General features: G+C 71.5%; 54 protein-coding genes (2 of these 54 cut by a window edge). 22 read left to right on the forward strand and 32 right to left on the reverse strand.

Annotated elements, in window-relative coordinates:
* Positions 1-452: the 5' portion of an Lrp/AsnC family transcriptional regulator gene (locus SD460_RS35780; RefSeq protein WP_290052787.1), read on the reverse strand. The gene continues 4 nt to the left of window position 1, outside the view; the window shows 452 of its 456 coding nt (coding positions 1-452); its start codon is at positions 450-452; the stop codon falls past the left edge of the window.
* A 109-nt stretch (positions 453-561) separates the two neighbouring features.
* Here SD460_RS35780 and SD460_RS35785 point away from each other — a divergent pair, with 109 nt between their 5' ends.
* Positions 562-969: a DUF2000 domain-containing protein gene (locus tag SD460_RS35785; RefSeq protein WP_290052788.1), complete on the forward strand. Its 408-nt coding sequence runs from the start codon at positions 562-564 to the stop codon at positions 967-969.
* A gap of 2 nt (positions 970-971) precedes the next feature.
* Here SD460_RS35785 and SD460_RS35790 read toward each other — a convergent pair whose 3' ends face one another.
* The 3 genes from SD460_RS35790 to SD460_RS35800 all read right to left on the reverse strand — a co-directional run bounded on the left by SD460_RS35790 (position 972) and on the right by SD460_RS35800 (position 2,774).
* The gene (locus tag SD460_RS35790; protein ID WP_290052789.1) at positions 972-1,502 is read right to left on the reverse strand and encodes a snapalysin family zinc-dependent metalloprotease; all 531 of its coding nucleotides are present in this window, start codon (positions 1,500-1,502) and stop codon (positions 972-974) included.
* A 130-nt stretch (positions 1,503-1,632) separates the two neighbouring features.
* A complete protein-coding gene (gene lepB, locus SD460_RS35795) occupies positions 1,633-2,412 on the reverse strand; it encodes a signal peptidase I (RefSeq protein ID WP_290052791.1) in 780 nt (259 codons plus the stop codon).
* A gap of 29 nt (positions 2,413-2,441) precedes the next feature.
* Positions 2,442-2,774, reverse strand: a complete 333-nt coding sequence (locus SD460_RS35800) for a YnfA family protein (protein WP_290052794.1) — start codon at positions 2,772-2,774, stop codon at positions 2,442-2,444.
* Positions 2,775-2,791: 17 nt separating this feature from the next.
* Between SD460_RS35800 and SD460_RS35805 the strand changes: the two genes are divergently transcribed.
* On the forward strand, positions 2,792-3,577 hold the full coding sequence (locus SD460_RS35805; RefSeq protein ID WP_290052796.1) for a DUF4184 family protein: 786 nt from the start codon (positions 2,792-2,794) through the stop codon (positions 3,575-3,577).
* Here SD460_RS35805 and SD460_RS35810 read toward each other — a convergent pair.
* The 7 genes from SD460_RS35810 to SD460_RS35840 are packed head-to-tail and all read right to left on the reverse strand — an operon-like array spanning position 3,567 to position 9,940.
* Positions 3,567-3,968 (reverse strand): metal-sulfur cluster assembly factor, encoded by a 402-nt coding sequence (locus tag SD460_RS35810; RefSeq protein WP_285483013.1) that lies wholly within the window; start codon positions 3,966-3,968, stop codon positions 3,567-3,569. The genes SD460_RS35805 and SD460_RS35810 overlap by 11 nt on opposite strands.
* Positions 3,965-4,414 (reverse strand): Fe-S cluster assembly sulfur transfer protein SufU, encoded by a 450-nt coding sequence (gene sufU / locus SD460_RS35815; protein ID WP_290052801.1) that lies wholly within the window; start codon positions 4,412-4,414, stop codon positions 3,965-3,967. Before sufU ends, SD460_RS35810 begins: the two co-directional genes overlap by 4 nt.
* Entirely contained in the window at positions 4,411-5,700 is a 1,290-nt protein-coding gene (locus SD460_RS35820) for a cysteine desulfurase (RefSeq protein WP_290052803.1), read from the reverse strand. The genes sufU and SD460_RS35820 overlap by 4 nt, the downstream gene beginning before the upstream one ends.
* 39 nt (positions 5,701-5,739) lie before the next feature.
* Entirely contained in the window at positions 5,740-6,510 is a 771-nt protein-coding gene (gene sufC, locus SD460_RS35825; protein WP_290052805.1) for a Fe-S cluster assembly ATPase SufC, read from the reverse strand.
* Between the two features lie 27 nt (positions 6,511-6,537).
* Positions 6,538-7,710 carry a Fe-S cluster assembly protein SufD gene (gene sufD, locus SD460_RS35830; protein ID WP_290052806.1) on the reverse strand — a complete coding sequence of 391 codons (1,173 nt, stop codon included), beginning with the start codon at positions 7,708-7,710 and terminating at the stop codon, positions 6,538-6,540.
* A 2-nt stretch (positions 7,711-7,712) separates the two neighbouring features.
* A complete protein-coding gene (gene sufB, locus SD460_RS35835) occupies positions 7,713-9,161 on the reverse strand; it encodes a Fe-S cluster assembly protein SufB (protein WP_290052808.1) in 1,449 nt (482 codons plus the stop codon).
* Entirely contained in the window at positions 9,158-9,940 is a 783-nt protein-coding gene (locus SD460_RS35840; RefSeq protein WP_290052886.1) for a helix-turn-helix transcriptional regulator, read from the reverse strand. Before SD460_RS35840 ends, sufB begins: the two co-directional genes overlap by 4 nt.
* 138 nt (positions 9,941-10,078) lie before the next feature.
* Between SD460_RS35840 and mptB the strand changes: the two genes are divergently transcribed.
* The 5 genes from mptB (at position 10,079) to SD460_RS35865 (ending at position 15,552) form a co-directional block, all read left to right on the forward strand.
* Positions 10,079-11,731, forward strand: coding sequence for a polyprenol phosphomannose-dependent alpha 1,6 mannosyltransferase MptB (mptB, locus tag SD460_RS35845; RefSeq protein WP_438860569.1), 1,653 nt, complete (start codon positions 10,079-10,081; stop codon positions 11,729-11,731).
* 6 nt (positions 11,732-11,737) lie between these two features.
* Positions 11,738-12,664, forward strand: a complete 927-nt coding sequence (locus tag SD460_RS35850) for an ABC transporter ATP-binding protein (RefSeq protein WP_290052810.1) — start codon at positions 11,738-11,740, stop codon at positions 12,662-12,664.
* Positions 12,661-13,446 carry an ABC transporter permease gene (locus SD460_RS35855; RefSeq protein WP_290052812.1) on the forward strand — a complete coding sequence of 262 codons (786 nt, stop codon included), beginning with the start codon at positions 12,661-12,663 and terminating at the stop codon, positions 13,444-13,446. Before SD460_RS35850 ends, SD460_RS35855 begins: the two co-directional genes overlap by 4 nt.
* Before the next feature lie 165 nt (positions 13,447-13,611).
* Positions 13,612-14,571 carry a COX15/CtaA family protein gene (locus SD460_RS35860; protein ID WP_290052814.1) on the forward strand — a complete coding sequence of 320 codons (960 nt, stop codon included), beginning with the start codon at positions 13,612-13,614 and terminating at the stop codon, positions 14,569-14,571.
* Positions 14,572-14,634: 63 nt separating this feature from the next.
* Positions 14,635-15,552, forward strand: a complete 918-nt coding sequence (locus SD460_RS35865) for an acyl-CoA desaturase (protein WP_290052816.1) — start codon at positions 14,635-14,637, stop codon at positions 15,550-15,552.
* A 190-nt stretch (positions 15,553-15,742) separates the two neighbouring features.
* Here SD460_RS35865 and SD460_RS35870 read toward each other — a convergent pair whose 3' ends face one another.
* Entirely contained in the window at positions 15,743-16,876 is a 1,134-nt protein-coding gene (locus SD460_RS35870) for a hypothetical protein (RefSeq protein WP_290052817.1), read from the reverse strand.
* Between the two features lie 184 nt (positions 16,877-17,060).
* Between SD460_RS35870 and SD460_RS35875 the strand changes: the two genes are divergently transcribed.
* Complete coding sequence (locus tag SD460_RS35875; RefSeq protein ID WP_290052818.1) at positions 17,061-17,183, forward strand: hypothetical protein; 123 nt, start codon at positions 17,061-17,063, stop codon at positions 17,181-17,183.
* Here SD460_RS35875 and SD460_RS35880 read toward each other — a convergent pair whose 3' ends face one another.
* A complete protein-coding gene (locus SD460_RS35880; protein WP_290052821.1) occupies positions 17,184-18,044 on the reverse strand; it encodes an ATP-grasp domain-containing protein in 861 nt (286 codons plus the stop codon). It abuts the gene before it with no gap.
* Positions 18,041-18,340 carry a hypothetical protein gene (locus SD460_RS35885; protein ID WP_290052823.1) on the reverse strand — a complete coding sequence of 100 codons (300 nt, stop codon included), beginning with the start codon at positions 18,338-18,340 and terminating at the stop codon, positions 18,041-18,043. The genes SD460_RS35880 and SD460_RS35885 overlap by 4 nt, the downstream gene beginning before the upstream one ends.
* A 92-nt stretch (positions 18,341-18,432) precedes the next feature.
* On the opposite strand from SD460_RS35885, the gene SD460_RS35890 reads away from it, so the two are divergent.
* The gene (locus SD460_RS35890; RefSeq protein ID WP_290052825.1) at positions 18,433-19,401 is read left to right on the forward strand and encodes a quinone oxidoreductase family protein; all 969 of its coding nucleotides are present in this window, start codon (positions 18,433-18,435) and stop codon (positions 19,399-19,401) included.
* On the opposite strand, the gene SD460_RS35895 is transcribed toward SD460_RS35890, so the two are convergent.
* The 5 genes from SD460_RS35895 to SD460_RS35915 form a co-directional block, all read right to left on the reverse strand.
* The gene (locus SD460_RS35895; RefSeq protein ID WP_290052826.1) at positions 19,391-19,612 is read right to left on the reverse strand and encodes a cold shock domain-containing protein; all 222 of its coding nucleotides are present in this window, start codon (positions 19,610-19,612) and stop codon (positions 19,391-19,393) included. The two genes, SD460_RS35890 and SD460_RS35895, sit on opposite strands and share 11 nt — an antisense overlap.
* Before the next feature lie 2 nt (positions 19,613-19,614).
* A complete protein-coding gene (locus SD460_RS35900; RefSeq protein ID WP_290052827.1) occupies positions 19,615-20,181 on the reverse strand; it encodes an FKBP-type peptidyl-prolyl cis-trans isomerase in 567 nt (188 codons plus the stop codon).
* Positions 20,182-20,191: 10 nt separating this feature from the next.
* The gene (locus tag SD460_RS35905) at positions 20,192-22,429 is read right to left on the reverse strand and encodes a HelD family protein (protein ID WP_318307356.1); all 2,238 of its coding nucleotides are present in this window, start codon (positions 22,427-22,429) and stop codon (positions 20,192-20,194) included.
* A gap of 60 nt (positions 22,430-22,489) precedes the next feature.
* Positions 22,490-22,954, reverse strand: a complete 465-nt coding sequence (locus SD460_RS35910; protein ID WP_290052830.1) for a hypothetical protein — start codon at positions 22,952-22,954, stop codon at positions 22,490-22,492.
* A 131-nt stretch (positions 22,955-23,085) separates the two neighbouring features.
* Entirely contained in the window at positions 23,086-24,066 is a 981-nt protein-coding gene (locus SD460_RS35915; protein WP_290052832.1) for a heme o synthase, read from the reverse strand.
* A 295-nt stretch (positions 24,067-24,361) separates the two neighbouring features.
* Between SD460_RS35915 and tkt the strand changes: the two genes are divergently transcribed.
* From tkt to pgl, 6 genes are read left to right on the forward strand one after another with little or no spacing between them, the layout of a single operon-like run.
* Positions 24,362-26,461 (forward strand): transketolase, encoded by a 2,100-nt coding sequence (gene tkt, locus SD460_RS35920; protein ID WP_290052833.1) that lies wholly within the window; start codon positions 24,362-24,364, stop codon positions 26,459-26,461.
* Positions 26,462-26,475: 14 nt separating this feature from the next.
* Entirely contained in the window at positions 26,476-27,588 is a 1,113-nt protein-coding gene (gene tal / locus SD460_RS35925; protein ID WP_290052836.1) for a transaldolase, read from the forward strand.
* Between the two features lie 8 nt (positions 27,589-27,596).
* Complete coding sequence (locus SD460_RS35930; RefSeq protein ID WP_290052838.1) at positions 27,597-29,219, forward strand: phosphoglucose isomerase-related protein; 1,623 nt, start codon at positions 27,597-27,599, stop codon at positions 29,217-29,219.
* Positions 29,216-30,739, forward strand: a complete 1,524-nt coding sequence (gene zwf, locus SD460_RS35935) for a glucose-6-phosphate dehydrogenase (RefSeq protein WP_290052840.1) — start codon at positions 29,216-29,218, stop codon at positions 30,737-30,739. Before SD460_RS35930 ends, zwf begins: the two co-directional genes overlap by 4 nt.
* On the forward strand, positions 30,736-31,734 hold the full coding sequence (gene opcA, locus SD460_RS35940; RefSeq protein ID WP_290052842.1) for a glucose-6-phosphate dehydrogenase assembly protein OpcA: 999 nt from the start codon (positions 30,736-30,738) through the stop codon (positions 31,732-31,734). The genes zwf and opcA overlap by 4 nt, the downstream gene beginning before the upstream one ends.
* Positions 31,731-32,510 carry a 6-phosphogluconolactonase gene (gene pgl, locus SD460_RS35945; RefSeq protein ID WP_290052844.1) on the forward strand — a complete coding sequence of 260 codons (780 nt, stop codon included), beginning with the start codon at positions 31,731-31,733 and terminating at the stop codon, positions 32,508-32,510. Before opcA ends, pgl begins: the two co-directional genes overlap by 4 nt.
* Positions 32,511-32,591: 81 nt before the next feature.
* On the opposite strand, the gene SD460_RS35950 is transcribed toward pgl, so the two are convergent.
* Complete coding sequence (locus SD460_RS35950) at positions 32,592-33,155, reverse strand: TetR/AcrR family transcriptional regulator (protein WP_290052846.1); 564 nt, start codon at positions 33,153-33,155, stop codon at positions 32,592-32,594.
* A gap of 125 nt (positions 33,156-33,280) precedes the next feature.
* On the opposite strand from SD460_RS35950, the gene SD460_RS35955 reads away from it, so the two are divergent.
* A complete protein-coding gene (locus SD460_RS35955; protein ID WP_290052849.1) occupies positions 33,281-34,351 on the forward strand; it encodes an FAD-dependent oxidoreductase in 1,071 nt (356 codons plus the stop codon).
* A 291-nt stretch (positions 34,352-34,642) separates the two neighbouring features.
* Positions 34,643-35,842: a sensor histidine kinase gene (locus SD460_RS35960; RefSeq protein ID WP_290052851.1), complete on the forward strand. Its 1,200-nt coding sequence runs from the start codon at positions 34,643-34,645 to the stop codon at positions 35,840-35,842.
* A gap of 504 nt (positions 35,843-36,346) precedes the next feature.
* Here the strand turns inward: SD460_RS35960 and SD460_RS35965 are convergent.
* The 6 genes from SD460_RS35965 to SD460_RS35990 form a co-directional block, all read right to left on the reverse strand.
* A complete protein-coding gene (locus SD460_RS35965; protein WP_290057356.1) occupies positions 36,347-36,691 on the reverse strand; it encodes an RNA polymerase-binding protein RbpA in 345 nt (114 codons plus the stop codon).
* A 104-nt stretch (positions 36,692-36,795) separates the two neighbouring features.
* Complete coding sequence (secG, locus tag SD460_RS35970) at positions 36,796-37,026, reverse strand: preprotein translocase subunit SecG (protein WP_003071471.1); 231 nt, start codon at positions 37,024-37,026, stop codon at positions 36,796-36,798.
* Positions 37,027-37,153: 127 nt separating this feature from the next.
* Positions 37,154-37,939 carry a triose-phosphate isomerase gene (tpiA, locus tag SD460_RS35975; protein WP_290057355.1) on the reverse strand — a complete coding sequence of 262 codons (786 nt, stop codon included), beginning with the start codon at positions 37,937-37,939 and terminating at the stop codon, positions 37,154-37,156.
* The gene (locus SD460_RS35980) at positions 37,939-39,153 is read right to left on the reverse strand and encodes a phosphoglycerate kinase (RefSeq protein WP_290057354.1); all 1,215 of its coding nucleotides are present in this window, start codon (positions 39,151-39,153) and stop codon (positions 37,939-37,941) included. Before SD460_RS35980 ends, tpiA begins: the two co-directional genes overlap by 1 nt.
* A gap of 4 nt (positions 39,154-39,157) precedes the next feature.
* Positions 39,158-40,162, reverse strand: coding sequence for a type I glyceraldehyde-3-phosphate dehydrogenase (gap, locus tag SD460_RS35985; protein WP_290057353.1), 1,005 nt, complete (start codon positions 40,160-40,162; stop codon positions 39,158-39,160).
* A 1,046-nt stretch (positions 40,163-41,208) separates the two neighbouring features.
* Positions 41,209-42,390: a winged helix DNA-binding domain-containing protein gene (locus SD460_RS35990; RefSeq protein WP_290057352.1), complete on the reverse strand. Its 1,182-nt coding sequence runs from the start codon at positions 42,388-42,390 to the stop codon at positions 41,209-41,211.
* Positions 42,391-42,461: 71 nt separating this feature from the next.
* Between SD460_RS35990 and SD460_RS35995 the strand changes: the two genes are divergently transcribed.
* Positions 42,462-43,106, forward strand: coding sequence for a LysE family translocator (locus SD460_RS35995; protein ID WP_290057351.1), 645 nt, complete (start codon positions 42,462-42,464; stop codon positions 43,104-43,106).
* Here SD460_RS35995 and SD460_RS36000 read toward each other — a convergent pair.
* The 5 genes from SD460_RS36000 to SD460_RS36020 all read right to left on the reverse strand — a co-directional run bounded on the left by SD460_RS36000 (position 43,087) and on the right by SD460_RS36020 (position 51,349).
* Positions 43,087-43,413: an ArsR/SmtB family transcription factor gene (locus SD460_RS36000; RefSeq protein ID WP_290057350.1), complete on the reverse strand. Its 327-nt coding sequence runs from the start codon at positions 43,411-43,413 to the stop codon at positions 43,087-43,089. The genes SD460_RS35995 and SD460_RS36000 overlap by 20 nt on opposite strands.
* Positions 43,410-44,195 carry a TIGR03620 family F420-dependent LLM class oxidoreductase gene (locus SD460_RS36005; RefSeq protein ID WP_290057349.1) on the reverse strand — a complete coding sequence of 262 codons (786 nt, stop codon included), beginning with the start codon at positions 44,193-44,195 and terminating at the stop codon, positions 43,410-43,412. Before SD460_RS36005 ends, SD460_RS36000 begins: the two co-directional genes overlap by 4 nt.
* 406 nt (positions 44,196-44,601) lie before the next feature.
* The gene (locus tag SD460_RS36010; RefSeq protein ID WP_318307357.1) at positions 44,602-49,062 is read right to left on the reverse strand and encodes a coiled-coil domain-containing protein; all 4,461 of its coding nucleotides are present in this window, start codon (positions 49,060-49,062) and stop codon (positions 44,602-44,604) included.
* An 11-nt stretch (positions 49,063-49,073) separates the two neighbouring features.
* Entirely contained in the window at positions 49,074-49,874 is an 801-nt protein-coding gene (locus tag SD460_RS36015; protein WP_318307358.1) for a hypothetical protein, read from the reverse strand.
* Positions 49,874-51,349: a hypothetical protein gene (locus SD460_RS36020; RefSeq protein ID WP_290058975.1), complete on the reverse strand. Its 1,476-nt coding sequence runs from the start codon at positions 51,347-51,349 to the stop codon at positions 49,874-49,876. Before SD460_RS36020 ends, SD460_RS36015 begins: the two co-directional genes overlap by 1 nt.
* Positions 51,350-51,467: 118 nt before the next feature.
* On the opposite strand from SD460_RS36020, the gene SD460_RS36025 reads away from it, so the two are divergent.
* The 3 genes from SD460_RS36025 to SD460_RS36035 all read left to right on the forward strand — a co-directional run bounded on the left by SD460_RS36025 (position 51,468) and on the right by SD460_RS36035 (position 55,608).
* Positions 51,468-51,905, forward strand: coding sequence for a PPOX class F420-dependent oxidoreductase (locus tag SD460_RS36025; RefSeq protein ID WP_290058976.1), 438 nt, complete (start codon positions 51,468-51,470; stop codon positions 51,903-51,905).
* A gap of 38 nt (positions 51,906-51,943) precedes the next feature.
* A complete protein-coding gene (locus tag SD460_RS36030) occupies positions 51,944-52,759 on the forward strand; it encodes a coproporphyrinogen III oxidase (RefSeq protein ID WP_290058977.1) in 816 nt (271 codons plus the stop codon).
* Between the two features lie 287 nt (positions 52,760-53,046).
* Positions 53,047-55,608: a PQQ-dependent sugar dehydrogenase gene (locus SD460_RS36035; protein ID WP_290058978.1), complete on the forward strand. Its 2,562-nt coding sequence runs from the start codon at positions 53,047-53,049 to the stop codon at positions 55,606-55,608.
* A gap of 49 nt (positions 55,609-55,657) precedes the next feature.
* Here the strand turns inward: SD460_RS36035 and SD460_RS36040 are convergent, their stop codons facing one another.
* On the reverse strand, positions 55,658-56,026 hold the full coding sequence (locus SD460_RS36040; RefSeq protein WP_290058979.1) for a hypothetical protein: 369 nt from the start codon (positions 56,024-56,026) through the stop codon (positions 55,658-55,660).
* Between the two features lie 163 nt (positions 56,027-56,189).
* On the opposite strand from SD460_RS36040, the gene SD460_RS36045 reads away from it, so the two are divergent.
* Positions 56,190-56,388, forward strand: partial view of a hypothetical protein gene (locus SD460_RS36045; RefSeq protein ID WP_290058980.1) — the start only. 317 nt of this gene lie beyond the right edge of the window; only the first 199 of its 516 coding nucleotides appear in the window; the start codon lies at positions 56,190-56,192; its stop codon lies off the right edge, out of view.

The raw sequence follows: 56,388 nt of genomic DNA on the forward strand, positions 1-56,388 counted from the left end.
GACGACGGCGTCACGACGGTGCGGCGGAAGTGGTCGAAGATGACCGACGTCCGGACGTCGACGATCTCCTTGCGCTGGGTCAGCCGGTCGAGGACGAAGCCGCTCAGCTCGTCGTTGTCGGCGACCGCGATGTGCAGCAGGAAGTCGTCGCTGCCGGACATCACGAATACCGACAGCACCTCGGGCAAGCCGGTGACGAACGCGCGGAACGACTCGATCACCGCGCGGTCCGGCGGGCGCAGCCGGACGGCCACCATCGCCTGCACGCCCCGGCCGATCTTCTTCAGGTCGACGTCGACGTGGTGGCCGCGCACGATGCCGCGCCGGGTCAGCTCCCGCACGCGTTCGAGGCAGGTCGACTGCGCGATGTGCAGGCGGCGGGCGAGCTCCTTATTGGTCTGCTTCGCGTCTTCCTGAAGCAGGGTCAGCAACGCCGCATCAAGTTCGTCCACCGGCGCCTCGTTCTCCCCCGCGGCGAGCAGGATTCGGGATTTCCCGCACCTTACCGAATCTGGCACGGAGTTCACCGCGTCGGACCCGTGGACTGGCTACCGTGGCGCCATGATCACCAAATGTGCCATCGTGGTCAGCGAAGAGCTGCCCACCGGGCTCGCGGCGAACGCCGCCGGCGTCCTCTCGGTGACCTTGGGCCACCGCGTCGACGGCCTGGTCGGCGCCGACGTCGAGGACGCCGACGGCGTCGCCCACCCCGGGATCATCGCCACTCCGCTGCCGATCCTGACGGCGACGCGCGCGAAGGTCGCCGCCCTCGTGCGGGCCGCGGCCGAGGACGACGAACTCTTCTTCGTCTCCTTCAGCGCGCTCGCCCAGAGCTGCCGGACCTACGCCGAGTACACCGGCCGGCTGGCGGCCACCGGCACCGCGGACCTCGACAGCGTCGGCGTCGCCGTGCACGGCCCGCGCAAGCGCGTCGACCGGCTCGTGGGTTCCCTTCCCCTGCTGCGCTGACCTCAGCGCACCGACACGCGGGTTTCGGTCCGGGCCGCCGCGAAGCCGTTCACCCACAGGGATTGGACCTTCGCCGTCTCGGCCGAGTCCGGCTTCGCGTTCTTGCACGCCGTGCCCGGGCCGTGGCCGGACATCAGCTCGGTGCACGGGCCGGTGTAGTGGTCGGGCAGGCCGAGGTTGTGGCCGAGTTCGTGCGCGGCGATCCGGGTCGGGTCGTAGCCCTCGGCGACCTGGCTCGTGTCGAGGTAGATGTCGCCGCGGCCGTGGCCGTTCGTGTTCGTGTACGAGCCGCCGCTGTGGATCTCGTGGAACTTGATCGTCGCGCTCGTGTTCCGCTTGACCAGCTTCACGTCGGTGACGGCGGCGTTCCAGTTCGCCGCGCCCTGGTCGATCTGGGCGAGGTAGTCCGGCGCGCCCGACGAGCTGTAGTAGAGCATCGTGACAGCGGCCGCCGAAGCTTCGGGAGCGAATCCGAGGGCCAGCGGGGCCACCAGCGCCAGGGCCGCGATCCGGGCGATCACGCGTGCGTCCATCGTGTCTCCTTCGTCCGATTCAGAGAACACTTCACCGTCGTTCGAGCGATCAGGTTAGAAGTCCACGAGCCGGGCGGGCCACGGCCGAAAGTAGTTCCCTCGCGTGCTCGGACCTCCCCCCTGCTGGTGATCAGCGCCCTGGTGGGCCTGCGGCTGCTCTTCGTCGTCTTCCGGCGATCCGGACGAGGGTCACGACCAGCCCGATGAGCCCGGCGGCGACCAGCGCCGCCCCGCCGAGGAACCACCACCGCATCCCGGCCACGGTCCCGTCGGCGTACGGCGCGCCCGGTAAACCCGCGTCGGTGAAGGCGGTCGTGGGGGCCAGCGGCGTCAGGTGCAGCACGGACCCGGTGCCGACCACGAACCCGGTGACCGCGGAAAGCGGGAGGACGCCGAGGAAACGCGAATCGCGGGCCCGGCCCCGCTCGTCGCCGAGCACGAACACCTGGCCCTCGTGCACGCGCGTGAGGTACGGCGTGGTGGCCTCCGGGTCGTGCGCGTACGCGTCCTGGCTGAGGTAGGTCTCGCTGATCGCCTTGCCGTCGACCGAGAGCTGCCCGCCGGTGCAGCAGGCGACGACGTCCCCGCCGACCGCGACCACGCGCAGCGCCGCGAGCCCCGCGGAGTCCGGGTGGGCGAAGGCGCCGCGGTCGAACACGACCAGGTCCCCACGGTCGACCGCCTCGCCGTGGCGGACCCACACGAGGGCCGATTCCCCCGGCCGGATGGTCGGGTTCATCGCCGCGCCCGGGACCCGGTAGGACCGGTAATCGTGGGCCGCCGTGCCCAGGCTGGAGGCCACCGCACCGAGACCGGTCAGCGTCACGACGAGCCACGCCACGAAGACGGGTGAGATCCGGCGGCGCTTCGGCGGTGCAGGCGGCGCCGGCGGGAACGCGAGTTCGTACACGGTGACCTATCGGGCCCCGACCGGCGCCGTTACCCCGTCCGGGGCGCGTACATGATCACCGCGACCCCCGCCAGGCACAGCAGTGCGCCGATCACGTCGTAGCGGTCCGGGCGGTAACCGTCCGCCACCACGCCCCAGGCCAGTGAACCCGCCACGAAGACCCCGCCGTACGCCGCGAGGATGCGGCCGAAGTGGGCGTCCGGCTGGAGGGTGGCCACGAAGCCGTACACGCCCAAAGCCAGCAGGCCGCTGCCGATCCAGAGCCAGCCGCGGTGTTCGCGGACGCCCTGCCAGACCAGCCAGGCGCCGCCGATTTCGCAGACCGCCGCGGCGAGGAACAGGAGGATCGAGCGCAGGACCACCCCGGGATACTAGCTTCGTGCCGTTCACGCTGAGTCATCCCGCCGCCGTGCTACCACTGGCGAGACGGCCGCTGGTGACCTCCGCGCTCGTCGCCGGGTCGGTCGCGCCCGACGTCTTCTGGTTCGTCCCGCGGCTGCCCGGGATCGGGCTGACGAAGACCCACGAGTTCGCCTCGGTCCTCTGGCTCGATCCGCTCCTCGCACTGGCGATCCTGGCCGTGTTCCACGTTCTCTTGAAACAGCCCTTGCTCGCCCTCGCGCCGAAACCCCTGGCCGAACGGCTCCCCCGGCAGAGCTTCGGCTGGAAGCGGCCGGGCTGGATCGCCCTCTCCCTGGTGCTCGGCGCCGCCACGCACGTCGGATGGGATGCCTTCACCCACGAGAGCGACGGCTTCCCGTTCCTGCGGATCCCGCTGGTCACCGGGGTCGACGTCGGGCGGCTGATCCAGCTGGTCAGCACGATCGCGGGCGCCGGGATCCTCGCGTGGTGGCTGCGGAACTGGTACCGCACCGCGCCCGCCGGCCCGGCGCCGGAAAGGCCCCGCCACCGCACGCCGGTGCTCGCGTTCCTGGCCGCCGGCGCGCTGGCCGGCGTGGTGCTCGAGGTGCTGCCGTTCTTCGCCCACCACGACCCGATGACCGGCGCGGGCGTCTTCGGCAACGCGACCTACCTCGCGGTCACCGGCGCCGGCAGCGGGTTCCTCGTCGCGCTCGGGCTCTACGCCGTTTGGTATAGGGCGTTATACACAAAGCGGGCCACCCCGGAGGGTGACCCGCTCGGCGAACCAGAACTCAGACGGTGAAGCCGAGGGCGCGCAGCTGCTCGCGGCCGTCCTCGGTGATCTTCTCCGGGCCCCACGGCGGCATCCAGACCCAGTTGATCCGGAAGTCCTTGACCAGTCCGCCGCTGGTCAGCGCGGCGCTCGTCTGGTCCTCGATGACGTCGGTCAGCGGGCAGGCCGCCGAGGTCAGCGTCATGTCGATGGTGGCCGTGTTGTCCTGCTCGACGCGGATGTCGTAGACCAGGCCGAGGTCGACCACGTTGATGCCGAGCTCCGGGTCGACGACGTCGCGCATGGCTTCCTCGACGTCCTCGAGCTTGGCGAGGTCGAGGTCCTGCGTCGCGGTGGTCTCGGCGTCGAGGTCGGCGGCGGTCCGGCCCTCGCGAGCGTCGGTGGCGGTGTCTTCGGTCATGCTTTCTCAGCTCCGTTGGTGGTCCGGGCGACGGCGTCCTTGAAAGCCATCCAGCCGAGGAGGGCGCACTTGACGCGGGCCGGGTACTTGGCAACGCCCGCGAAGGCGATCCCGTCCTCCAGCACGTCCTCGTCCGGCTCGATCTTTCCCTTGCCCTGCATCAGTTCCACGAAGGCGTCCATGGTGGTGAACGCTTCGTCAAGCGTGTGCCCGACGACGAGATCCGTCAAGACCGACGTCGAAGCCTGGCTGATCGAGCAGCCCTGGCCGTCGTAGGAGACGTCGGCGACCTTCCCGTCGTCGATCTTGACCCGCAGCGTCACCTCGTCGCCGCAGGTCGGGTTGACCTGGAACGACTCGGCGTCGAACGGGTCACGCAGGCCGCGGCCGTGCGGGTTCTTGTAGTGGTCCAGGATGATCTCCTGGTACATGCTTTCCAGGTTCACCGCGCCACCCCGAAGAACTTCTGAGCCTCGCGAACACCCGCCACCAGGGCGTCCACTTCGGACAGCGTGTTGTAGAGGTAGAACGACGCGCGCACGGTCGCCTGGGCGTTGCACGCGCGGTGCAGCGGCCACGCGCAGTGGTGGCCGACGCGGACGGCGATGCCGAGGCTGTCGAGCACCTGGCCGGCGTCGTGCGGGTGCACGCCGTCGATCACGAACGACACGGTCGCGCCGCGGTCCGCCAGGTCCGTCGGCCCGATGATCCGGACGCCCGGGATCGCGCCGACGCCTTCGAGGGCCGCCGCGGCGAGCTCGTGCTCGTGCGCCGCGATGCGGTCCATCCCGATGGCCGAGAGGTAGTCCACGGCCGCGCCGAGGCCGATGGCCTGCGACGTCATCGGCACGCCGGCCTCGAACCGCTGCGGCGGCGGCGCGAAGGTGGAGCCCTCCATGCGGACCATCTCGATCATCGAGCCGCCGGTCAGGAACGGCGGCATCGCTTCGAGCAGCTCGGTGCGCCCGTAGAGGACGCCGATGCCGGACGGGCCGAGCATCTTGTGGCCGGAGAACACGGCGAAGTCGACGCCCAGCGCGTGGAAGTCGACCGCGAAGTGCGGCACCGACTGGCAGGCGTCGAGCACCGTGAACGCGCCGACGGCCTTGGCCTTTTCGACCAGCAGCGAGACCGGGTTGACCGTGCCGAGCACGTTGGACTGGTGCGCGAACGCGACCACCTTCGTGCGCTCGGTGATCAGCTCGTCCACATCGGACAGGTCGAGCCTGCCCTCGGGAGTCACCTTGAACCACTTCAGCGTCGCCCCGGTGCGCTGGCAGAGCTGCTGCCACGGCACGAGGTTCGCGTGGTGCTCCATCTCGGTGATGACGATCTCGTCACCCGGGCCCACGACGAAGCGCGCGGCTTCGGGGCCCGCGGTGGCGGCGTTGCCGAACGAGTAGGCGACCAGGTTGATGCCCTCGGTGGCGTTCTTGGTGAACACCAGCTCCTCGGGGTCGGCGCCGGCGAACTCGGCGATCTTCGCCCGGGCGGACTCGTAGGCGTCGGTCGCTTCTTCGGACAGCTGGTGCGCGCCGCGGTGGACCGCGGCGTTCGACGTCACGACGTAGTGCCGCTCGGCGTCGAGCACCGCGGTCGGGCGTTGCGACGTCGCCCCGGAGTCCAGGTACACCAAGGGTTTCCCGTCGCGGACGGTGCGCGACAGGATGGGGAAGTCGGCCCTGAGGGCCGCCACGTCGAGTGGCACAGAGCTGGCCGAGGTGGTGGTCATCGGGCCGACTCCTCTCTTCTCGGTGTAGTGCAGGCGAAATCAGATAGCGGCGGGCTCGGGCTTGCCCACGTACTTGACGTAGCCGTTTTCCTCGAGCTCGTCCGCCAGCTCCTTGCCGCCCGACTCGACGATCTTGCCTCCGGCGAAGACGTGCACGAAGTCCGGCGTGATGTGCCGCAGGATCCGGGTGTAGTGCGTGATCAGCATGACGCCGACCTCGCTCGAAGCCTTGTACGCGTTGACGCCGTCGGAGACGACGCGCAGGGCGTCGACGTCCAGGCCGGAGTCGGTCTCGTCGAGGATGGCGAACTTCGGCTTGAGCAGCGCCAGCTGCAGGATCTCGTGGCGCTTCTTCTCGCCGCCGGAGAAGCCCTCGTTGACCGAGCGCTCGGCGAACTCCTGCGAGATCTCGAGCTTGCCCATCTCCTCCTTGACCTCCTTGACCCAGTGGCGCAGCTTGGGAGCCTCGCCACGGACCGCGGTGGCCGCGGTGCGGAGGAAGTTGGACATGGAGACGCCGGGGACCTCGACCGGGTACTGCATGGCCAGGAAGAGGCCGGCGCGGGCGCGCTCGTCGACGCTCATCTCGAGCACGTTCTCGCCGTCGAGCAGGACCTCGCCCGAGGTGACTTCGTACTTCGGGTGCCCGGCGATCGCGTAGGACAGGGTGGACTTGCCGGAGCCGTTGGGGCCCATGATCGCGTGCGTCTCGCCCGACTTGATGGTCAGGTTGACGCCCTTGAGGATCTCCTTGGCGCCTTCGTCGGTGTTGACCGAGGCGTGCAGGTCCTTGATTTCCAGGGTAGCCATTTCTTCGTTTCCTAAGTCAGAGAGCGGTCAGGCGCCAACGGCTTCGAGTTCGGCTTCGATCGCGGCTTCGAGGCGCTCGCGCACCTCGGGGACGTCGATCTTGACCAGGATCTCGTGGAAGAACCCGCGCACGACCAGGCGCCGCGCGGCTTCTTCGGCGATCCCGCGCGACTGGAGGTAGAACAACTGCTCGTCGTCGAACCTTCCCGTCGCGCTCGCGTGGCCGGCACCTTCGATCTCGCCGGTCTCGATCTCGAGGTTCGGCACGGAGTCCGCGCGCGCCCCGGGCGTGAGCACGAGGTTGCGGTTGAACTCGTAGGTGTCGGTGGCCTCGGCCGCGGCGCGGATCAGCACGTCGCCGATCCAGACCGTGTGCGCGCCCTCGCCCTGCAGCGCGCCCTTGTAGCCCACGCGCGACTTGCAGTTGGGGACCGCGTGGTCCACGAAGAGGCGGTGTTCCTGGTGCTGGCCGCCGTCGGCGAAGTAGACGCCGAGCATGTCGACGTCGCCGCCCTTGTCGGTGAAGGTCGCCGTCGGCGAGACGCGGACCAGGTCACCGCCCAGGGTGATCACGGTGTGCCGCAGCGCGGCGTCGCGGCCCAGCTTGAGGTGCTGCTCGGAGACGTGCACCGCGTCGTCGGCCCAGTCCTGGACGCTGACCACGGTGACCTTGGCGCCGTCGCCGATGACGAACTCGACGTTGTCGGCGTAGGTGCCGGAGCCGACGTGGTCGAGCACGATGACGGCTTCGGCGAACGCCTCGGCGCGGACCTGCAGGTGCCCGTAGGCGACCTGGTCGGCACCCGGGCCGTGGATGCGCAGCACCGACGGCTTGGACGCCTTGGTCTCCTTGGGCACCGTCACGACGGTGGCCTTGGTGAACGAGGAGTACGCCTGGGCGGCGATCCGGTCGCTCGGGACGCCGGCCTGGCCCAGCCGCGAGTCGTCGCGGCTGACGGTCTCGATGGTGAGTTCGGGGGCGGCGTCGGTTTCCAGCGTGATCTCGCCGGTGGCGGGCGCGCTGCCGTCGTGCAGGCCGCGCAGCCGCTTCATCGGCGTGAAGCGCCAGTTCTCCTCACGGCCGCCCGGGACCTCGAAGGCCTCGACGTCGTAGGAGGTGAAGCGCTCCGCGCGGGAGGCCGCCGGAATGACGGCCCCCTTGCGAAGCGACTCCGAAACGTTGTTCTCGGTAACCGACATGACTAGCCGACGGACCCTTCCATCTGGAGCTCGATCAGGCGGTTCAGCTCGAGCGCGTACTCCATCGGCAGCTCACGCGCGATGGGCTCGACGAACCCGCGCACGATCATCGCCATCGCCTCGGCCTCGTCGAGACCGCGCGACATCAGGTAGAACAGCTGCTCTTCGCTGACCTTCGACACCGTGGCCTCGTGGCCCATGGACACCTCGTCGTTGCGGATGTCCACGTACGGGTAGGTGTCCGAGCGCGAGATGGTGTCCACCAGCAGCGCGTCGCAGACGACGCTGGAGCGCGAGTGGTGCGCGCGCTTCGCGACGCGGACCAGGCCGCGGTACGAGGTGCGGCCACCGCCGCGCGCCACCGACTTCGACACGATGGTCGAGGACGTGTGCGGCGCGAGGTGCTCCATCTTGGCGCCCGCGTCCTGGTGCTGGCCCTCGCCCGCGAACGCGACCGACAGGACCTCGCCCTTGGCGTGCTCGCCCATGAGGAACACCGACGGGTACTTCATCGTCACCTTGGAACCGATGTTGCCGTCGATCCATTCCATGGTCGCGCCCTCTTCGCACTTGGCGCGCTTGGTGACCAGGTTGTAGACGTTGTTCGACCAGTTCTGGATGGTCGTGTAGCGGCAGCGGGCGCCCTTCTTGACGATAATCTCCACGACCGCCGAGTGCAGCGAGTCGGACTGGTAGATCGGCGCCGTGCAGCCCTCGACGTAGTGCACGTACGCACCTTCGTCGACGATGATCAGGGTCCGCTCGAACTGGCCCATGTTCTCGGTGTTGATCCGGAAGTAGGCCTGCAGCGGGATGTCCACGTGCACGCCCTTCGGCACGTAGATGAACGAGCCGCCGGACCAGACCGCCGTGTTCAGCGCGGAGAACTTGTTGTCGCCGGCCGGGATGACCGAGCCGAAGTACTCCTCGAACAGCTCCGGCTGCTCCTTGAGCGCCGTGTCCGTGTCGAGGAAGAGGACGCCCTGCTTCTCGAGGTCCTCGCGGATCGAGTGGTAGACGACCTCGGACTCGTACTGCGCCGCGACACCGGCGACGAGGCGCTGCTTCTCCGCCTCGGGGATGCCCAGCTTGTCGTACGTGTTCTTGATGTCCTCGGGCAGGTCTTCCCAGCTCGCAGCCTGCTTCTCGCTGGAGCGGACGAAGTACTTGATGTTGTCGAAGTCGATCCCGGAGAGGTCGGCCCCCCAGTTGGGCATGGGCTTCTTCTCGAAGAGCTTGAGCGCCTTCAGTCGCGCTTCGCGCATCCACTCCGGCTCGGACTTCTTCCCGGAGATGTCGGTGACGACATCTTCGTTCAGCCCGCGACGGGCGCTGGCGCCCGCTTCGTCGGAGTCGGCCCAGCCGAACGCGTACTTGCCAAGGGACTCGATGGTCTCTTCCTGGCTCAGTGGCGCGGTGGTGGGAGTGCGCTGCTCGGCAGCGGCAGTCATGCGGGTTTCCCTCCATTCGGGATCCGTGCTGTGTGCCCCTCGGGGGACACCGTTCTCCCCGGCTCGGGATGGGCCGGGTTGTTCCCCGTCGTGACGGGAACGTGGGTGGTGCACGCGGAGTCACCGCGGGCAATGGTCGCCAGCCGCTGGACGTGGGTGCCCAGCAGCCGCGCGAACGCCTCCGTCTCGGCCTCGCACAGCTGCGGGAACTCCGCGGCGACGTGGGCGACCGGACAGTGGTGCTGGCAGAGCTGAGCGCCTACGTTCTGACCAGGTGCGGGCGCGGCGACCTGACGGGTCGACGCAGCGTAGCCCTCCCTGCTCAGGGCGGTCGCCAAGGCCTCCGCGCGCGCCGCCGGATCACTCGAACCGGTGATCGCCGGGCGGTGCGGGCCGACCAGCTTCTCGACGCGCTGCTCGGCGAAGGCGCGGACGGCGTCTTCCCCGGCGTGCTCGGCGAGGAAGCGGATGGCGGAGACGGCGAGGTCGTCGTAGGCGTGGCCGAAGCGGGCGCGGCCGGGCTCGGTGAGGAGGAACAGCTTCGCCGGACGGCCCCGGCCCCGGGGGCCGCGGCGCGGCGCGTCCCGGGTCTCGGCCTCACCGTCGGCGAGCAGCGCGTCCAGGTGCCGCCGGACGGCCGCCGGGCTGATCCCGAGCTGCTCGGCGACCACGACGGCGGTCATGGGACCCTGTTCCAGCAGCAGCCGGGCGACCTCTTGGCGGGTCTTGCCCTCCGCGCTGACCTGCGACGGGACGTGCGGGTGTGTGGCGCGGGGCATGTCGCCGCCCGCCTGGTCACCCGCCTCCGTCTTTTTCACAACACAAGTGTGTCTTATTTCCCCGCGGTCGGCAAAGGCGGGGTGTCCGGCAGTGACCCGACTCACTCCGGGGCGGACCGATACCCTGCACCAGTGGCAGTGGGTGAGCAGGACCAGCAGACGACCGTGATCGCGACCGGGAGTGCCCACCCCGTGACGCTTTCGCCCGTCCTCCCCCGCGAACCGCTCCCCCTCGAGGCCTGCGAGCAGCGCGGGCTCAACGTCGTGCGCCGGTTCGGCACGATCGGGTCGCTCTTCCTCGCGCTCGGCTCGCTCGGCGCCGGCGCCGCCCCCGTGATCAACCCGGTGCAGGAGATCCCGGTGCTGCGGCTGTTCACCCGGATCCCGACGGTGTCGCTGGCCATCGCCATCTCCGGCATGGGCATCCTGGTGCTGAGCTGGCTGATGCTCGGCCGGTTCGCCCGCCCCGACCGCGCCCGGCTCGCGTCGCAGGGCCAGCTCGCGCGCACCATCGCACTGTGGGTGCTGCCGCTGCTGGTGATCCCGCCGCTGTTCTCCCGCGACGTCTACAGCTACCTCGCGCAGAGCGAGATCGTGCACCGCGGGATGGACCCCTACGTGCTCGGCCCGGCGCAGGCGCTCGGCGTCGCCGACCCGTACACCGCGGGCGTGTCGAACATGTGGCGCGAGACGCCGGCCCCGTACGGGCCGCTGGTGCTGCGCCTCGGCGGCTGGCTGGCGCCACTGGCCGGCAACAGCATCGCGGTCGGCGTGCTCCTGCAGCGCGTGCTCGCGCTGGCCGGCGTCGTCCTCATCGTCTGGGCGCTGCCGCGGCTGGCGCGCCGCTTCGGCGTCCAGCCCGCGACCGCGCTGTGGCTCGGCGCGCTGAACCCGCTGCTGATCTTCCACTTCGTCGCCGGCGCCCACAACGACGCGCTCGCCGTCGGCCTGATGCTGGCCGGGCTGGAGGTGGGCATCCGGAAGCTGCCGATCCGGGTGAAGGGCGACACGCCCCCGCCGCTGGCGCGCGGCGAACTGCTCTACATCGGGCTGGGGGTGGCGATCATCACCCTCGGGGTCGCGGTGAAGCTGCCCGCGGTCTTTGCGCTGCCGTTCTTCGCCGTGATGGTCGCGCGGCGCTGGCACGGCAGGCTGAAGGACCTCTTCCTGGCGGGCGCGCCGATGGCGGCGTGGTTCGGCCTCGTGCTGGTCGCCGTCTGCTTCGGCACCGGGCTCGGGTTCGGCTGGGTCGGGGCGACGTTCAACACCCCCGGGCTCGTCCGGTCGTGGATCTCCCCCACCGCCGAGCTGGCCAACCTCTCCGGCGTCCTGGGCATCGCGCTCGGCCTCGGCAACCACACCAACGGCCTGGTGCCGATCCTCGGCGCGCTCGGCTACCTCGTCGCCGTCGCCATCACCTTCAAGTTCCTGTGGGACAGCTTCAAGTGGCGCTACCGGCCGATCATCGGGCTCGGCGTGTCGCTGGGCGCGGTGATGATCCTGCAGATCAACCTGCAGCCCTGGTACGTGCTGTGGGCGGTGATCCCGCTGGCCGCCGCGGCGGGGACGTCCCGCTTCCGGGTGGCCGCGACGGTGCTGTCCGCGGCCCTGCCGTTCCTGCTCCCGCCGACCGGCAGCACCTTCGACGGCCGCCCGTACGTGCTGCCGTTCGCCTACGTCGCGGCGATCGTCGTCTGCGGCGGCGGGATGCTGATCGTGCGGCGGCTGGCGCCCGTGCTGCTCTCCAGGCCGTCCCCGCGGCTGCCCGCGCGGGCCGACGCCGTATCGTGACCCGATGTGAGTGCCCCCGCCGTCGAGATCACCGGGCTGGTCAAAAGCTACGGCTCCACCCGCGCGGTCGACGGTCTCGACCTGCGGATGGAGCGCGGCAGCCTGCTCGCCCTGCTCGGCCCGAACGGGGCCGGCAAGACCACCACCGTCGAGATCTGCGAAGGCTTCCTGAAGCCTGACGCGGGTTCGGTCCGGGTGCTGGGGCTCGATCCGGTGCGCGAGTCGGCCGCGCTGCGCCCCCGCGTCGGGATCATGCCCCAGGGCGGCGGCGCCTACCCCGGCGTCCGCGCCGACGAGATGCTCGGGCTGGTCGCCTCGTGCGCGGCTTCCCCGCTGGACCCGGCCTGGCTCCTCGACACCCTGGGGCTGTCGTCGGTGCGCCGGACGCCGTTCAAGCGCCTCTCCGGCGGCCAGCAGCAGCGCCTGTCACTGGCGTGCGCCCTGGTCGGGCGCCCCGAGCTGGTGTTCCTCGACGAGCCGACGGCGGGCATGGACCCCCAGGCCCGCCGCCTGGTGTGGGACCTCCTGGCGGCGCTGCGCCGCGACGGCGTGTCGGTGCTGCTGACCACGCACCTGATGGAGGAGGCGGAGGCGCTGGCCGACACGGTGGTGATCGCCGACCACGGCAAGGTCGTCGTCTCCGGCGCGCCCCAGTCCCTGACGGTGGACGAATCCGGCACGGCGGGGTTGCGCTTCAAGGCCCGCACCCGGCTCGACACGGAGTTGCTGACGGCGGCCCTGCCCGAGGGCTACGCGGTCCGCGAATCGGCCCCGGGCACGTACGTCGTGGCCGGCTCGATCGACCCGCAGGTCGTCTCGACGGTCACGGCGTGGTGCGCGCAGCAGGGCGTGCTGCCCGAGGAGCTGCAGGTGGGGAAGCGGACGCTCGAAGAGGTCTTCCTGGAGCTGACCGGACGGGAGCTGCGGGCATGACGGCCTTCGAACCGGGCACCTTCACCCCCGCCCCGGGCCGCGGCTCGCTGGGCCGGATGCTGCGCACGCACGCGCGGGTCGAAGCGAGCCTGACGCTGCGCCACGGCGAGCAGGTGCTGCTGACGCTGCTTATCCCGCTGGCGCTGCTGATCGGGTTGTCGCTGCTGGACATCCTGCCCGCCTCGTCGCTGGGTTCGACGTCCAAAGTGGACTGGATCACGCCCCGGATCCTGGCGCTGGCGGTGATGTCGTCGGCGTTCACCGGCCAGGCGATCGCCCTGGGCTTCGACCGGCGTTACGGGGTGCTGAAGCGCCTGTCGGCGACGGCGTTGCCGCGGTGGCTGCTGGTGGCCGGCCGGGTGGTGGCGGCGCTGGTGGTGGTCGTCCTGCAGGCGGTGATCATCGGCGTGGTGGCGGCGTTCCTGGGCTGGTCGCCGTCGCTGTCCGGCCTGTTCTCGGCGGTGCTGCTGCTGGTGCTGGGAACTCTCGCTTTCGGGGCACTGGGCGTTCTCCTGGGTGGCGCCTTGCGGGCGGAAGCCGTGCTGGCGCTGGCGAACATCGTCTGGTTCGTGCTGCTGCTGGCGGGCGGGATCCTGCTGGCGCCGTCGTCGTTGCCGTCCGGGCTGGCTTTCGTCGTCGAGCTGCTGCCGTCGGGGGCTTTGGCCGAGGGCCTGCGTGCCGCGCTGGTCGACGGGGCGTTCGCGCCGGGGCCGATGCTGGTGCTGGCCGTCTGGGCGGTACTGGCGGGCGCGCTGGCTTCGCGGACCACGAAACTCACCTGAGTACGGCGCAGGTTGTCGTGAGTGTTTAGGAGGGTTAGAACCCTCCTAAACACTCACGACCCTGGTCCCCGTGCGGGCGTGACCTAGGTCCCTTGTGGCCACACCGCCGTTCTGGGCGCCGGGACCGGCCGGAAGCCGCGTTTCCGCGCGCTCTACCATCGATGGGTGCCGTTCACCAGCCTCGTCGCCCGTCTGCCGTTTCCGTCCGCCGCCGTGCAGCGGGCCGTCGGGATCGCCGCGGTCCTCGCGCAGGCGCTGATCGGCGTCACCGGCTCCATCGTGCGCGTCACCGGCTCCGGGCTCGGCTGCCCGACCTGGCCGCAGTGCGTCGCCGGCAGCCTCGTGCCGAAGCACGACTCCGGCATCGACGCGCTCAACCAGTGGATCGAGTTCGGCAACCGGCTGCTCACCGGCGTCGTCATCCTGGTCGCCGCGGTCGCCGTCGTCACGGCGTGGCGCGTGCAGATCGACCACCCGGGCCGCAAGCGCCTGGTGAAGCTGGCCTGGACGATGCCCGGCGGCGTGGTGCTGCAGGCCGTCGTCGGCGGGCTCACCGTGCTCGCGAAGCTGGAGTGGTGGACGGTCGCGATCCACTTCCTCGCCACCACTCCCCTCGTCTGGCTCGCCGTCCTGCTGCTGCGCGCGTTCCGCGAAGGCGACGAGCCCGCGCGGTCACTGGTGCCCGGCCGCTCGGTCCTGGTCGCGCTGGCCGTCGTGATGTGGCTGGTGCTCGCGGCCGGCACAACGGTCACCGGCGCCGGCCCGCACAGCGGCGACATCAACACGCACCGCCTGGCCGTCTCGGTGGAGACGCTCGCCCAGGTCCACGGCGGGCTCCTGGTGCTCTACCTGCTGCTGCTGGCCGTGTTCGGCCTGCAGCTGCTGCGTGCCGGCGCGCCGAAGAGCCTGTGGCAGCGCTACACCGTGGTGTGGGTGGTCGCGGTCGCCCAGGGCGGGCTCGGTTCGCTGCAGTACGCGCTGGGCGTGCCGGAGGCGATGGTGTCGTTCCACGTCCTCGGCGCGATGGCGGTCATCATCGCGACGGCGTCCCTGTGGACCGGCAGCCGCGACCGCGGCCCGGCGATCTCGCTGGCACCCGCGTCCCGCGAACTCGCCGCCGCCTGACCGCAACGCCACCTTAACTCCACGTCGGCGTGCCCGTTTCGCGCGTCGGATACTGTTCGCGCCATGACCTCGCGCGCCGCCCCCAAGCCGCTGATCTCCCACCGCCGCGGCACGGGCGAGATGATCGTGCTCAAGACGTTCCTGCTGGTGCCCTTCGCGGCGCTGCTCATCGCCGTCCCGCTGGTCTGGGGCTGGGGCATGACCTGGCTCGACCTGGTCCTCGCGGCGGCGTTCTACGTCTTCGCGACGCTGGGGGTGACGGTCGGCTACCACCGCTACTTCACCCACGGCGCGTTCAAGGCCTCGCGCCCGCTGCGGGTGGTGCTGGCCATCGCGGGCAGCATGGCGGTCCAGGGTTCGGTGATCTTCTGGGTGGCCAGCCACCGCCGCCACCACGCGTTCGCCGACCGCGAGGGCGACCCGCACTCCCCCTGGCTCTTCGGCACCACGCCGTCGGCGCTCCTGCGTGGCTTCTGGCACGCGCACATGGGCTGGATGTTCGGCCGCGAGGTGACCAACGCGGACCGCTTCGCCCCGGACCTGGTGGCGGACGGCGACCTGCGGTGGGTCAGCCGCCACTTCTGGCTGTGGATCACGCTGAGCCTGGCCCTCCCGGCCGTGCTGGGCGGGCTGCTTTCGTGGTCGTGGTGGGGAATGGTGACGGCGTTCTTCTGGGCCGGCCTGGTGCGGATCGCGTTCCTGCACCACGTGAGCTGGTCGGTGAACTCGGTGTGCCACCTGATCGGCGAGCGCCCGTTCGCCAGCCGCGACCGCGCCGCCAACTTCTGGCCGCTGGCGGTGCTTTCGATGGGCGAGTCCTGGCACAACTCGCACCACGCGGACCCGACGTGCGCGCGGCACGGGGTGCTGCGCGGGCAGGTCGACATCTCGGCGCGGGTGATCCGGACGTTCGAGCAACTGGGCTGGGCGACGGACGTCCGGTGGCCGCGAGCGGATCGGCTGGCCGCCAAGCGGGCCTGAGCTCACCCACGGTAATCTCTTCTCGCGGACAGTAGTCCGCTGGTCCGAACAAGTACACAGAGGGAGAGAGCGCGTGGTGCACCACGACCACGCCGGTGGCGGCGGCGAAGGCGGCGGCAACACCGGCAACTGAGGTCAGCGCTCTCCGGGGAAGGGAATGAAGCCACGTTGGCGTGATGTGGCTTCGTTTTCACCGCTCCGGCCACCTGAACGCGATGCCGTACTCCTCCCGCGGCTGGCAAGCCCCTTCGAAGGTGTGCTGCACGAACCCGTCGCCGACGTCGAGCAGGCGTGGATCACCCGGCGCCGGCCGCCGCAGCCGCTCCACCTCGAGCTGCTCCGCGTACCACCAGCAGGCTTCCGGCAAGCAGGCTTCGTCGAACTTGACCCGGATCGTCAGCCCGCCCGGCGCCACGCCGTGGTGATCGACCTTGACGCTGATCCACCTCCGCTCCTCGTCGAGTTTCCGGTCCAGCGCCTCGGAAACGAACGCGTAGGGCTCGTCCAGCCGCAGTTTCCGCCGGAAGCGCAGCCTGGCCGTCACGGGGTCGCCCGGGTCTTCGCCGGGCACCGCGACCAGGCGGCAGTTCCACAGGGCCACCACGGGCAGCTCGGTGAGGTTCCCGCTCCACCCCGTCCCCGCTTGGACGTCGTAGCCGTCGAGACCGTCTTGGCGAGCGACCACGTCCCGCTCGGTGATGCGGCGCAACGCCGTCCGCCGGTGCATGACGACGGTGACGAGCATCCGCGCCACGAACACCGGCTGCGCGCCTTCGGAAGGAGTGCGGAACCCCTCCGGGACCCCGCCGCCGGGCAGGGTTCCCGCCATGGCCGAACGTCCGATCTCCACGTAGGGCAGCCAGTCTTCGCCCTCGAGGTGGCCGAGCCGGCCCGCGACGGCGGCGGCGAGCATTTCGAGCGCGCCGGCCCAGGCTTTGTTCATCGGCGTGTTCGACAGCGGTTTCCGGCCCCCGAAAAGACCGCGCACGTCGGCCAGCTGGCCGAACCGTTCGCCGAGGGTCGGCGCCCAGCCGCTGTCCGGAACGGGCGGCAGCCGGAACGCCGCCAGCAGCACGAAATGCTCCCGCGGTTCCACCACCGAGCCCAGCTTGCCGATTTCGTCGACGACCAGTCCCCAGATCGCGCACGCGCGCGATTCCGGCGTGGCCGACGGCAGCGAAGCGGTCGGGCCGACGAGACAGCCGAGCACGGTCGCGGTGCCGCCCGACGAGGATTCGGCCGCACGCCGGAGCGCGCCGAGCAGGTCGTCGTCGCGGCGCCGGGCCAGCGATCCCAGCGCCGCCTTTTCGGGAAGCCCCGGCAAAGATCGACAATCCGCAGAAAAGTCCGGCAAGCAGAAACACCTCCGCACCACCAAAGATCATTTCCGATCGCAGCCCCGGCACGGCACCCTGAAAGGGGCGTACTAGTACACCATAGAGAGGGGTAGTACAGTGGGCAATGGTGAGCTCGGGTCCGGCCGCGACTATTCCCGGAGCCTGCGGAAATTGATCAAAGCCGGCCTCGCCGGAATCGGCGGGCTCTATTTGATCACCGGCTCGGTGGCGGTGACCACGATCGGCGCCGTCGTCGCGCTGGCGCTCGCCGCGGTGCAGCGAGCCGCCAGGTGACTACGCCAGCTGCTGCCGCACCGCGGACGCGAACCGCATCGCCGCGGCCGGGTCCGCCTGGCGGAAGCCCAGGGACGGCTCCGTCAGTTCCAGCTCCAGCAGCAGCGGCTTCCCGTCCGCTCCGGTCACCAGGTCCACCCGGGCGTACAGCAGCTCCGCCCGCAGGATCCCCAGCAGCGCCGACGCCGCGTCGAGGACGTCCTCGGCCAGCGCCACCGCTTCCGCGGGCGGCGAAGCCGCGGCCAGTTCCTCGGACAGGTACAGGCCCGAAGGATCCATTGTGGACCCCAGCATCGCGCCCTTCGAGAAGGCGTGCGAGTAGATCCCGCCCAGGTAAACCAGCGCCAGCTCGCCCGCGGTGTCCACACTGGACTGGTACGGCTGGATCAGCGCCGAGTGCCCTTCGGAATGCAGGGCGGCCACGTGCGAAGAGGCGTCGTCCCCGGCCGCGAACCGGGCCGCGCCGCGGGAACCCGCGCCCACCGACGGCTTCACCACGAAGTCCGACGACGGGAACCGGGCGGTGTCACCGGGTGCGACCACCGAAGTCGGCACCACGGCCAGGCCCGCGTCGAGCAGCTCGGTCAGGTACGACTTGTCCGTGTTCCACCGGACGACGTCGGCGGAATTCAGCAACGTCGGCACCGACTCGCACCAGGCGAGGAACTCCGGGCGCCGGGACGCGTAGTCCCAGGTCGCACGCAGGATCACCGCGTCCGCCGCGGAAAAGTCGAACGAAGAATCCCAGGGCGCCCACGACACCGAGAAGCCCAGTGCCGACAGAGCGGGCACCACGGCGTCGTCGTCGCCGTCCCCCGAAGGGAGTTCCGCGCAGCTGACCAGGACCGCGGTGGGGCTCACCGGCCCGCCATCTTGCGGCGGTGCTCCGGGCCGATCTTGGCCTGGTTGACCGTCTCCGCGTCCCAGGACGCGGCTTCGAGGTCTTCGACGGCTTCGACCAGCGCTTCGCCGGTCGCGACGGTGGGCACCACGACGTCGCCGAGCGCGCCATCGGCACCGACGAGCACCACGCGGGCGCCGGCCCGGCCGATGTTCTCCACCACCGCGCGGGACGGCTTGCCGTGCGCCTTCACGAACTTGCGCGCCGCGGTCAGCTGCGCGCTGGTCGGCGGGACCGTCTCTTCAGCTTCAGACACGTCCCGAACGATAACCAAGAACCGGCCGGAACGCGGAACAGCGTGGCGTCGGCCATAGTTGGACCCGGGAGAACCCGACCCGAGGAGGACGCATGCCCACCGCAGTGCAGGTGACGAAGACCGGCGGCCCGGAAGTGCTCGAACCGGCCGAAGTGGACGTCCCGGCCCCGCAGGCCGGCGAGCTGCTGGTGGACGTCGCCGCGGCCGGGGTCAACTACATCGACACCTACCAGCGCCAGGGCATCTACCCGATGGAGCTGCCGGTCGTGCTCGGCCTCGAGGGTGCCGGCACGGTCGTCGAAGCGGGCGCCGGCTCGGGCTTCGCGGCCGGTGACCGCGTCGCGTGGCAGGGCTCGCTCGGCAGCTACGCGGCCCGCAAGCTGGTGCCGGCGTCGATCGCCGTGCGGGTGCCCGAGGGCGTCTCCCTGGAGACCGCCGCCGCGACCATGCTGCAGGGCATGACCGCGCACTACCTGGTCGCCTCGACGTTCGAGGTCAAGGCGGGCCACGACGTCCTGGTGCACGCGGCCGCCGGCGGGGTCGGGCTGCTCCTGGTCCAGCTGGCGAAGGCACGCGGTGCCCGCGTCATCGGCACGGTGTCGACCGAGGAGAAGGAGAAGCTCGCGCGCGAGGCCGGCGCCGACGAGGTGATCCGCTACGACCGCGACGACTTCGCCCAGCTCACCCGGGAGCTGACCGGCGGCGAGGGCGTCGACGTCGTCTACGACGGCGTCGGCAAGGACACCGTGGACGGCAGCCTCGCCAGCCTCAAGATCCGCGGCCTGCTGGCGCTGTTCGGCGCCTCCAGCGGCCCGGTCCCGCCCCTGGACCCGCAGCGCCTCAACTCGGGCGGCTCGCTGTACCTGACCCGCCCGACGTCCGCGCACTACACGCGCACGCGCGAGGAGATCGACTGGCGCTCGAAGGAGCTGTTCGACGCGATCCTCGCGGGCGAGCTGACCGTCCGCATCGGCGGCAAGTACCCCCTGTCCGACGCGCGCAAGGCCCACGAAGACCTGCAGGCCCGCCGGACGACCGGCAAGCTGCTGCTCATCCCTTGACCCACACCGCGCGCCAGTGGAAGCCGTCCTGCTCGGCGCGCTCGGCGGTGAACTCGACCTCGGCACCCGCGAGCAGCTCCCGGAACGCCCCCGGCGGCCCCTCGACCATCGAGTAGTGCACCCAGACGGGGTCGTCGAAGCCCGGCGCTTCGACGACCCCCCAGCCGTCGTCACGGTGCCATTCCCGCACGCGGCCGCGGTGCACGGTCACGGCTAGCCCTGGTTGCCCGGCACCGACACGGCGTCCGTCACGAACACCAGGGTCTCGTTCGGCTTGATCCCGCGGCCGCCCTCGCCGTACGCCAGGTCCGGCGGGATGATCAGGAGGCGGCGGCCGCCCTGTTTGATGCCGGTCAGGCCCTGGTCCCAGCCCGGGATGACCTCGCCCGCGCCCAGGTTCAGGTCGAACGTCTCGCCGCGGTCGTACGAATTGTCGAGCACCTTCTTGTCCGACCACGTCACCAGCAGGTAGTTCATCTTCAGCTGCTGGCCGGCCTTGGCCGGGTTGCCGGTGCCGTCGGACAGGTCCTTCGTGATCAGCTTCTTCGGCGGGTCGCAGTCGGCCGGGATGGTGATTTCGGGCTTCTCGCCGAACTTCCCCGTCGTCTTGACGTCGTCCGCGGTGCACTCGCGGCCCTTGCTCTGGGTCGCCTGGGCGGCGTCCGTCGAGGGGACGGGCGGGCCCGCCGGGGCCGCCGTTCCGGTCTTGGCGTCCTGGCCGCAGGCGGCCAGCGACAGCGCCGCCGCCGCGGCGACCACGAACTTCCCGATCTTCTGCATGCGAGGCACCCTAGCCAAGCACGGAGAGTGCCGGTACCTCGTCACCGGTCCGGACCACGCCGAGCCGCCGGGTCGCGCGCGTCAGGGCCACGTACAGGTCGTTGAGCCCGCGCGGCGAGCCCGCGACGATCTCGTCCGGGGCGAGCAGCACCACCGAGTCGAACTCCAGGCCCTTCGACCGCTCGACGGTCAGCACGCTCAGCCGCTCGTCCGGCGCCCCGAGCAACGCCGAAACCGCGTCGAGCCGGGACGCGGGCACCAGCACCGCCACCGTCCCGCCGTCCACTTCGGACAGCTCGCGGACCACCAGCTCGGGCAGGGCCGACTCGAGCGACGCCGGGCGCTCCGACCACGGCACGACCCCGGTCTCCCGCACCGACGACGGCGCCGCCAGCTCCGGGGAAATCTCCTTCAGCACCCGCGCGGCCACGGCCATGATCTCGGCCGGGGTCCGGTAGTTCACGGTCAGCTCCGCCAGCCGCCACCGGTCCGCGACGTACGGCGAGAGCGCCTCGCCCCACGACCGCGCCCCGCCCGCCGCGCCGGTCTGGGCGACGTCGCCGACCAGCGTCATCGAGCGGTTGGGCGAGCGGCGCATGAGCAGCCGCCAGTCCATCGCCGAGAGCTCCTGGGCCTCGTCGACGATCACGTGCCCGAACGTCCAGGTCCGGTCCTGCGCCGCCCGCTGGGCCGCGGTCAGCTCGCTGCGCGCGACCTGGCGCTCGGCGAACAGCTCGGCGTCGAGGACGTCGGAGACGCGCAGCAGCTCCTCGTCGATGATTTCCTCGTCCTGCTCGAGGATGTCGAGCACGCCCTCGGCGTACGCGCGGTCCTCGCGCTCACGGCGTTTGCGCTCGACGCGGGCCTCGGTGTCGTCGACGCCGATCAGCTCGGCCAGCTCGTCGAGCAGGGGTACGTCGGCCGGCGTCCACTTCGCGTCGCGTCCGCTCTCCAGCAGGGCGCACTCCTCGGGGGACAGCAGCTTCCGGGCCGCGCTCGCGAGGCGTTCGCGGTCGGCGAACAGGTCGTCGAGCACGCCCTCCGGGGTCAGCACCGGCCACAGGGCGTCGAGCGCCGCGGCGACGTGCTCGTCGGCGGCCAGCTCGGCCCGGATGTCGGCCACGTCCTGCCCGTCGAGGAGGTCCTCGCCCAGCTTCCGCGAGGCTTGCCGGGTCAGGGCGTCGAGGACGTCGGAGACGAACAGGCGCCGCGCCGGGTTGTGCGGCCGGCGCGAGCGGCGGGCGCGGGTCCGGGCGTCGGTGCACGTCTTGCGGTCCAGCCGCAGCACGTCGTGCTCGTACTCGATCTCCAGCACCGGCTCGGGCACGCGCTGGCGGTCCCGGACGGCGTTGGCGAGCACGTCGGCCATGACCAGCCGGCCCTTGACCTCCGCCGTCTCCCGCGGCTCGGTGCCCTCGGCGTCGAGCCCCGGGTAGAGCTGCCCGATGGTGGCGAGCAGCACGCCGGTCTCGCCGAGCGAGGGCAGCACCTGGCCGATGTAGCGCAGGAACGTGCTGTTCGGCCCGACGACCAGGACGCCGCGGGTCGTGAGCTGCTGGCGGTGCGTGTAGAGGAGGTACGCCGCCCGGTGCAGGGCGACGGCGGTCTTGCCGGTGCCCGGCCCGCCCTGCACGACCATCACCCCGCCCAGCGGGGCGCGGATGATGCGGTCCTGCTCGGCCTGGATGGTCGCGACGATGTCGCTCATCTCACCCGTGCGCCGCTGCTCCAGCGCCGCGAGCAGCGCGGCCTCGCCGGCCAGCCCGAGGTCCTGGCCCTGGTCGGCGGCGGTGAGGTCGAGGACCTCGTCGTCGAAGCCGGTGACCTTGCGGGTCAGCGACCGCAGGTGCCGCCGCCGGCGCACCCCTTCGGGTGACGCCGCGGTGGCGAGGTAGAACGGCCGCGCGACCGGGGCCCGCCAGTCGACGAGCAGCGGCTGGTAGTCGTCGTCCTCGTCGAAGAGCCCGAGCCGGCCGATGTAGGTGGTCTCTTCGGCGCTCTCGGGGACGAAGTCGAGCCGGCCGAAGGCCAGCCCCTGCTCGACCGAGCCGAGCTGGGCGAGCCGGTCGGTGTAGAGCGTCGTGGCGACGTCGCGCTCGGTGCGGGCCTGCGGGGTCCCGCCGGTCAGGCGCAACGTCTCGTCGAGGCGGCGCTGGGCCTCGGCGCGCTCGGCGTCGAGCTTCGCGTAGAGGGTGGTGACGTACGCCTGCTCGCGGGCGAGCTCGGCGGAGAAGTCGTCCGAAGACAAAGATCCTGCTTTCGCCTCAAGGAAAAGAGCCGGTCAAGTCTAACGACCCCGGCCCCGCGATCATTCCGGCCCGAGGCCGCAGTAGGGGAAGACCTCGCTGCCGGGCGCGACGACGGCCGGCAGTTCCTTCTCCCCCGGCGCGCACGACACGCCCGCCGCCGGCAGTTCCTCGCCACCGGTGAGCCGCCCGGCCGCGTCGCGGTGCAGCACGGCGGCTCCGCGGCTGGTCAGCGCGCGGCAGTTCGCCGAGCGGTAGCGGACACCGGCGGGCCCGGCGGTGGCGGTGACCGGCGTGAAGCCGCCCAGCGCTTCGGGCGCGATCCAGACGGCCACGCCGACCGCGGGCCGGTCGAGGACGACGCCGATCCGTTCGCCCGGGGTGAGCAGCGGCACTTCGACGGTCCGGGAGCCCGACGTCACCGGGATCCGGTACGCGGCGAGGGTGCCGGCGTTCTCGAGCACCGCGACGCCCGGCCCCAGCTCGGCGACGCGCACCTCGCCGCCGTCGGGGGCCGGGCCCGGCACCGCGGTGATCCGGGTGGGGATGGCGCAGCCGCCGGTCAGCAGGGACTCGTCCAGGGCGGGCAGCTTGCCGCGGCCGAGGAAGACGAGCAGGCCCAGGACGACGACCGCGGCGACCGCGGTCCCGATCCGTCTCAGAACGGCAGGCCGAGGGTGGGCAGGCCGATCGCCGAGTCGACGGCCAGCGCGACGAACACGATCATCAGGTACGTGTTCGAGCGGTGGAACAACGCCATCGGCTTGGTCTCTTCCCCGCGCCGCACCGCCGCCTGCAGGCTGTGCGCGTAGAAGAGGAACCAGCCGCCGGCGAGGATCGCGAAGGTGCCGTAGAGCCACGACGTCACCGGGAGCAGCAGCAGCGTCCACGCCACCATCACCCACGAGTAGATGACGATCTGGCGGGCGACGTGCTGGGCGGTGGCGACCACCGGCAGCATCGGGACGCCGGCGCGCTCGTAGTCGTCGCGGTACTTCATGCCCAGCGCCCAGGTGTGCGGCGGCGTCCAGAAGAAGATGACGCCGAACATCACGAACGCCGGCCACTGCACGGTGCCGGTGACCGCGGCCCAGCCGATGACGACCGGCATGCAGCCGGCCGCGCCGCCCCAGACCACGTTCTGCGACGTGCGCCGCTTGAGGCCGAGCGTGTAGACGAAGATGTAGAAGAGGATCGTCGCGACCGCGAGGATCGCCGACAGCAGGTTCACCGTGAGGTAGAGCACGACCGCCGAGGCGACGCCCATCACCAAGCCGAAGACCAGCGCGCCGCGGCGGGGCACCGAGTCCTTCACCAGCGGGCGGCGCTTCGTGCGGTTCATCACCTTGTCGATGTCCGCGTCGATCACGCAGTTGAGCGCGTTCGCGCTGCCCGCGGCCATCGTCCCGCCGACCAGCGTGGCCAGCACCAGCCACGGCGACGGGATCTGACGGCCGGCGAGGAACATCGCCGGGATCGTGGTGACGAGGAGGAGCTCGATCACCCGCGGCTTCGCCAGCGCGGCGTAGGCGCCGACGACCCGGCGGAGGCTTCGCCGGTCACCGTGCGGTCGTTCACCGGTCGGGTGCACGGCGCTGGTGTCGTCACTGCGTCCGTGCGCAGCGTTCACCAACGACATTTCACTCCCTGCGTCAGGTTCGGGTGGGCCGCAGCTCGGTTAGGCGTGGTGGAGCCGAGGAACCCGCCGGACTGAACCCTGAACCGATGTTAGACGTGGTGAATCCCGTGGGTGATCGCGGGTCCTCGACGGGCCGAAGCACTAGGCTGGCCGCGACGGGCCGGGATTGCCCCTGCGCATGGCCGCGAGCAGGAATATCGTCCCTTCGGGATCGATTGAGATAAGTAGCCGCGCGTTCGGGTAGCCGGAACGAGGAAGACCAGCCGCAACCATCATGACCGGGAGTTGGAGTTCAGTGTCCGAAACCGCCACTACCAGCGAGAACAACCCACTCCTGCGGCGCAACACGCCTGCCGACTGGACCGACGCCGACACCCGCGCCGTGGACACCGTCCGGGTGCTCGCGGCCGACGCCGTCGAAAACTGTGGCAGCGGCCACCCCGGCACGGCGATGAGCCTGGCGCCGCTGGCCTACACGCTCTTCCAGCGCACGCTGCGTCACGACCCGAACGACCAGAACTGGCCGGGCCGCGACCGCTTCGTGCTCTCGGCGGGCCACTCGAGCCTCACCCTCTACATCCAGCTGTTCCTCGCCGGCTACGGCCTCGAGCTCGAGGACCTCAAGCAGCTGCGCAAGTGGGGCTCCAAGACCCCGGGCCACCCGGAGTACCGCCACACCGACGGCGTCGAGACCACGACCGGCCCGCTCGGGCAGGGCCTGGCGAACGCCGTGGGCATGGCGATGGCCGCCCGCCGCGAGCGCGGCCTGCTGGACCCGGCCACCGCGCCCGGCGAGAGCATCTTCGACCACTTCATCTACGCGATCGCTTCCGACGGCGACATCGAAGAGGGCGTGACCGCCGAGGCGTCGTCCATCGCGGGCCGCCAGGAGCTGGGCAACCTGATCGTCTTCTGGGACGACAACAAGATCTCCATCGAGGACGACACGAACATCGCCCTCTCCGAGGACACCGTCGCGCGCTACGACGCCTACGGGTGGCACACCCAGGTCGTCGAGGGTGGCGAGGACGTCGTCGCGCTCGAAGAGGCCATCAAGAACGCGAAGGCCGAGACCGGCCGCCCGTCGTTCATCGCGGTGAAGACCGTGATCGGCTACCCCGCCCCGAAGAAGATGGGCACCGGCAAGGCGCACGGCGCCGCGCTGGGCGCCGAAGAGGTCGCCGCGGTCAAGAAGATCCTCGGCTTCGACCCGGAGCAGTCGTTCCAGGTCGAGGACGACGTGCTCAAGCACACCCGCCAGGCGCTCGAGCGCGGCAAGACCGCGCACGCCGAATGGCAGGAGAAGTTCGAGGCGTGGGGCAAGGCCAACCCGGAGCGCAAGAAGCTCGCGGACCGGCTGTCCACGCGCACGCTGCCCGAGGGCTTCGCCGACAACCTGCCGAAGTGGGAGCCGGACGCCAAGGGCATCGCGACCCGCAAGGCCTCCGGTGAGGTGCTCAACGCCCTCGCCGACCCGCTGCCGGAGCTGTGGGGCGGCTCGGCCGACCTGGCCGAGAGCAACAACACCACGATGAAGGGCGCCGACTCGTTCGGCCCGGAGAAGGCTTCCACGGACATGTGGAAGACCAGCCCGTACGGCCGGACGCTGCACTTCGGCATCCGCGAGCACGCCATGGGCTCGATCCTGAACGGGATCGCGCTGCACGGCGGCACCCGCCCGTACGGCGCGACGTTCCTCATCTTCTCCGACTACATGCGTCCGCCGGTCCGGCTGGCCGCGCTGATGAAGGCGCCGGTCACCTACGTGTGGACGCACGACTCGATCGGCCTCGGCGAGGACGGCCCGACGCACCAGCCGATCGAGCAGCTCTCCGCCCTGCGCGCGATCCCGGGCCTCAACGTCGTCCGCCCGGCGGACGCCAACGAGACCGCGTACGCGTGGAAGGCCGTGCTGGAGGACATCCACCACCCGTCCGGCCTGGCGCTGACCCGCCAGAACGTGCCGGTGCTCGAGGGCACCAGCGCCGAGGGCGTCGCCAAGGGCGGGTACGTCCTGGCCGACTCCGACGGCACCCCGGACGTGGTGCTGATCGGCACCGGCTCCGAGGTCCAGCTGGCCGTCGAGGCCAAGAAGGTCCTCGAGGCCGACGGCGTCAAGGCGCGCGTCGTCTCGATGCCGTGCGTCGAGTGGTTCGACGCGCAGGACGCGGCCTACCGCGAATCCGTCATCCCGGCCGGGGTGAAGGCCCGCGTGTCCGTCGAGGCGGGGATCGCCCAGTCGTGGCACCGCTTCACCGGTGACGCCGGGGTGAACGTTTCGATCGAGCACTTCGGCGCCTCCGCCGATGCCGCCACACTGTTCCGTGAGTTCGGGTTCACCACGGAGGCAGTCGTCGACGCGGCCCGCCGCTCGATCGCCAACACCAAGAACTGAAGGGGATGACAGTAATGAGCACCGACAAGCTCGCGCAGCTGTCCGAGGCCGGCGTATCGATCTGGCTCGACGACCTTTCGCGGGAACGCCTGAACACCGGCAACCTCGCCGCGCTGATCCGCGACAAGCACGTCGTGGGCGTGACGACCAACCCGACGATCTTCGCCAACGCGATGTCGAAGGGCGACGCCTACGACGAGCGGACCCGTGAACTCGCCGCCCAGGGCGCCGACGTCGAGGCGACCATCCGCGACCTGACCACGACCGACGTGCGCAACGCCGCGGACCTGTTCCGCGACGTCTACTCCGCCACGAACGGCGTCGACGGCCGGGTCTCCATCGAGGTCGACCCGCGCCTGGCCAAGGACACCGACAAGACGGTCGTCGAGGCGCAGGACCTGTGGAAGACCGTGGACCGGCCGAACGTGCTGATCAAGATCCCGGCCACCGAAGAGGGCCTGCCCGCCATCACCAAGACCCTGGCCGAGGGCATCAGCGTCAACGTCACGCTGATCTTCTCCGTCGAGCGGTACAAGAAGGTCATCGAGGCCTACTTCGCCGGCTTGGAGCAGGCGAAGGCCAACGGCCACGACCTGCGCGGCATCCACTCGGTGGCGTCGTTCTTCGTGTCCCGGGTGGACACCGAGATCGACAAGCGCCTGGAAGCCATCGGCACCGACGAAGCCCTGGCGCTGCGCGGGAAGGCGGCCGTCGCCAACGCGCGGCTCGCCTACGCGGCCTTCGAGGAGCTGTCCGCCACCGACCGCTGGCAGGCCCTCGCGGCCGACGGCGCGAACGCGCAGCGCCCGCTGTGGGCGTCGACCGGCGTGAAGAACCCGGACTACTCCCCCACGCTCTACGTCGACCAGCTCGTGGTGAAGGACACCGTCAACACGATGCCGGAGAAGACCCTCGACGAGGTGGCCGCGCACGCGCAGATCACCGGCGACCAGGTCACCGGCCGCGCGGCCGAGGCGCAGGAAGTCTTCGACCGGCTCGAGGCCGTGGGCATCGACATCCGCGACGTCTTCCTCACGCTGGAGAACGAGGGTGTCGAGAAGTTCGAGAAGTCGTGGATCGAGCTTCTGGAGACCGTGCAAGGGCAGCTCGATCAGGCGAAGGGCTGAAGCACGACATGACGACTGCTGAGAAGACCGGCGTCGAGATCGTGGACGCCGCACTGGCGGAGCGCGCCAAGCCGCTGGCCGAGCAGCTGGCCGGCGACCAGGCTGCTTCGAAGCTGGCGGCCCAGGACGCGACGCTCTGGGGGCCGGACGCCGAACCCGAGGCGTCGATCCGGCTGTCGTGGACGACGCTGCACAAGTCGTCGCGGCCGCTGATCGGCGAGATCGAGGCGCTGCGGACCGAACTGCGGTCCGAGGGCGTCGACCGCGTCGTGCTGGCCGGCATGGGCGGCTCGTCGCTGGCGCCGGAGGTGATCACCGCGACCGACGGCGTCGCGCTGACCGTCCTCGACACGACCGACCCCGGCCAGGTCGCCGACGCACTCGCCGGCGACCTCCAGCGCACCGTGATCGTGGTGTCGTCGAAGTCGGGCGGCACCGTCGAAACCGACAGCCACCGGCGGATCTTCGCGAAGGCGTTCGCCGACGCGGGGATCGACGCGGCCCGGCGGATCGTGGTCGTCACCGACCCGGGTTCGCCGTTCCAGGCACTGTCCGAAAAGGAGGGTTACCGCAAGACCTTCCTCGCCGACCCGCACGTCGGCGGCCGCTACTCGGCGCTGACCGCGTTCGGGCTCGTCCCGGCCGGCCTCGCCGGCGCGGACGTCGCCCGGCTGCTCGACCAGGCCGCTTCGGTGGCCGAAGAGCTCGCCGCGGACTCGGCGGACAACCCGGCGGTCAAGCTGGCCGCCGCGTGGGCCGCCGCGCACGAGGCCGGCGCCGAGAAGGTCGTGCTGGCCGACACCGGTTCGGGCATCAAGGGTTTCCCGGACTGGGCGGAGCAGCTGATCGCCGAGTCCACCGGCAAGCAGGGCACCGGTCTGCTGCCGGTCGCGGTCGAAAGCCCGGCGGCGCCGGGCTTCGCCGACGCGAAGTCCGACGCGACCCCGGTCGCCGTCGGCGGCCCGCAGGGCGCGGCGAAGATCGCCGTCACCGGCTCGCTGGGCGCGCAGTTCCTGCTGTGGGAGTTCGCCACGGCGCTCGCCGGGCGGCTGCTCGGGATCAACCCGTTCGACCAGCCCGACGTCGAAGCGGCCAAGAAGGCGGCGCGTGCGCTGCTGGACGACCCGGAGAAGCTGAAGGGCGGCGAGGAACCGTCCAACGTGGACGGTCCGGTCGAGATCTTCGGCTCCGGCGGGGTGTCCACCGACGGCAGCCTGAAGGACGTGCTCGCCGCGTTCTTCGCTTCGGCGCCGGAAGCGGGCTACATCGCCGTGCAGGCCTACCTCGACCGCCTCGAAGACGCGTCGACGGCCCTGCTGCGCGGGGAGATCGCCAAGCGCACCGGCCTGCAGACGACGTTCGGCTGGGGCCCGCGGTTCCTGCACTCCACCGGCCAGTACCACAAGGGCGGGCACCAGAACGGCGTGTTCCTGCAGCTCACCGGCGCCGTCGAGCAGGACCTCGACGTGCCGGACCGGCCGTACACGCTGGGCCAGCTGCAGCACGCGCAGGCCCTGGGCGACGGGCAGGTGCTCGCCGAGCACGGCCGCCCGGTGCTGCGCCTGCACCTGACCGACCGGGCCGCGGGCCTCGCGGCCGTCGTCCGCGCGGTACAGGAGGTCTCCGCATGACGTGGAAGAACCCGCTGCGCGATCCGCGGGACAAGCGGCTCCCGCGCATCGCCGGGCCGTCCAGCCTGGTGATCTTCGGGGTCACCGGCGACCTGGCCCGCAAGAAGCTGATGCCCGCCATCTACGACCTGGCCAACCGCGGGCTGCTGCCCGCCGGCTTCTCGCTCGTCGGGTTCGCCCGCCGCGACTGGGAGCACCAGGACTTCGGCGAGCTCGTGCACGACTCGGTCAAGGAGCACGCGCGGACGCCGTTCAAGGAGTCGGTGTGGAACCGGCTCGCCGAAGGCATCCGGTTCGTGCAGGGCACCTTCGACGACGACAACGCGTTCGACCGGCTCGCGCAGACGGTGAAGGACCTCGACAAGGAACGCGGCACCGGCGGCAACACCGCGTTCTACCTGTCGATCCCGCCGAGCGCGTTCCCGGTGGTGACCAAGCAGCTGGCCCGCTCCGGGCTGGCCAACGCCGACGAGAACACCTGGCGGCGCGTGGTCATCGAGAAGCCCTTCGGGCACGACCTGAAGAGCGCCGAAGAGCTGAACGCGATCGTCAACGACGTCTTCCCCGAGGAATCGGTGTTCCGCATCGACCACTACCTCGGCAAGGAGACGGTGCAGAACATCCTGGCGCTGCGCTTCGCGAACCAGCTGTTCGAGCCGATCTGGAACGCCAACTACGTCGACCACGTGCAGATCACCATGGCCGAGGACATCGGCCTCGGCGGCCGCGCGGGGTACTACGACGGCATCGGCGCGGCCCGCGACGTCATCCAGAACCACCTGCTGCAGCTGCTGGCCTTCACCGCGATGGAGGAGCCGCTGTCGTTCGACCCGCGGGCCCTGCGCGCGGAGAAGATCAAGGTGCTCTCGGGCACCAAGCCCGTCGAGCCGCTGGACAAGACGACCGCGCGCGGCCAGTACGCCGGTGGCTGGCAGGGCGGCAAGAAGGTGCCCGGCCTGCTGCAGGAAGAGGGCTTCGCGAAGGACTCGAAGACCGAGACCTACGCCGCGGTGACCCTCGAAGTGCAGAGCCGCCGCTGGGCCGGGGTGCCGTTCTACCTGCGCACCGGCAAGCGGCTCGGCCGCCGCGTCACCGAGATCGCCGTCGTGTTCAAGCGGGCGCCGCACCTGCCGTTCGACTCGACGTCGACCGAGGAGCTGGGGCAGAACGCCCTGGTCATCCGGGTCCAGCCGGACGAGGGCATCACACTGCGGTTCGGCTCGAAGGTGCCGGGGACCACGATGGAGGTCCGCGACGTCACGATGGACTTCGGGTACGGCCACGCGTTCACCGAGTCCTCCCCCGAGGCCTACGAACGCCTGATCCTCGACGTGCTGCTGGGTGAGCCGTCGCTGTTCCCGGTGAACGAAGAGGTCGAGCTGTCCTGGAAGATCCTCGACCCGATCCTGGAGCGCTGGGCCAAGGAAGGCTCGCCCGAGCAGTACCCGCCGGGTACCTGGGGCCCGCCGTCCGCCGACGAAATGCTGGCGCGCACCGGCCGGAAATGGAGGCGCCCGTGATCATCGACCTGCCGTCCACCACGACGTCGGCGTTGAACAAGAAGCTGGTGGAGATCCGCGAACAGGGCGGGCAAGTCGCGCTCGGGCGGGTCTTGACGCTGGTGATCGTGGCCGACGACGACGCCAAGCTGGAAGAAGCGATCGAAGCCGCCAACGGCGCCAGCCGCGAGCACCCGTCGCGGGTGATCGTGGTGGCCAAGGGCGCCCGCACGGCGGCCCCGCGCATCGACGGCCAGATCCGCGTCGGCGGCGACGCCGGCGCGAGCGAGGTCATCGTGCTGCGCCTGTACGGCCCGCTGGTCGCGCAGGGCCAGAGCGCGGTGGTGCCGCTGCTGCTGCCGGACGCGCCGATCGTCTGCTGGTGGCCGGGCGCCGGCCCGAAGGACCCGGCGAACGACCCGCTCGGCGAACTGGCCCAGCGCCGGATCACCGACTCCGCCGCGGAGAAGAGCCCGGTCCGGTCCCTGACCACGCGTGCGAAGGCGTACACGGCCGGCGACACCGACCTGGCGTGGACCCGGCTGACGCGCTGGCGCGCGCAGCTGGTGTCGGCGCTGGACCTCCCGCCGTACGAGAAGGTCACCGGCGCGACGGTCACCGGCGAAGCCGATTCGCCGTCCACCGAGCTGCTGGCCGGCTGGCTGGCGGAGTACCTGAAGGCGCCGGTGAAGCGCGTGAAGAGCGCCGGCGCGGCCGGGATCATCTCGGTGACGCTGGACCGCCGGTCCGGCCCGGTGGAACTGCACCGCCCGGACGGCCGCGTCGGCACGCTGACCCAGCCGGGCCAGCCGACCCGCCGCATCGCGCTGCAGCGCCGCAACAACCAGGACTGCCTGATCGAGGAGCTCCGCCGGCTCGACCCGGACGAGATCTACGAGGCGGCCCTGCACGGCCTGAGCAAGATCGTCACGGGCACCAACGGCAAGACGGGTGCCCCGGCGAAGGCCGACGTCACCTCCCCGGCCGCCGCCGCCGCGGCGGGTGCCAAGAAATGAGCAAGACCGAAGTAGTCGTCTACGCGAACCAGGACCTCCTGGCGGCCGCCGCGGCCGCCAGGCTGGTCACGCGGCTGGTGGACGTCCAGGCGGCCAAGGGGACGGCGTCCCTGGTGCTGACCGGCGGCGGCACGGGCATCGCGGTGCTGGCGGAGCTGCAGGCGTCGTCGGCCCGCGACGCGATCGACTGGTCCCGGCTGGACATCTACTGGGGCGACGAGCGGTTCGTCCCGGCGGATTCGGACGAGCGGAACGAGAAGCAGGCCCGCGAGGCCCTGCTCGACCACGTCCCGCTGGACCCGAAGCGGGTTCACGCGATCGCGGCGTCGGACGGCGAGTTCGGCGACGACCCGGACGCGGCGGCCGCGGCGTACGCCGCGGTGCTGGCGGACAACGCGGGTCCGGAGGACCACGGCGACGTCCCGACGTTCGACATCATGCTGCTCGGCCTGGGCGGCGAGGGGCACACCGCGTCGGTGTTCCCGGAGTCGCCGGCGGTCTACGAGACCGAGCGATCGGTGGTGGCGGTGCGGAACTGCCCGAAGCCGCCACCCACGCGCATTTCGCTGACGCTGCCGGCGATCCGGCACGCCCGCGACGTCTGGCTGATGACGGCCGGCGAGAGCAAGGCGGACGCGGTGGCACTGGCGCTGTCGGGCGCCGGCGAAGTCCAGCTGCCGGTGGCCGGCGCCCGCGGGCACCGGCGCACGCTGTGGCTGCTCGACCGCGCCGCGGCGGGGAAGCTGACGAAGGTGTACCAGCCGCCCACGGCGTGAAGCGGTTTCGGTGAAGGCCCCCGGCGGTTGCCGGGGGCCTTCGTCGTTCCCGCGCCCTTCCCGGCCGGGCGCTCAGGCGGTTCATTCCGTGCGCCAGCCGCGTTCCAGGCAGCCGAAGATCTCCTCCGCCGCCCAGCGCGGGTTTTCGTGGGCCGTGATCAGGTCGCGGGAGGCCAGGGCGAACCTCGCCAGTGCCGCGGAGCGCACGTCGCCCGGCGGGGCGCCCGACTCCGCCGCGATGGCCTCGGCCAGCGCCGTCTCGTGGCGCATCCACATGCGCCTGCCGTACTCGCGCAGCGCGGGGGTGCTTTCGATCAGGCGCAGGAACTCCTCGTCCGGGCCGCCGTCGGAGACGTCGCGGAGGATGTGCTTGCGCAGCGCGTCCACGATCGTGTGGCGCGGCGGGCGCCCGTGGACCGCGGCGACCAGTGCCGCTTCGATGTCGTCGTCCTGGTCGAACAGCAGCGCTTCCTTGCTGGGGAAGTACTTGAACAACGTCGTCACCGAGACGTCGGCGGCGTCCGCGACCTCCTTCACCCCGACCTCGTCGTAGCCGCGTTCGAGGAACAGCCTCAGCGCGGCGTCGGCCAGCGCCTGCCGTGTCTGCGCCTTCTTGCGCTCGCGGCGCCCGATCACTTCGGTCATGCCCGTCAGCCTACGTGGTGGTGGACTCACTTCAAAAGTTGAGCCGTTGCACTTTTTGAGTCACTGTGCTTTTCTGGGACCAGGCCGCCGGACGAGCCGGGGCCCCGAACTTCCAGGGGGAAGCCATGAACTCCATCGCGATCGTCGGCGCCGGCCTCGGCGGCCTGGCCTGCGCCCGTGTCCTGCAGCTGCACGGCGCCGAGGTCACCGTCTTCGAACAGGAGGCCTCGGCCGGCGCCCGGCCGCAGGGCGGCACGCTCGACATGCACGGCGACACCGGCCAGGTCGCCCTGCGCACCGCCGGCCTGCACGACCGCTTCCGCGAGCTGGCCCGGCCCGAGGGGCAGCAGATGCGCGCCCTCGACCCGCACACCGCCGACGTCGTCATCGACGAGACCCCCGACGACGACTTCCGGCCCGAAATCGACCGCGGCCAGCTCCGCGGCATCCTCCTCGACTCGCTCGCGCCCGGCACCGTGCGCTGGGGGCAGGCGATCACCGGCGTCACCGGCCCGCGGCTGACGTTCAAGGACGGCCGCAGCCAGGACTTCGACCTCGTCGTCGGCGCGGACGGCGCGTGGTCGCGGGTCCGCCAGGCCCTGACCGGCGTCCGGCCCCGCTACAGCGGGGTCACGTTCGTCGAGTTCGACCACGACGGCGGCTCGAACCTCGCGGCGCTGACCGGCCGGGGCACGCTGGTGACCAAGGCCGGCGGGCGCGCGATCTTCGCGCAGCGCACGAGCAACGGCGACGTCCGCTGCTACGCCGTGTTCTACGCCGCCGAGGACTGGCACGCCGGCCTCGACTTCGCCGACACCGCTGCCGTGCGCGCGAGCCTGCTCGAGCGCTACGCCGGCTGGCACCCGGACGTGCTCCGGTTCCTGGCCGACGTCCGCGGCGGGTTCACCCACCGGCCGCTGCACGTCCTGTCGGTCCCGCACGCGTGGACGCACACGCCGGGCCTCACCCTGCTCGGCGACGCGGCCCACCTGATGCCGCCGCTGGGGGTCGGCGCGAACCTCGCGCTCCTCGACGGCACCGAGCTGGCCACCGCACTGGCGACGGCGCCGAGCGTCGACGAGGCGGTCATGGCCTACGAGGCCGGGATGCTGCCACGGTCGATCGAAACCGCCAAGGCGTGCGCGAGCGGTCTCGACGACCTGCTCAGCGACGACCTCCATTCGATGGCGGCCTGAAGAACTACCGCCGGGCGGCCACACGTGAGTAACATGATTCCCACGATGTGGTCGTCCCGGTACACGCAGAGCGGCGCTTGCTCCACTCTGAGTAGCACACTGGCACGACCTTCCCCCTTTTGGACCAAGTCGTTACGGAATCCGGACGCCGGAACACCGACGGCGGGTGAAACTTACTGTCTTCGTACGTGACCTCGTTAGCATCCGCACATTTGTTCGTTGCTGCGCGTCCCGATCGGGCCCTGAGCACCTCTCACCACCAAGTCCACAAGACGAATGGGGTCGCCAGCGATGAGTACAGAGGGACTCTCGATTCCAGGCATCTCGATCGCGAGCTCGGGGCCGTCGGCCGCCGAGCGGATGCGAAAGCGGGGGCTGAGCGTGTTCGGCTCGGTACCCCGGCCCGCGGTGGTCACGTTCGCCATCGACGCGGCCGCGGTCATCTTGGCGGTGCTCGACGTCTGGCTGGTGATCCCCGAGAAGGCCCAGCCGTATTCGATCTGGCTCTCCGGCGCCGCCTGCCTCGCGGTGGTGTTCCGGCGGAAGTTCCCGTTCCTCGCGGTGCTCGTCGCGGTCCCCGGCTTCCTGGCCGGCTGGGCGCAGCTCGCGTCGATGATCACGCTCGGCATGCTCGCCACCCGCCGCCAGCTGCACTGGCAGGTCTGGGTCGGCGCGGCGCTGGTGTGGATCTGCCGGTTCGTGCAGTGGCCCTTGGAAGACTTCGCCGAGCTCAGCTGGCGTGAACACATCCTCGACGGCATCTACGGCGTCCTCGTCGCCGGCATGCCGATCGCGATCGGCCTCCTGATCGGGGCGCGGGCCGAGGTCGCGAACAAGCTCGCCGAGCTGGCCACGAGCCGCGACCGCGAGCGCCGCTTCCACGCCGACGCCGTCCGCGCCGAAGAGCGCGCCCGGCTGGCCCGCGAGATGCACGACGTGGTGTCCCACCAGATCACGCTGATCGCGATGCAGGCCGGCGCGCTGCAGGCCCAGACGACGGACGACCGGGCGATGGAGACCGCGCAGGTCATCCGGACGCTGTCGAAGCGGACGCTGGAGGAGCTGCGCTCCCTGCTCAGCGTGCTGCGCGCGGGCGCGGACGACGACGGCCCGCGTCCCGGCATCAACGACCTCGACCGCCTGATCCGGACCTCGGAGGTCCCGGTCCACCTGTCGGTGGAGCACCTGCCGGAGGCCCTCCCCAACCAGGTCTCGGCGGCGGCCTACCGGACGGTCCAGGAGTGCCTGACGAACGTCCACAAACACGCCCCGGGCGCGACGGCGACCATCCGCATCCAGGGTGAGCACGGCGCGCTCAAGATCGAGGTCCGCAACGAGCGCGCCAGCCGACCGGGCGAGTCCCTGCCTTCGGGCGGCCACGGCCTGACGGGCCTGGCCGAGCGAGCCCGCCTGCTGGGCGGCAGCTTCGAGACGTCCAAGTCGAAGGACGGCGGCTTCCGGGTCCGCGCCCGCTACCCGCTGGATCGCTGACACGGCGCTGAGCGCGGCCCTGGTTTCGGCGGCGCGGGACGTTCGCCGCGCCGCCGGGAGCCGGCCCGAGCGAGCCCGGCGGCGGCCTGCCGGAGTCGCGATGGCGGCCCGGACGCGATGGCCGCCGGGAGGGGCCGGCGTGCTCGTGCTCCGGCGGTGAAGACCCCTCTCCCCCGGCGCAAGATGCCGGGAAGGGCAGCTTCACGGCAGCCGACGCCGTGGTCTTGGCAGAGCGGGGCCAGCGCGCGGCCGGTCGGCGCAGCTTGGCAGCGCGGGGTCGGCGTGGCTTGGCGGTGCGGCTTGGCGGATGTCTTGAATGACTCATTCAGGTCGTGGGAGGTCCTGAATGACTCATTCAAGACATCCCGGCCCCCATCGCCCCGGCCCGAGCTGCCGAAACTGTCGGTGCACCCCGGTAGCGTGGAAATCGGGGGCTGCTCAGGCGCCCGGGCGCGCGAAAAACCACCCCGAGGAGTCCCGGGGTGGTTTCCTACCCGAAAACGCTTAGATGATTTCCCGGCGCTTGCGCAGTCGCTCGAGCGCCTCCGCCAGGATGGCCTCGCCGTCGGAGTCGCTGCGGCGCTCCTTCACGTAGGCCAGGTGCGTCTTGTACGGCTCGGTCCGCGGCGCGGCCGGCGGGTTCTTCTCGTCCTGTCCGCCCGGGAGCCCGCAGCGGGGGCAGTCCCACTCGTCGGGGATCTCCGCGTCGAGTGCGAACGACGGCCGGGCCTCGTGGCCGTTCGCACACCAGTAACCTACGCGGCGCCGTGGCGCCGACTCACCCCGTTCCGATTCGCCCGTAGGACCGGCACCCACCCTGGTGCCCCGAATCGCGTTACCGCCAACCATGAATCCTCACACCTAGGAATCGGCGGCGCGCCCCCCTATAGGCACGCCGAATCGCGCGTTCCGCCGTCGGATCCGGTCGCGATCGCGGCGGGACGCCGGACGCGTCACACCTTGAGCAGCAGACCCAGGCCCACGATGCTGATCAGCCACACCGCACCCAGCAGCAGGGTGATCCGGTCGAGGTTCTTCTCGGCCACGCTCGACCCGGCCAGGCTCGACTGCATCCCACCGCCGAACAGCGACGACAGGCCACCGCCCCGGCCACGGTGCAGCAGCACAGCGACCACCAGCAGGACGCTGGAGACGATCAACAGGATTTGCAGGAACAGCTTCATGTCATCCTCTGGGCTCTAGGAGAATGCAGGGGTACGGCATGGTCGTTTCCGACCTCCACCGTACCCCTGGACTCGTCCACTGCTGTGTGACGGACCGGATACACAGGTTACCCGGTCGTGGCCTCGATCAGGGCAGCGGCCCGCCCGCGGCGAGTGCGCAGAGTTTCGTGAACTCCTCGCCGTCGAGGCTCGCTCCGCCGACCAGGGCACCGTCGATGTTCTCGCAGCCCACCAGCTCGCTGATGTTGCCCGACTTCACCGAGCCCCCGTAGAGCACCCGGACGGACGAAGCGACCTCGTCGCCGTACTTCTCCTGGAGGGTGGCGCGGATGGACTTGCAGACCTCTTCGGCGTCGGCCGACGACGCGACCTTGCCGGTGCCGATCGCCCAGACCGGCTCGTACGCGACGACCACGCCGGAGACCTGCTCGGCCTTGAGGCCCTTCAGGCCCTCGATCAGCTGCGTCGTGGTGTGGTGGATGTGCTCGCCGGCCTCGCGGACCTCGAGCTTCTCCCCGATGCAGAGGATCGGCGTGATGCCGTGCTTGAGCGCGGCCTTGACCTTCTTGTTGACCAGCTCGTCGGTCTCGGCGTGGTACTCGCGCCGCTCCGAGTGCCCGACGGCGACGAACTTGCAGCCCAGCTTCGCGAGCATCAGGCCCGAGATGTCACCGGTGTAGGCACCGGAGTCGTGCGGCGACAGGTCCTGCGCGCCGTAGGTCAGCGACAGCTTGTCGCCGTCGACCAGGGTCTGCACGCTGCGGATGTCGGTGAACGGCGGCAGCACCGCCACATCGACCTTCGCGTAGTACTTCTCCGGCAGCGCGAAGGCGATCTTCTGCACCAGCGCGATGGCCTCGAGGTGGTTCAGGTTCATCTTCCAGTTGCCGGCGATGAACGGCTTGCGTGCCACTAGTTCTTCTCCTCCAGCGCCGTGACGCCCGGCAGTTCCTTGCCCTCGAGGTACTCCAGCGAGGCACCGCCGCCGGTGGAGATGTGCGAGAAGCCGTCTTCGGGCAGGCCCAGCTGCCGCACCGCGGCGGCCGAGTCGCCGCCGCCGACCACGGTGAACGCGTCGCTCTTGACCAGGGCTTCCGCGACGGCACGGGTGCCGCCGGAGAACGCCTCGAACTCGAACACGCCCATCGGGCCGTTCCAGAAGACGGTCTTGGCGTCGGCCAGCTTGCTCGCGAACAGCTCGCGGCTCTTCGGACCGATGTCCAGCCCCTGGCGGTCGGCCGGGATCGCGGTGGACTCGACGACCTCGTGCTCGGCGTCGGCCGCGAACTCCGTCGCGGCGAGCACGTCGACCGGCAGGACCAGTTCGACGCCGCGCTTCTCGGCCTCGGCGAGGAAGCCCTTCACCTGGTCGAGCTGGTCGGCCTGCAGCAGCGACTGGCCGACCTCGTGGCCCTGGGCCTTGAGGAAGGTGTACGCCATGCCGCCGCCGACGAGCAGCCGGTCGACCTTGGTCAGCAGGTTCGCGATGACGCCGAGCTTGTCGGACACCTTCGCGCCGCCGAGCACGACCACGTAGGGCCGCTGCACGTCGTCGGTCAGCTTCTTCAGCACGTCCAGCTCGGCCAGCACCAGGCCGCCGGCGTACGCCGGGAGCACCGAAGCGACCTCGTAGACCGAAGCCTGCTTGCGGTGGACGACGCCGAAGCCGTCGGAGACGAACGCGCCGCCCGGGACGAGCGCGCCCAGCTCGGCGGCCAGCTCGGAGCGGTCCGCGGCGTCCTTGCTGGTCTCGCGCGCGTCGAAGCGCACGTTCTCCAGCAGCACGACGCCGCCGTCGGCCAGGCCGCCGGTCAGCGCCTTCGCGGACTCGCCGACCAGGTCACCGGCCAGCGCAACCTCGGCACCGAGCAGCTCGGAGAGCCGCTTGGCGACGGGCGCGAGGGTGTACTTCGGGTCCGGCTCGCCCTTGGGGCGGCCGAGGTGCGCGGTGACGACGACCTTCGCGCCCGCGTCGGCGAGCTTCTTGATCGTCGGCAGCGCGGCGCGGACCCGGCCGTCGTCGGTGATGCGGTCCCCGTCGAGCGGGACGTTCAGGTCCGAACGCACGAGTACGTACCGGCCCTGAACGCCCTCGCCCAGCAGGTCGTCGAGGTTCTTGACGGTCATCGGTTCAGGAGAGCTTCGAACCGACGAGCTTGACCAGGTCGGCGAGGCGGTTGGAGTAACCCCACTCGTTGTCGTACCAGCCGACGACCTTGACCTGGTTGCCGATGACCTTGGTCAGCGGCGCGTCGTAGATGCAGGACGCCGGGTCGGTGACGATGTCCGACGACACGATCGGGTCCTCGTTGTAGCGCAGGTAGCCCGACAGCGCGCCTTCGGCGGCGGCCTTGTACGCGGCGTTGACCTCTTCGAGGGTCGCGGCCTTGGTCAGGGTGACCGTGAGGTCGGTGGCCGAGCCGGTCGGCACCGGGACGCGCAGCGCGTAGCCGTCCAGCTTGCCCTGCAGCTCCGGCAGCACCAGGCCGATGGCCTTGGCGGCCCCGGTCGAGGTCGGCACGATGTTCAGGGCGGCGGCGCGCGAGCGGCGCAGGTCCTTGTGCGGCGCGTCCTGCAGGTTCTGGTCCTGCGTGTACGCGTGGATCGTGGTCATCAGGCCCTGCTCGATGCCGAACGCGTCCTGCAGGACCTTGGCCAGCGGGCCGAGGCAGTTGGTGGTGCACGAGGCGTTCGAGATGATGTTCTGCGAGCCGTCGTACTTGTCGTCGTTGACGCCGAGCACCACGGTCAGGTCCTCGCCCTTGGCGGGCGCGGAGATGATGACCTTCTTGGCCCCGCCGGCGATGTGCGCCTTGGCGGCGTCGGCGTTGGTGAAGAAGCCGGTCGACTCGACCACGACGTCCACGCCCAGGTCACCCCAGGGCAGGTTGGCCGGGTCGCGCTCGGCGAGGGCCTTGATGGTCTTGCCGTCGACGACGATGCCTTCGTCGCTGACGCTGACCTCACCCGGGAACCGGCCCAGGATGGAGTCGTACTTCAGCAGGTGGGCCATCGTGGCGACGTCGCCGAGGTCGTTGAACGCGACGACCTCGATGTCGTGGCCGCTCGCCTTGACGGCGCGGAAGAAGTTGCGGCCGATCCGGCCGAAGCCGTTGACACCTACGCGAACGGTCACTGCTGCCACTCCTCTGAGGATCGGCCGGGGCGTCCGGCCGTGACTTGCGGGCTCGCGGCCACCCTAGCGTGCGGGCATGCGCGTCCCTGACTGCCCTGACGAGACTTCCACCACTTGGCGAACGGGTCAAGAATCGATTAAGAAGCCTGGTGATTTTGCTGGAGTTCCGCGGGGTGGACCACGGCGGACCGGCCGGGGTCGGCGGTCCGGGGTGCGGGACCGGTTCCGGCTGGATATTTGGTGTGCGACGGGTGTGTGTGGGCGGGCTGTGGTGGGGCGGGTTTTTGTGCTGTAACGATTCAGGTGACGGTGGTTTGGGGGGCCGGTTTGCGGGGCGGGTGAGGTGGGCTTCGGGGTGGGGTGTGAGGTCCGTGGCTCGACCGATCCAGCGACCCTCGCGGGCGCGGTCGCACCCGGATGTGGGGGCCGCGGGCCGGAGGGATCGGGGCGGTCGGGGGTCGCTGAGTCGCCCACGCGCGCGGAGGGATTGGGGCTCGGCCAGGCTCGCGGGGGCACCCAACCGCCCGGAGCGGTCGGAGTCGGCCGGGTCGCTGAGTCGCGAACGCGCGCGGAGAGATTGGGGCTCGGCCAGGCTCGCCTGGTCGCCAAGACGGCCGTAGCGGTCGGGGTCGGCCAGGCGCGCCAAGTCACCCAACCACCCCGGGCACCCGGGCCGCCCACCCCGCCCGAAACAGTCGGGCCTCGGCCAGGCGCGCCGAGTCACCCCACTACCCCGGGCCGCCCACCCCGCCTGAAACGGTCGGGCTCGGCCAGGCTCGCCGAACCACCCGGAGCGATCGTGGCCGACAGGCCCGCCGGGTCGCCCACCCCGCCCGGAACAGTCGGGCTCGGCCCGGCCCGCCGAGTCACCAACCACCCGGGGCACCCGGGCCGCTGGGTCACCCAACCGCCCGGAGCGATCGAAGTCGGCCGAGTCCGCTGGTCGCCCCACCGCCGCAACCGGAGCGCTGAAGGCGACCGATCGGTGCGGCGACCGGAGCGATCGTGGCCGGCCAGGCCCGCCGGGAGCGCGGGCAGGGGCACCGCTAGGCCGACAGCTCCCGTTCCAGTGGTGTCCGGAACCGGGGCACCGCGCGCACCTCGCCGAACCACTCCGTGCAGTGCTCTGCTGCCTTCTCTGCCGCCGTCTTCACCTCCGCTCCCACGTCCTCCAGCAGCCGCCAGGCGATGTCGCCTGAGGGGCGCTGGGCCCAGCCGCCCACTATCCGGCCTTGCGACCAGATCGTCGGGCCGATGTTGCCGCTGCGGTCGAACAGCGCCGCTCGGTGCGGGCCCAGGAACCAGTCGCGGTCCTGCCAGCCCATCGGGGTCGGGTCCAGGGCCGGCAGGAACGCCACCCACGGGGGTGGCGGCGGCACCGGCTCCAGGTCGTCCGGCAGCGCGATCCCCGGTACGCCGTCGAGGTCCACCTCGGCCGGCGACAACGCGGCCAGTGCCTTCTTCGTCTGCCCCGCCGTCCAGCCCGTCCACCACCGCAGGTCGGACGCCGGCGCCGGGCCGTACGCGTGCAGCCAGCGGCGGGCCAGCTCGGCGCGGGCCGCTTCCGGCTCCCATGCGCGCATGCCGCCGGGGACCCACTCGTCCAGTGGGTGCCAGACGTACTGCGTGCTGATCCAGCTCCCGCGCGGCCTCCCCCGCACGATGCGCCCGCCCGCCGCCAGCAGGAACAGCACCCGGCTCGTCACGTTGCCGATCGCCTCGTACGGCTTCCCCGCCGCCATCAGCAGTTGCTGGCGCAGGCGGGGCTCGTCCTCGCTGAGCTGCTGCGCCGTCGCCGAGCCACGCGCGCGCAGCGCCTCCTCCACCGAAGCTTCGACCGAAGCCAGCCACTTCGCCGGCTCCGGGACGTTCTCCGGGTGCCCCTGCTGCCCCAGGTGCTGCTCCAGCAGTTTCCGCTGCTTCACGACGATGTCCGCCGCGCACCCGGCCTGCACGAGCGCCGCCGTCTCCAGATCCGTCACGAACACCGTGCGCCGCATGCCGAGCAGCCGCACCAGGGAGCGGTCCTCGTAAAGCGCTTGCTCCACACCGGAAACCGCCGGAGCCGCCAGCCGCGCGGACGCCGAAAGGTGCACGGTCGCCGGGTCGGTGGCGTGCAGGGCGACGATGCCCGCGACCGCGTCCGCCACCGCGGGGGCGGGCGCAGCGAGGTGGTGGCGGACCGCGAGGCGGGCCCGGCGCTGGTCGGTGCTGATCTTCGGAGGCACTCCGTTTTCCTACCACCCGGCACCGACAAAAACGCCTGGAAACCCCCGCGACCAGCGGATAGTCTCGCGACATGGTCTCCGGTACGCACTTGGCGGCGTTCGCCGCGCTGACGTTCCTCATGGTCGTGGTCCCCGGGCCGAGCGTGCTGTTCACGATCAGCCGCGCGCTCACCGTCGGGCGCCGCGACGCGCTGCTCACCGTCGTCGGCAACTCCGCGGGCGTGTACACGCAGGTCGTCGCGGTCGCGTTCGGGCTCGGCGCGCTCGTGACGACGTCGGCCGCGGTCTTCACGGCGGTCAAGATCGCCGGCGCCGCCTACCTCGTCTACCTGGGGATCCAGGCGGTCCGGCACCGCCGGAAGCTGACCGACGCGATGGCCGCGAAGGTGCGCGCCACGCCGGGCCGCGTCCTCACCGTCCTGCGCGACGGCTTCATCGTCGGCTTCGCCAACCCGAAGTCGATCGTGTTCCTCGCCGCGCTGCTCCCCCAGTTCGTCGACCCCGCCGCCGGTTCGGTGCCCGCGCAGATGCTGGTCCTCGGGCTGTGCCTGCCCGCGATCGCACTGGCCACCGACACGGCGTGGGCGCTGGTCGCCGGCACCGCCCGCACCTGGTTCGCCCGCTCGCCGAAACGCCTGGAAGCCATCGGCGGCACCGGCGGCCTGGTCATGATCGGCCTCGGCACCGGGCTGGCGTTCACCGGCCGGGGTGACTGAGCACCAGGTCGAGCAACCCGGGGAACGCGGCGTCGAATTCGGGGCGCCGCAACCGGTTCAGCCGCCGCGGCCCGTCGTCGCGCTGCTCGATCAGGCCCGCCGCGCGCAGCACCGCGAAGTGGTGGCTGCGGGTCGCCTTCGCCACCGGCAGGTCGAACGTGCCGCACGCCTTCGTCCACTCGGGCACGGCGGCCAGCTCGCGCAGGATGCTGCGGCGCACCGGATCGGCGACCGCGGCCAGCGCCTCCTGCAGCGAAACCTCCGCCGGGAGCGCGTGCGAGAGCCCCCGGGCCCGCGCCGTGCTCACCGGACCGCCTCCACCAGGCCGGGCCACCACTCGCGCGGCAGGCCGTCGAGCGGCACGACCACCTGGTCGGCCCCCGCGGCCCGGAACTCGCGCAGCCGCGCCACGACGGCGTCGAAATCGCCCCACACCGTGACGCCGTCGACCAGCCGGTCCGACAGGCCCGCGACGTCCTCGTCGGAGAAGCCCATCCGCCGGAAGTTGGCCGCGTAGCCCGGCACGCCGGCCAGGAACTTCAGCGAGCCGCCGCGGACGGTCTCCCGCATCGCGGCGGCGTCGGTCTCCGCCACCACATTCAGCAGCACGGACAGCTGCGGGCCCGCGCCGAGGATCTCCCGCGCCGACGCGACGTAATCCGTCGTCACCAGGTACGGGTACGCGCCCGAAGCGCGGTCGCGCGCCAGCCCGAGCATCCGCGGCCCGAGCGCCGAAAGGATCCGCGCGGACGGCGGCACGACCTCCTCGATCTCGTCGAGGTAGTCGTTCAGCGCCGCCAGCGGCCGTGCCCCGTGCGCCCCGCCGAGGCCGACGACGAACCGGCCGGCGGGCAGGTCCGCGTACGTCGAGGCCACCGCGGCGGCCGGCACCCGGTCGACCGACAGGATCCCGCTGGCCACCTGGATCCGCGAGGTGCCACGGACCACCTCGGCGATCCGCGCCAGGTTGTTCTCTTGGCCGCCGGGCAGCCAGAGCGTGCTGTAGCCCAGCTCCTCCAGCTCGGCCGCCACGGCGGTGTCGGTGTCCAGCGCGGTGTGGGTGGCCCCCAGCGGCCCCAGCTTCGTCATGCGCGGAGGAACCACGAAGCCGGCCGGGTTGTTCCCGTCAGGCCGGCTGTTCGTCCTCGGCGGAATCCCCGGCGGCTTCGGGCGGCCAACGGGATGCGACGGCGATCGCGAGTACGGCCGCCGCCACCCGGCCGGACACCCGGGCGATTCGCCGGGCTCGTTCCACCGCGTCGTCCGCGGTGCGGTCCGGCCGAAACCCATGGACCTCAGTGGTCGTAAGGGTCCCGGAGCTCGCGGCCGAACGCGGCGTCGAGGTCGGCGTGAAACCGCTTGGCGTCGACCATCGGGGCGTTCTCGGACATGGCGGCGAACTGCACCCGAGTCACGGCCGGCCGGCCGCGCAGCGGATGAGTTCGCCGATCGGGTACCGCTGCGCATGGAGACCCGACATGTCGCGGTCCTCCCGTCACGCCGGCTGCTCGTCCTCCGCGGAATCCCCGGCGGCTTCGGGCGGCCGGGTAAACATCCGCGTCGCCGAGAGCCGTGCGACGCCGTCCGGGTCGCCCAGGTCGTCCAGGGAGTTGCGGACCGTCGAGTCGACCGACAGGTACTTGCGGCCCGCGCGCAGGTCCGCGTCGTTGCGCAGCCGGACGATCAGCGGGAACTCCGACAGCGCGCCCGCGTCGAACAGGCCGGTCGTGTAGATCAGCTGGACGCCCAGTGCCTCGGCCACCGCCCGCTGCAGCTCCAGCAGGTACCCGGCGGACGCGCGGCCGATCGGGTTGTCCAGGAACAGCACGCCCGAGTGCCGGTTGCGGGCCTTGCCGCGGTTGTTGGCGCGCAGCGCCGCCAGCGTGCAGTACAGGATGATCGCCGCGGTCAGCTGCTGGCCGCCCGAGAAGACGTCGCGGATCTCCGAGACGCGCTGGCGTTCGGTCCGCAGCACCGAGTCCGGCTTGAGCATGTCGACGCGGAAGCCCTTGGGCGCCGCCGCCCGGACGCCGCGCAGCACCAGGGAAAGCCCGTCGCGCTTGACGTCCCGGCCGTCGGCGGTCTTGCCGACCGCGGCCTCGTCGACGACCTCGCCGAGCTTCTCGGCGAGCGCGTTGTCCTCCAGCTCGGTGAAGCGGATGCGGAGGAACTCCTGCCCGGACCAGTCGCCGAGGCCGTCCGGCAGCCGGGAGACGCGCTGGGCCGAGCGCAACGTCCGGAGCGCGCCGTCGACCATGCCCTGCAGGCGCGTGATGATGCCGCCGCGGTGCCGGTCGATCTGCGCGAGGTCGTCGGTGAGCGAGCGCAGCCGCGGCCGCAGCGCCTCGGCCCACTCGGCGGCGTGCGCCGGGAGCTGGTCGCGCTTGACCGAGATGACCTGCTGGCGGACCGGGGTGCTCAGCTTCTCGAACCGCTTCTCCGTCGCGTACTGCGCCAGCTGGTCCGCGGCCGCGCGCACCCGCCGGTCACCGGCGTCGGCGGCGTCCTGGGCGTCGGTGAAGGTGGCGTTCAGCCGCGTGTGCTGGGCGCGCGCGGTGTCGACGTCGCCGTCGTAGGCGACCGCGTCCGTGTCGGTCACCAGGTGCGCCATCGACTCCGCGAGCAGCGAGAAGCCGGACGCCGAACTGCGCGCCGACTCCAGCGTCGCTTCGGCCGCGGCCCGGCGTTCCTGCAGCTCTTCCCACTTCCGGGCGGCGGCGGACGCTTCCAGCCCGGCCGCGTCGATCAGCTCCAGGCCGTGCTCGACGTCGCGCGGCTTCTCCCCCGTGGCGCCGGGCTGCGCCGGCAGCGAGTCCAGCTCCGCGCGCCGCGTCGAGACGAGCCCGATGGCCTCGGTGCGCTCGTCCTCGCAGCCGTCGACGACGCGGCGGGCGCGCGCCAAGGCGGCCGCGCGGGCCGAGGCATCTGAGCCGTCGGGTGTCTCCAGCAGCTCGGCCGCCCGCGCCCGGACGGCCGCGTCGAGCGACTCGACCGCCGAGCCCGCGGCCGCTTCGGCGGATTCGGCCTGCTCCAGCTCGGCCCGCAGGTCGCTGCCGACCTCGACCTTCGCGTACGACTCGGACGCCGACAGGTAGGTCCGGCGCAGCGCGTCGACCGGCTCGGCCGGCACCGGGCCGTCGGCGGCGTCGGCCGCGCCCGGCACCTCGGCGAGTTCGGCGCGCGCGGTGGTCGCGGTCCGGCGGTGGCCGTCGGCGGTGCGTTGCTCCTCCCCCGCCTGCTCGCGCAGCCGCGCGGCCTTGCCCGCCGCGTCGGACGCCTGCAGGTCGGCGCGCTCGGCGATCTCGGTCGCGCGCTCGACGTCTTCGGTCCACTCCGCGATCCGCGCACTGCGGGCACCCAGCTCGCCGAGCCGCCGGGCGCGTTCCTCCGCCTCGGCCGCGGCCGCCCGCAGCTCGGGGACGCGCTCCCGCAGCGACGCCGCTTTCTCGCTCAGCCGCGCGAATTCCGCGTCGGCCTGCGTGAGCGCCGTGCGCGCGGTCTCCCGCGCGGTCCGGGCCGCCTGGGCCTGCTCGGCCAGCGTCGCGACGGCGCCGGGCGGGTAGTCCTCGCGCCAGGTGGTGAGCTTCCACGTCAGCGCGCCGTCCGCGGCCAGCTTGGCGGACAGCGCCTCCAGCCGCCGCTGCCGCTCGGTGTGCCGCCGCGCCACGGCTTCGCGCTCGGCGTCGGCGGCTTCTTCGTCGTACATCGCGGGGTTCGGCGGCACGAGGAACTCGACGCCGGGCGCGGCGGGCGCCTCGGCCAGCAGGGCTTCGGTGGTGCCGACGGCGATGGTCGCGGACGGCAGCAGCCGCCGCGTCGTGAGCACTTCGCGGGCGCGGTCCACGTGCGCGGCGTCGTTCAGGAGCACGCCGGACACCAGCTGCGGCACGCTTTCCAGGACTTCGGCCCGCCGGTCGGCGTCCAGTTTGGACAGATAGCGCCAGCCGGACCACGCGGTGATCCCGGCTTCTTCGAGCGCGTCGAGCGCGGCCTGGACGTCTTCGGGCGGCGGCAGCAGCCCGCCGGAGCCGAGAGCCGCGAGAGCCCGCTCGTCGGCGGACTCCTCCATTCGCAGCGCGGTCTGCTCCTTCTCGACGGCCGCGCTCGCCTCGCGCAGCCGTTCCAGCAGCACCGGCAGGTCGCTTTCGAGGGCGACGTCGTCCGCGCCGAGCAGCTCGACCAGGCGGCCTTCGGCGGCGAGCGCGTCGGTCCGGCGGTGCGCGCGGTCGAGGTCCTCGGTCGCGCGCTCGAAGCGGTCCTGCGTGGTGCCCGCGAGCTGGTGGGCCTCGTTCACGGCCCGTTGCGCCGCTTGGAGGTCCGCGGCGACGCGGTCGAGTTCCTGCTCGCGCCGGGCCAGCTCCGAAGCGGCCTGCTCGGCCACCGACCGCGCGGTCCGCGACGCTTCGGCGACGTCGGCGCCCGAGGGCAGCAGCCCGGCGCGGACGGCGTTCTGGACCTCTTCGCGCAGTTCGGTGATCCGCGTGGTCAGCCCGCGGGCCTCGGCCCGGCGGGCGGCCGCGAGGTTGGCGGCTTCGTCGCGTTCGGTCTGCGCTTTCTCGGCTTCGGCGCGCAACGCGCCCGCGTGCGCCTCGGCCTTGTCCGCCTGGCGCTGGGCGTCCTGCGCCAGCGCGTGCAACCCGCGCGCGAGCGCGGAAGCGGCGTCGTTGCGCGCCCGCAGCGCCGGCCGCGCCTTCTCCTCGCGGTTGCCGACGAGCTCGCGCAGGTCCTTCGCCTTGCGGGCGGCGTTCAGCTGGTTGAGCACGGTGGCCGTCTCACGCCAGGCTTCGGCCTCGGTCTTCGCCGCGGCCAGCTCGGCGTCGACGCGCTTGCGGACCTCCTGGGCCTCGTCGAGGCGCAGCACGGCGACCAGCCGGCGCAGCTCGGTGACGGCCGCGGCGAGCCGCCGGTGGTCGCCCTCGGCGAGCTTCTCCGCGGACTTGACCTCGGTGACGTGGTCTTCGAGCCCGGACAGCCTCGCGTTCTCCAGCTCGTTGCGCGCGACGACCCGCCCGGCCAGCTCGGCCATGTCGGCTTTCGCCGATCCGGCGATCTTCCGCGACTCCGCGGCGACGCCTTCTTCGGCGGCCAGCGGCCCCAGCAGCTCCAGCGCGCCCGCCACGAAGTCACGCTCGGACAGCAGATCCCCGCGCTGCGCGAGGTTGTGCGCGTAGGCCGAGACGACCTCGGCGAGGTCCTTCGGCTCGTCCTCGGAGATCACCGCGCGCAGCAGGAACTCGACGAACGCGTCGTCGGTGCCGAACGCGAACGCGTCCGCCGCTTCCCCTTCGCCGGCGTTCATCGCGCGCTGGTAGCGGAACAGCTCGGTGTCGAGGCCGAGGGAGTCGAGCCGGCCGGTCCACTCGTGGTGACGGCGGGTCCAGGACAGCTCCAGCTCGGGCTCGGCCAGCTGCGCGGCGGTGAGCTTGTCGTGGAAGCCGGACATGGTGAGCAGCCGGCCGTCCTGGGTCATCGGCAGGGAATCGAGCCCCAGCGCCGATGTCGGGCGGAAGCAGTACCAGGAGTCGACGAGGTTCTCGGAGTCGGCGGACACCACGTGCCCGCGCCACTCGGAGACCTTGCCGGTGATGATCCGGTGGCCGCTCTCGACGTGCAGCCACTCCAGCACGACGTGCGAAACGTCCTTGGCGGCGACGAACTTCTCGAGGACCTTGGTGCTCGTGGTGCCGACGACCTGGCGGCGGCCGGGCAGCATGACCGAGAAGATCAGCTTGATGAGCACGGACTTGCCGCCGCCGTTCTCGAGGAACAGCACGCTCGCCGGCGACGGGCGGCGCAGCTCGGCCGGCCCGGTCGCGTGGATGCCGGCGCTGAACAGCGCGTCCTGCTGGGGCGCGGTGATCTTGGCGCCGACGCCGCTGAAGTCGAGCACGACGTCCTGGTAGCGGGCACCCGCCGGGCCCACCGAATGCAGGCGGACCCGCGAAAGCTCGTACATCTACTCCCCTTTTACAGCGTGTCCGAGGACGCCGCGCGCAGCGTGCCCCCGGCGTTCGCGACCGCCACGACGTCGAGCGCGAGCAGGTCGTCGAAGGCGGCGTCGGCCGCGAGCTCGCGGACCTGGATCTGGTAGCGCGGCGTGGTCCGGTAGGTGCCGCCCTGCTCGTCGCTCACCGGCACCAGGAAGCCCTGGTCGGCGAGGAAGCGCAGGGCGCGGCTGACCATGCCGCGGGTGGTGTCGGCGGCCAGGCGGCCGTCCTTGGTGGCGGCCGCGGCCGGGCGGCGCGCGTAGGCGCGCCAGGCCTGTTCCAGCTCGGGCGCGTCGGCCAGCGGGTCGTTGTTGGCCTCGGCCGCCGCGGCGCGTTCGTCGAGCATGCGGGCGGCTTCGCGGACCATCGCGTCGACCTGCTCGACGCTGACGCGGCCGATGTAGGTGTCGTTGGCGAGGTCGTCCGGGCGCGGGTAGCCGAGCGCGGCGGCGGCGAGGTGGATCAGGCCGTGCAGCACCTTCTCCGTCTCGCGGCGCTCGCGGATCTTGGCCTGCCGGGCGTAGGAGTCCATCTTGATCTCGAAGACGGACTCGTCGGTGGCCGCGAGGACCGCGCCGGCCTGCTGGTTGACCTCGAGGACCATCAGGCCGAGCCCAGCGGCGACGGCGTGGGTGAGCGCCTTGAACGCGTTGTCCTCGCCGTAGCGGCGCACGAGGTCGCCGTAGACGACGTCACGCGCCGGCAGCTGCTTCGGCCGCATGCCGAAGGCGACCAGCCGGGCCGCGGCCTCGGCGTCCACGCTGCTGTGGGACAGCGCCATTACGCGACCTCTTCTTCTTCATCGGCCCGCTCTACGGCGGCGGTGGACAGGAGCAGGTCGGCGCCGCCGAACTCCGGGTCGTCGAGCAGGGTGCCGTCGTCGACGGCGAGCAGCACCTGGCGATCGCCCTGGCGGCGGGCCGCGCCGACCCCGGGACTGTAGGCGTGCACGGCGCGCAGCGCGACCAGGGCGGCGAGACCGGGCTGGCGGCTGCGGCGGGCCTCTTCGAGCAGCCCGGACAGCCGGCGCGGCACCTCGGGCAGGTCGAGGAGCTCGTCGGCCCGGCGCCAGACGTCGTCGCCGAACTTGTCGGTGATGTCGGCGGGCATGAGCTCGGGCTCGGGGACCTCGCCGATCAGCTGGTCGCGCTCGGGCGCGGGGCGCAGCAGCAGCGAGACCAGCGAGGACAGCGACGGCACGACCGGCGGCGTGATGCCGGCGACGGCGTGGAAGAAGTGCTCGGCCGGGGCGACGGCGTCGGCCAGCGGCAGGCCCAGGGTGGGCACGAGGAGCTGGCCGAAGAGGTCGAGGGTGGCGCGCTGGGGCGGGCCCGAGAACTGCTGGCGGTCCTGCTCGGCGCGGAACACCGCGCCCGCGTCGGCGAGCCGGGACTGCAGGCGCGTGTGGCGGCGGATGCAGTCGCCGACGATGTCGACGAGCTCGGCGGCGCGGCGCTTGCGGTCGAGGTCCTCGGTCTCGTCGCGGGCGGTGGTGATGTTCTTGAGGATCGCGTTCTCGGCGCGGAACCGCGTTTCGATGTGGCCGAGCGCGCTGTCCAGCAGTTCCGGGACCTCGCGCTCCCAGTCGACCGACCGGACGTCGCGGCGGGTCGCGTCGAGCTTGGCGCGCAGGGTCTCGCCGTACTGGACGGTCCGGTAGCGGGCCTGCTCGGCGGCCAGCTTCGCGTCGGCCAGCCGGCCCCGCGCGATCAGGTTCTCGAGCTTGACCTCGGCGGCGATCTGCGCCGACTCGACGTCGGTGTCGAGGGCGCCGACGAGGACGTTGATGGCCTCGTCGGTGGCCCGCAGGTAGACCTCGCCGTCCCGGGCGGCCAGCTCGACGAGCAGCTTGAAGTCGAACTGGCGCCGCTGGTAGCCGCCCGGCCCCATCGAGCCGTAGACGCGCCGGAAGCCGCGGTCGGTGGTGCCGACGTTGATCAGGTTGTCGAGGACCCACTTGGCCACCCGGACGTGCTCCTCGGGCATCCGCGACGGCGCCTGCGCGGCGATGAACGGCAGCAGCCGGTCGATGACCTCGTCGTGGCCGGCGCCGGTGTCGAAGTCCATCGCGATGGTGACCTGGTCGATCGTGTGCAGCGCGATCTCGGCCATCTGGTAGATCGTGGCGTCGGCCCAGTCGAGCTTCGCCTTCCGCGCGTCCAGGTCGTGCAGCGGCGCGGTGCAGGCCAGCGCCTTGAGGCGGCGCGTCAGCCCCTCGTCGGCCAGGCCCGGTGTCCCGGTCTCGTCGTCTCGCACAGCAGGCCAGGCTAGTCGGCCACCCTCTGCGCACGCGCGGGTGACTCCATCCATGCCCCCACCACCACCCTCAAAGGTGGCGCTGACGCGCCGCGGTGTTTGCATTAACGTCGCTCACATGCGTGAGATGAGCCGTTCAGAGTGGTGGCAGTTCGCGTCCGAAGGCACCCGGACGGGCATGCTGGGCCTGGTCCGGAAGGACGGCGCCCCGATCGTGACGCCGATCTGGTTCCTGCTGAACGAGGGCCCGGACGGCGACGAGCTGATCTTCACGACCGGCACCGAAACGCTGAAAGGGAAGGCCATCGCCCGCGACGGCCGGATTTCCCTCGCCGTCGACGACCAGAAACCGCCGTATTCGTACGTCCAGATCACCGCCGAGGCGCGGCTCACCCACGACTATGACGACATGCTCGCGTGGGCGACGAAGCTGGGGGCCCGGTACATGGGCGCCGAGCGCGCCGAGGAGTACGGCAAGCGCAACGCCGTGCCCGAAGAATCCCTCGTCCGGGCGAAGATCACCAAGGTGATCGCGCGGGCCGAGATCGCCGGTTGAACCCCGTTCGCTGGTAATCTGCCTCCGGGGGTGGGGGCATGCCTGAAGGGGACAGACGCGACGCCGTCAAGGCGATGGTGCGGGCCGGGCAGCGGGAGCTGATCGCCGAACTGGAACGCCTCGACGGCGCGGCCCGGTTCAGCCGGTCGGGTGGTGCGCGGCTGCTGGAGAACGGTGCCGTCTTCGAGCGGGCGGGCGTCGTCGTGACCGAGACCGGCGAGACCGCCGGGCTGACCGTCGTGGTCCACCCGCGCAACCCGTACGTCCCGGCGTTCCACGCCCGGTTCCGGTACTGCGAGTACGCGGGCTCGTGGTGGTTCGGCGGCGCGGCGGACCTGCTGCCCTGCTACGGCTTCGCCGAGGACGCGGCGCACTTCCACCGGACGCTCAAGGCGTGCTGCGACACGCTCGACCCGGCGTTCCACGCCCAGGCGAAACGCGCCTGCGACGACCTGTTCCGGCTGCCCCACCACGACGAGCCGCGCGGCATCGGCGGCATCGCGTTCGACCACCTGCGCCCACCGGGCCCGGACGGCTGGCGGCGCGCGGCCGCGTTCACCGCGGCGGGCATCGCCACGCTCGTGCCCGCCTACCTCCCGATCGTGCGGCGCCGCAAGGACCGCCCGCACGGCGACCGCGAGCGGCAGTGGCAGCTGCACCGCCGCGGCCGGTACGTGGAGTCCGCCCTCGCCCCCACCCCGGCGGCCGACGCCGACGCGGTGCGCCTGACGCTGCCGCCGCTGGCGCGCTGGGAAACCGGGTTCACCCCGGAGCCGGGCAGCGCGGAGGCCGAGCTGGCCGCCTTCCTGGTCCCGCGCGACTGGGCCGCCGAGACCGCGGTGCCAGCGAGCTGAGCGCCCCAATGTGGCGTTCGGTGCGTTGGACGCACCGAACGCCACATTGGGTGCGCTCAACGCCACCAACGCCACATTGGGGCGCTTTGGTCCGGGTGGGGCACCGGTGAGCGGGAAACCCTTGTTCACCAAGGGTGAGTGACCGTGTCGAGTATTGACACACCTCACCCGGAGGGTGTGTGATCTGTCCCATAGATAGGAAACTTTCCTAACTATTTACCGCCGGTGGTCCGCCGAACCATTCCGCCCCGGTCCCCCTGTCCCCCGACCCACGCAGGAGGCTCCCAGTGGCACCCCGTCCACCGTGGCGCGTGGTACTGGCCGGTACCGCAGCCGCGGCGCTCGGCCTCACCGCGCTCAGCCCGGTAAGCGCTTTCGCCGCGGACACCGACTACGAGTCCGAATCGGCCGTGATCTCCCAAGGCGCCGTCGAGTCGAACCACGCCGGGTACTCCGGCACCGGGTTCGTCAACTTCGACAACGTCGCCGGCAGCTACGTCGAATACTCCGTGAACGCCGCCCAGGCGGGCACGCACACCCTGACCTTCCGCTACGCCAACGGAACCGCCGACAACCGGCCGGTGAAGCTCACCGTCGACGGCGGCGACAAGGGCACCGTCGACTTCCCCGGCACCGGCGCCTGGACCACGTGGAAGACCGCCACCGCGACCGTCCAGCTGACCGCCGGGGTCAACAAGGTCCGCACCACCGCGACCACCGCCAACGGCGGCCCGAACGCGGACAAGCTGACCGACACCTTCACCGCGCCGTCCGACAGCGTGCCGCCGTCGCCGCCGTCGGACCTCAAGGCGAGCAACGTCCTGCCGACCGCGGCCACCTTCAGCTGGACCGCCGCGACCGACAACGTCGGCGTCGTCCGCTACGAGATCAACCGCGGCGGCAACATCCTCAAGACCGTCGACGGGAACACGACGACGGCGACCGTGGACAACCTGACGCCGAACACGGCCTACGACATCTCGGTCGGCGCGTTCGACGCCGCCGGCAACCCGTCGCAGCAGAGCAACGTGGTCACCTTCACCACGCCGCCGAGCGACGACACCACCCCGCCCAGCGTGCCGGGCAACCTGCGCTCCACCGGCGTCACCGCGAACAGCGTTTCGCTGGCGTGGAACGCCGCCACGGACAACAGCGGCACGATCGCCGGCTACGACGTCTTCCAGGGCACCGCGAAGGTGGCCACGACGACGTCGCTGGGCACGACGATCACCGGCCTCACCCCCAGCACGTCGTACACCTTCACCGTCAAGGCCCGCGACCCCGACGGCAACAGCTCGGCCGCGAGCAACGCCGTCACGGCGAAGACCGCGGCGACCGGGGGCGGCGGGATCCCCGAGTACGACAAGGACATCGCGAAGGTCGACCTCGGCTGGTCGGTGGCCTTCCTGCCGAACGGCAACGCGCTGGTGACCGAGCGGGACCGGTTCGAGCTCGTGCTCGTCACGCCGTCCGGCCAGAAGACCACGCTGGGCAAGGTGCCGGGGGCGGTCGGCACCAACGGCGAAGGCGGCCTGCTCGGCCTGGCGATCTCGCCGAACTGGGCCACCGACCACGCGGTCTACCTGTACCACACGGCGTCCGGTGACAACCGGATCGTGAAGATGACCTACGACGGCACCACGCTGTCCTCGACGTCGACGCCGGTGCTGACCGGGATCGCGAAGAACCGCTACCACAACGGCGGGCGGATCAAGTTCGGCCCGGACGGCAAGCTCTACGCCACCGTCGGCGACGCGAAGAACAGCGACAACGCGCAGAACAAGAGCTCGCTCAACGGGAAGATCCTCCGGCTCAACCCGGACGGCTCGGCACCGAGCGACAACCCGTTCTACGCCACCGGCGGCAACGCCCGGTACGTCTGGAGCTACGGCCACCGCAACCCGCAGGGCCTGGCCTGGGACTCCCGCGGCCAGCTGTGGGCGGCAGAGTTCGGCGAGAGCAGCCAGGACGAGCTCAACCTGATCCAGAAGGGCGGCAACTTCGGCTGGCCCAGCTGCGAAGGCACCCAGGGCAGCTGCAGCGGCTTCATCGCCCCGAAGAAGACCTGGCCGACGTCGCAGGCCGGGCCGAGCGGGCTGGAGATCGTCAACGACTGGATCTACATCGCCGGCGTCACCGGCCAGCAGATGTTCGCCACGCAGATCAACGCGGCGGGCACGGGCATCGGCACGGTGTCCACGCTGTTCTCCGGCCGCTGGGGCCGCCTCCGCTCGGTCACGAAGACCCCGGACGGCGGGCTGTGGCTGACCTCGACCAACAACGACAAGAACGGCGGCACGCCGTCGGTGCTGGACAACGTCATCGTGCGGCTGAAGTTCCCGGGCGGCACCACCCCGGGCGCCTTCAAGCTGACGAGCTCCGCGTTCGCCGACAACGCCACCATCCCGGACAAGTACACCTGCGCCGGGGACGGCACGGCGGGCCAGGACCCGTCACCGCCGCTCGCGTGGGGTGCCGCCGAGGGCGCGAAGGGCTACGCGCTCGTGTTCGCCGACACCGCGAACAGCGGGAACAAGCTGCACTGGGCGATCTGGGACGTCCCGGCGTCGGCGACGTCGCTGCCCGAAGGCCTCGGCGCGGGGTACAGCGTGCCGGGCCAGGGCGGCGCGAAGCAGAAGGCGATGGGCAGCGGGGCGAACGCCCAGAAGTACTTCGGCCCCTGCCCGGGCGGGTCCAGCCACCCGTACGCGTTCAGCCTCTACGCCCTGAACACCGCGACGGTCCCGGGCCTGTCGTCGTCCTCGACGATGGCCCAGATCGAAACGGCGATCAAGGGCGCGTCGACGGCGACCGTGGTGCTGCGCGGCAAGTCCAGCGCGGCCGCCTAAAGGCCGCGGCAGGGGTGACCGGAGCGGCGCCGGTCACCCCTGCCGCGCTTCACCCCTGTTCAGCGACGCTGCGCAGGTGTGCGTCGACGTCGAAGCCGTGTTCCTCCAGCCGCCGCCGGGCGAGCAGGAGCTCGTCGGAGGTGAACAGCTCCGAGTACTCCGCGCGGAGCATCGTCGCCTCCGAGCTGCGGCCGAGCTGGTTCTTCTCCCAGAGCACGGTGAACCCGCCGGCGGTGCCGGCGCCGCGCAGCAGCAGGCGGGCCGCTTCGACGCCGCCGTGCTCGCGCACCATCCGCTCGAACTGGGCCGGCCGGTAGCCGTAATCCTTGGCCAGGACCCGGCAGCCGTCGAGCAGGTCCTCGGTGAACCGCGCGGCGAGGCGGGGATCGGCCGGGACGGGAGTGGCGGGTTCGGGCATCGGGCACCTCTCGTCGGGACGGCTTCCCTGATTAATCGCGAACGGCACCCGTTTCGCTACGCCGTTCGGGAAGACAATCTGCGAACACCACTCTCCGTGCCGAAAAGAACGGACAAAAGAGGCAAACGGGGGATTGTCGGTGCGTCCTGTCATGCTGACCGGCATGCGAACCGTGGTCCACGGCGACGTCCATGTCCACTATGGACAGATCTACGTCCACAGCGCGGGCGGGGAGCCGTTCGAAGGCGATCTTCACGCGTGCTTCGCCGGGCAGCGCAACGGGCTGTGCGGCGCCGCCGTGGCGGGCACGTTGTTCCTGCTCACCGGCCGGCACACCGGCGAGGTCGAGTTCACCGCCGAGG

Origin of the sequence: Amycolatopsis solani, assembly GCF_033441515.1 — a bacterium.
GTDB lineage: Bacteria > Actinomycetota > Actinomycetes > Mycobacteriales > Pseudonocardiaceae > Amycolatopsis > Amycolatopsis solani.

Bases quoted from the DNA above. Each gene is read 5' to 3' on its own strand.
- sufC (WP_290052805.1), bottom strand. From the start codon at position 6,510: ATGGCTACCCTGGAAATCAAGGACCTGCACGCCTCGGTCAACACCGAC.
- SD460_RS35915 (WP_290052832.1), bottom strand. From the start codon at position 24,066: ATGTCGTTGGTGAACGCTGCGCACGGACGCAGTGACGACACCAGCGCC.
- SD460_RS35785 (WP_290052788.1), top strand. From the start codon at position 562: ATGATCACCAAATGTGCCATCGTGGTCAGCGAAGAGCTGCCCACCGGG.
- SD460_RS35955 (WP_290052849.1), top strand. From the start codon at position 33,281: ATGAACTCCATCGCGATCGTCGGCGCCGGCCTCGGCGGCCTGGCCTGC.
- zwf (WP_290052840.1), top strand. From the start codon at position 29,216: ATGACGTGGAAGAACCCGCTGCGCGATCCGCGGGACAAGCGGCTCCCG.
- tal (WP_290052836.1), top strand. From the start codon at position 26,476: ATGAGCACCGACAAGCTCGCGCAGCTGTCCGAGGCCGGCGTATCGATC.
- SD460_RS36015 (WP_318307358.1), bottom strand. From the start codon at position 49,874: ATGGCGCTGTCCCACAGCAGCGTGGACGCCGAGGCCGCGGCCCGGCTG.
- SD460_RS36025 (WP_290058976.1), top strand. From the start codon at position 51,468: ATGCGTGAGATGAGCCGTTCAGAGTGGTGGCAGTTCGCGTCCGAAGGC.
- SD460_RS35930 (WP_290052838.1), top strand. From the start codon at position 27,597: ATGACGACTGCTGAGAAGACCGGCGTCGAGATCGTGGACGCCGCACTG.
- SD460_RS35980 (WP_290057354.1), bottom strand. From the start codon at position 39,153: ATGACCGTCAAGAACCTCGACGACCTGCTGGGCGAGGGCGTTCAGGGC.
- secG (WP_003071471.1), bottom strand. From the start codon at position 37,026: ATGAAGCTGTTCCTGCAAATCCTGTTGATCGTCTCCAGCGTCCTGCTG.
- SD460_RS35960 (WP_290052851.1), top strand. From the start codon at position 34,643: ATGAGTACAGAGGGACTCTCGATTCCAGGCATCTCGATCGCGAGCTCG.
- SD460_RS36005 (WP_290057349.1), bottom strand. From the start codon at position 44,195: ATGACGAAGCTGGGGCCGCTGGGGGCCACCCACACCGCGCTGGACACC.
- SD460_RS35840 (WP_290052886.1), bottom strand. From the start codon at position 9,940: ATGCCCCGCGCCACACACCCGCACGTCCCGTCGCAGGTCAGCGCGGAG.
- SD460_RS35965 (WP_290057356.1), bottom strand. From the start codon at position 36,691: ATGGTTGGCGGTAACGCGATTCGGGGCACCAGGGTGGGTGCCGGTCCT.
- SD460_RS36040 (WP_290058979.1), bottom strand. From the start codon at position 56,026: ATGCCCGAACCCGCCACTCCCGTCCCGGCCGATCCCCGCCTCGCCGCG.
- pgl (WP_290052844.1), top strand. From the start codon at position 31,731: ATGAGCAAGACCGAAGTAGTCGTCTACGCGAACCAGGACCTCCTGGCG.
- SD460_RS35950 (WP_290052846.1), bottom strand. From the start codon at position 33,155: ATGACCGAAGTGATCGGGCGCCGCGAGCGCAAGAAGGCGCAGACACGG.
- SD460_RS35810 (WP_285483013.1), bottom strand. From the start codon at position 3,968: ATGACCGAAGACACCGCCACCGACGCTCGCGAGGGCCGGACCGCCGCC.
- SD460_RS35855 (WP_290052812.1), top strand. From the start codon at position 12,661: ATGACGGCCTTCGAACCGGGCACCTTCACCCCCGCCCCGGGCCGCGGC.
- SD460_RS36030 (WP_290058977.1), top strand. From the start codon at position 51,944: ATGCCTGAAGGGGACAGACGCGACGCCGTCAAGGCGATGGTGCGGGCC.
- SD460_RS36010 (WP_318307357.1), bottom strand. From the start codon at position 49,062: ATGTACGAGCTTTCGCGGGTCCGCCTGCATTCGGTGGGCCCGGCGGGT.
- SD460_RS35865 (WP_290052816.1), top strand. From the start codon at position 14,635: ATGACCTCGCGCGCCGCCCCCAAGCCGCTGATCTCCCACCGCCGCGGC.
- SD460_RS35820 (WP_290052803.1), bottom strand. From the start codon at position 5,700: ATGACCACCACCTCGGCCAGCTCTGTGCCACTCGACGTGGCGGCCCTC.
- SD460_RS35790 (WP_290052789.1), bottom strand. From the start codon at position 1,502: ATGGACGCACGCGTGATCGCCCGGATCGCGGCCCTGGCGCTGGTGGCC.
- sufB (WP_290052808.1), bottom strand. From the start codon at position 9,161: ATGACTGCCGCTGCCGAGCAGCGCACTCCCACCACCGCGCCACTGAGC.
- SD460_RS35900 (WP_290052827.1), bottom strand. From the start codon at position 20,181: ATGCAGAAGATCGGGAAGTTCGTGGTCGCCGCGGCGGCGGCGCTGTCG.
- SD460_RS35995 (WP_290057351.1), top strand. From the start codon at position 42,462: ATGGTCTCCGGTACGCACTTGGCGGCGTTCGCCGCGCTGACGTTCCTC.
- SD460_RS35890 (WP_290052825.1), top strand. From the start codon at position 18,433: ATGCCCACCGCAGTGCAGGTGACGAAGACCGGCGGCCCGGAAGTGCTC.
- sufD (WP_290052806.1), bottom strand. From the start codon at position 7,710: ATGTCGGTTACCGAGAACAACGTTTCGGAGTCGCTTCGCAAGGGGGCC.